Origin of the sequence: Halalkalibacter nanhaiisediminis, from assembly GCF_007830185.1 — a bacterium.
Taxonomy (GTDB): Bacteria; Bacillota; Bacilli; order Bacillales; family Bacillaceae_D; genus Halalkalibacter; species Halalkalibacter nanhaiisediminis.
Window position 1 is genome coordinate 1 of the sequence record NZ_VLKZ01000004.1, and the last position, 57,671, is coordinate 57,671.

The 57,671-nt window shown below is 38.7% G+C and carries 53 protein-coding genes, 1 pseudogene, 2 riboswitches and 1 other annotated feature (1 of these 57 running past the window's edge); of the genes and pseudogenes, 36 read left to right on the plus strand and 18 right to left on the minus strand.

The genetic code is table 11. The features are described from left to right. Nucleotides 1–314: pseudogene (locus IQ10_RS07560) on the minus strand (RNA-guided endonuclease InsQ/TnpB family protein); the annotation flags it as partial. Nucleotides 315–515: 201 nt separating this feature from the next. On the opposite strand from IQ10_RS07560, the gene IQ10_RS07565 reads away from it, so the two are divergent. Continuing rightward, a complete protein-coding gene (locus tag IQ10_RS07565; RefSeq protein WP_144449891.1) occupies nucleotides 516–2,336 on the plus strand; it encodes a pyruvate kinase in 1,821 nt (606 codons plus the stop codon). 114 nt (nucleotides 2,337–2,450) lie between these two features. On the opposite strand, the gene IQ10_RS07570 is transcribed toward IQ10_RS07565, so the two are convergent. Both IQ10_RS07570 and IQ10_RS07575 read right to left on the minus strand, forming a co-directional pair. Further along, nucleotides 2,451–3,209, minus strand: coding sequence for an SIMPL domain-containing protein (locus tag IQ10_RS07570; RefSeq protein ID WP_158640012.1), 759 nt, complete (start codon nucleotides 3,207–3,209; stop codon nucleotides 2,451–2,453). 133 nt (nucleotides 3,210–3,342) lie between these two features. Further along, complete coding sequence (locus IQ10_RS07575; RefSeq protein ID WP_144449893.1) at nucleotides 3,343–4,173, minus strand: undecaprenyl-diphosphate phosphatase; 831 nt, start codon at nucleotides 4,171–4,173, stop codon at nucleotides 3,343–3,345. 414 nt (nucleotides 4,174–4,587) lie between these two features. After that, nucleotides 4,588–4,737: riboswitch (cyclic di-AMP (ydaO/yuaA leader) on the plus strand. A gap of 152 nt (nucleotides 4,738–4,889) precedes the next feature. Between IQ10_RS07575 and IQ10_RS07580 the strand changes: the two genes are divergently transcribed. Continuing rightward, complete coding sequence (locus tag IQ10_RS07580; RefSeq protein ID WP_144449894.1) at nucleotides 4,890–6,230, plus strand: TrkH family potassium uptake protein; 1,341 nt, start codon at nucleotides 4,890–4,892, stop codon at nucleotides 6,228–6,230. A 33-nt stretch (nucleotides 6,231–6,263) separates the two neighbouring features. Here IQ10_RS07580 and IQ10_RS07585 read toward each other — a convergent pair whose 3' ends face one another. Together IQ10_RS07585 and IQ10_RS07590 are read right to left on the minus strand one after the other, a co-directional pair. Next, the gene (locus IQ10_RS07585; RefSeq protein ID WP_144449895.1) at nucleotides 6,264–7,502 is read right to left on the minus strand and encodes a two-component system sensor histidine kinase NtrB; all 1,239 of its coding nucleotides are present in this window, start codon (nucleotides 7,500–7,502) and stop codon (nucleotides 6,264–6,266) included. A gap of 310 nt (nucleotides 7,503–7,812) precedes the next feature. Further along, nucleotides 7,813–8,817: an ABC transporter substrate-binding protein gene (locus IQ10_RS07590; RefSeq protein WP_437177675.1), complete on the minus strand. Its 1,005-nt coding sequence runs from the start codon at nucleotides 8,815–8,817 to the stop codon at nucleotides 7,813–7,815. 190 nt (nucleotides 8,818–9,007) lie between these two features. Between IQ10_RS07590 and IQ10_RS07595 the strand changes: the two genes are divergently transcribed. The 18 genes from IQ10_RS07595 (at nucleotide 9,008) to IQ10_RS07680 (ending at nucleotide 27,494) form a co-directional block, all read left to right on the plus strand. Next, complete coding sequence (locus IQ10_RS07595) at nucleotides 9,008–10,012, plus strand: FecCD family ABC transporter permease (RefSeq protein WP_144449896.1); 1,005 nt, start codon at nucleotides 9,008–9,010, stop codon at nucleotides 10,010–10,012. 2 nt (nucleotides 10,013–10,014) lie between these two features. Continuing rightward, nucleotides 10,015–11,070 carry a FecCD family ABC transporter permease gene (locus tag IQ10_RS07600; RefSeq protein WP_144450254.1) on the plus strand — a complete coding sequence of 352 codons (1,056 nt, stop codon included), beginning with the start codon at nucleotides 10,015–10,017 and terminating at the stop codon, nucleotides 11,068–11,070. A gap of 24 nt (nucleotides 11,071–11,094) precedes the next feature. Then, nucleotides 11,095–11,931 carry an ABC transporter ATP-binding protein gene (locus IQ10_RS07605; protein ID WP_144449897.1) on the plus strand — a complete coding sequence of 279 codons (837 nt, stop codon included), beginning with the start codon at nucleotides 11,095–11,097 and terminating at the stop codon, nucleotides 11,929–11,931. A 215-nt stretch (nucleotides 11,932–12,146) separates the two neighbouring features. After that, entirely contained in the window at nucleotides 12,147–14,327 is a 2,181-nt protein-coding gene (locus tag IQ10_RS07610; protein ID WP_144449898.1) for a methyl-accepting chemotaxis protein, read from the plus strand. Nucleotides 14,328–14,606: 279 nt separating this feature from the next. Then, a complete protein-coding gene (locus IQ10_RS07615; protein WP_144449899.1) occupies nucleotides 14,607–16,355 on the plus strand; it encodes a carbon starvation CstA family protein in 1,749 nt (582 codons plus the stop codon). A 109-nt stretch (nucleotides 16,356–16,464) separates the two neighbouring features. After that, entirely contained in the window at nucleotides 16,465–16,728 is a 264-nt protein-coding gene (locus tag IQ10_RS07620; RefSeq protein ID WP_144449900.1) for a cory-CC-star protein, read from the plus strand. A 23-nt stretch (nucleotides 16,729–16,751) separates the two neighbouring features. Next, nucleotides 16,752–17,702, plus strand: coding sequence for an ArsA family ATPase (locus tag IQ10_RS07625; protein ID WP_144449901.1), 951 nt, complete (start codon nucleotides 16,752–16,754; stop codon nucleotides 17,700–17,702). 99 nt (nucleotides 17,703–17,801) lie between these two features. After that, nucleotides 17,802–18,125: a hypothetical protein gene (locus tag IQ10_RS07630; protein ID WP_144449902.1), complete on the plus strand. Its 324-nt coding sequence runs from the start codon at nucleotides 17,802–17,804 to the stop codon at nucleotides 18,123–18,125. Between the two features lie 240 nt (nucleotides 18,126–18,365). Next, the gene (locus IQ10_RS07635; protein ID WP_144449903.1) at nucleotides 18,366–20,051 is read left to right on the plus strand and encodes a propanediol/glycerol family dehydratase large subunit; all 1,686 of its coding nucleotides are present in this window, start codon (nucleotides 18,366–18,368) and stop codon (nucleotides 20,049–20,051) included. Between the two features lie 21 nt (nucleotides 20,052–20,072). Further along, on the plus strand, nucleotides 20,073–20,663 hold the full coding sequence (locus IQ10_RS07640) for a propanediol/glycerol family dehydratase medium subunit (RefSeq protein ID WP_242009790.1): 591 nt from the start codon (nucleotides 20,073–20,075) through the stop codon (nucleotides 20,661–20,663). After that, nucleotides 20,660–21,079 (plus strand): diol dehydratase small subunit, encoded by a 420-nt coding sequence (locus IQ10_RS07645; RefSeq protein ID WP_144449905.1) that lies wholly within the window; start codon nucleotides 20,660–20,662, stop codon nucleotides 21,077–21,079. The genes IQ10_RS07640 and IQ10_RS07645 overlap by 4 nt, the downstream gene beginning before the upstream one ends. A 2-nt stretch (nucleotides 21,080–21,081) precedes the next feature. Then, the gene (locus tag IQ10_RS07650; RefSeq protein ID WP_144449906.1) at nucleotides 21,082–22,926 is read left to right on the plus strand and encodes a diol dehydratase reactivase subunit alpha; all 1,845 of its coding nucleotides are present in this window, start codon (nucleotides 21,082–21,084) and stop codon (nucleotides 22,924–22,926) included. After that, nucleotides 22,916–23,254: a glycerol dehydratase reactivase beta/small subunit family protein gene (locus tag IQ10_RS07655; protein ID WP_144449907.1), complete on the plus strand. Its 339-nt coding sequence runs from the start codon at nucleotides 22,916–22,918 to the stop codon at nucleotides 23,252–23,254. The genes IQ10_RS07650 and IQ10_RS07655 overlap by 11 nt, the downstream gene beginning before the upstream one ends. A gap of 15 nt (nucleotides 23,255–23,269) precedes the next feature. Further along, nucleotides 23,270–23,692, plus strand: a complete 423-nt coding sequence (locus tag IQ10_RS07660; protein WP_144449908.1) for a GlcG/HbpS family heme-binding protein — start codon at nucleotides 23,270–23,272, stop codon at nucleotides 23,690–23,692. A 206-nt stretch (nucleotides 23,693–23,898) separates the two neighbouring features. Further along, on the plus strand, nucleotides 23,899–24,669 hold the full coding sequence (locus IQ10_RS07665; protein ID WP_144449909.1) for a response regulator transcription factor: 771 nt from the start codon (nucleotides 23,899–23,901) through the stop codon (nucleotides 24,667–24,669). An 88-nt stretch (nucleotides 24,670–24,757) separates the two neighbouring features. Continuing rightward, the gene (locus IQ10_RS07670; protein WP_158640013.1) at nucleotides 24,758–25,966 is read left to right on the plus strand and encodes a sensor histidine kinase; all 1,209 of its coding nucleotides are present in this window, start codon (nucleotides 24,758–24,760) and stop codon (nucleotides 25,964–25,966) included. A 191-nt stretch (nucleotides 25,967–26,157) separates the two neighbouring features. Then, nucleotides 26,158–26,931, plus strand: a complete 774-nt coding sequence (locus IQ10_RS07675) for a Cof-type HAD-IIB family hydrolase (RefSeq protein ID WP_144449911.1) — start codon at nucleotides 26,158–26,160, stop codon at nucleotides 26,929–26,931. 128 nt (nucleotides 26,932–27,059) lie between these two features. Next, nucleotides 27,060–27,494, plus strand: a complete 435-nt coding sequence (locus IQ10_RS07680; protein WP_144449912.1) for a DMT family transporter — start codon at nucleotides 27,060–27,062, stop codon at nucleotides 27,492–27,494. A 144-nt stretch (nucleotides 27,495–27,638) separates the two neighbouring features. On the opposite strand, the gene IQ10_RS07685 is transcribed toward IQ10_RS07680, so the two are convergent. Then, nucleotides 27,639–28,271: a restriction endonuclease gene (locus IQ10_RS07685; protein WP_158640014.1), complete on the minus strand. Its 633-nt coding sequence runs from the start codon at nucleotides 28,269–28,271 to the stop codon at nucleotides 27,639–27,641. 155 nt (nucleotides 28,272–28,426) lie between these two features. Between IQ10_RS07685 and IQ10_RS07690 the strand changes: the two genes are divergently transcribed. After that, nucleotides 28,427–29,056, plus strand: a complete 630-nt coding sequence (locus IQ10_RS07690) for a restriction endonuclease (protein WP_199757400.1) — start codon at nucleotides 28,427–28,429, stop codon at nucleotides 29,054–29,056. Nucleotides 29,057–29,163: 107 nt separating this feature from the next. Here the strand turns inward: IQ10_RS07690 and IQ10_RS07695 are convergent, their stop codons facing one another. The 3 genes from IQ10_RS07695 to IQ10_RS07705 form a co-directional block, all read right to left on the minus strand. Then, nucleotides 29,164–29,820, minus strand: coding sequence for a deoxynucleoside kinase (locus IQ10_RS07695; RefSeq protein ID WP_144449914.1), 657 nt, complete (start codon nucleotides 29,818–29,820; stop codon nucleotides 29,164–29,166). Then, complete coding sequence (locus IQ10_RS07700; RefSeq protein ID WP_144449915.1) at nucleotides 29,817–30,458, minus strand: deoxynucleoside kinase; 642 nt, start codon at nucleotides 30,456–30,458, stop codon at nucleotides 29,817–29,819. Before IQ10_RS07700 ends, IQ10_RS07695 begins: the two co-directional genes overlap by 4 nt. A gap of 166 nt (nucleotides 30,459–30,624) precedes the next feature. Beyond that, complete coding sequence (locus IQ10_RS07705) at nucleotides 30,625–32,178, minus strand: ABC-F family ATP-binding cassette domain-containing protein (RefSeq protein WP_144449916.1); 1,554 nt, start codon at nucleotides 32,176–32,178, stop codon at nucleotides 30,625–30,627. A gap of 312 nt (nucleotides 32,179–32,490) precedes the next feature. On the opposite strand from IQ10_RS07705, the gene IQ10_RS07710 reads away from it, so the two are divergent. The 5 genes from IQ10_RS07710 to ytkD all read left to right on the plus strand — a co-directional run bounded on the left by IQ10_RS07710 (nucleotide 32,491) and on the right by ytkD (nucleotide 36,649). After that, a complete protein-coding gene (locus IQ10_RS07710) occupies nucleotides 32,491–33,669 on the plus strand; it encodes a MalY/PatB family protein (RefSeq protein WP_144449917.1) in 1,179 nt (392 codons plus the stop codon). Between the two features lie 152 nt (nucleotides 33,670–33,821). Then, entirely contained in the window at nucleotides 33,822–33,968 is a 147-nt protein-coding gene (locus IQ10_RS18175; RefSeq protein ID WP_199757401.1) for a hypothetical protein, read from the plus strand. A 288-nt stretch (nucleotides 33,969–34,256) separates the two neighbouring features. After that, complete coding sequence (locus IQ10_RS07715) at nucleotides 34,257–34,748, plus strand: YwpF family protein (RefSeq protein ID WP_144449918.1); 492 nt, start codon at nucleotides 34,257–34,259, stop codon at nucleotides 34,746–34,748. 201 nt (nucleotides 34,749–34,949) lie between these two features. After that, complete coding sequence (bcbE, locus tag IQ10_RS07720; RefSeq protein WP_144450256.1) at nucleotides 34,950–36,107, plus strand: bacillibactin exporter BcbE; 1,158 nt, start codon at nucleotides 34,950–34,952, stop codon at nucleotides 36,105–36,107. 68 nt (nucleotides 36,108–36,175) lie between these two features. After that, a complete protein-coding gene (gene ytkD / locus IQ10_RS07725; protein ID WP_144449919.1) occupies nucleotides 36,176–36,649 on the plus strand; it encodes an RNA deprotection pyrophosphohydrolase in 474 nt (157 codons plus the stop codon). 14 nt (nucleotides 36,650–36,663) lie between these two features. Here ytkD and IQ10_RS07730 read toward each other — a convergent pair whose 3' ends face one another. Genes IQ10_RS07730 through IQ10_RS07740 form a run of 3 tightly spaced genes read right to left on the minus strand, consistent with a single transcriptional unit; the run spans nucleotide 36,664 to nucleotide 39,237 of the window. Further along, nucleotides 36,664–37,464, minus strand: coding sequence for an ABC transporter permease (locus IQ10_RS07730; RefSeq protein ID WP_144449920.1), 801 nt, complete (start codon nucleotides 37,462–37,464; stop codon nucleotides 36,664–36,666). Further along, entirely contained in the window at nucleotides 37,448–38,227 is a 780-nt protein-coding gene (locus IQ10_RS07735; RefSeq protein WP_144449921.1) for an ABC transporter ATP-binding protein, read from the minus strand. The genes IQ10_RS07730 and IQ10_RS07735 overlap by 17 nt, the downstream gene beginning before the upstream one ends. Nucleotides 38,228–38,241: 14 nt before the next feature. Further along, on the minus strand, nucleotides 38,242–39,237 hold the full coding sequence (locus IQ10_RS07740) for an ABC transporter substrate-binding protein (protein ID WP_144449922.1): 996 nt from the start codon (nucleotides 39,235–39,237) through the stop codon (nucleotides 38,242–38,244). A 96-nt stretch (nucleotides 39,238–39,333) separates the two neighbouring features. Here IQ10_RS07740 and IQ10_RS07745 point away from each other — a divergent pair, with 96 nt between their 5' ends. Then, a complete protein-coding gene (locus IQ10_RS07745) occupies nucleotides 39,334–40,110 on the plus strand; it encodes an alpha/beta hydrolase family protein (protein ID WP_144449923.1) in 777 nt (258 codons plus the stop codon). 51 nt (nucleotides 40,111–40,161) lie between these two features. On the opposite strand, the gene pckA is transcribed toward IQ10_RS07745, so the two are convergent. Further along, nucleotides 40,162–41,742 (minus strand): phosphoenolpyruvate carboxykinase (ATP), encoded by a 1,581-nt coding sequence (gene pckA, locus IQ10_RS07750; RefSeq protein ID WP_144449924.1) that lies wholly within the window; start codon nucleotides 41,740–41,742, stop codon nucleotides 40,162–40,164. Nucleotides 41,743–42,003: 261 nt separating this feature from the next. On the opposite strand from pckA, the gene IQ10_RS07755 reads away from it, so the two are divergent. The 3 genes from IQ10_RS07755 to IQ10_RS07765 all read left to right on the plus strand — a co-directional run bounded on the left by IQ10_RS07755 (nucleotide 42,004) and on the right by IQ10_RS07765 (nucleotide 44,238). Then, nucleotides 42,004–42,327, plus strand: coding sequence for a hypothetical protein (locus tag IQ10_RS07755; protein ID WP_144449925.1), 324 nt, complete (start codon nucleotides 42,004–42,006; stop codon nucleotides 42,325–42,327). Between the two features lie 136 nt (nucleotides 42,328–42,463). Beyond that, a riboswitch (SAM riboswitch) is annotated at nucleotides 42,464–42,575 on the plus strand. Nucleotides 42,576–42,733: 158 nt separating this feature from the next. Beyond that, nucleotides 42,734–43,939: a methionine adenosyltransferase gene (metK, locus tag IQ10_RS07760; protein WP_144449926.1), complete on the plus strand. Its 1,206-nt coding sequence runs from the start codon at nucleotides 42,734–42,736 to the stop codon at nucleotides 43,937–43,939. Between the two features lie 143 nt (nucleotides 43,940–44,082). Then, nucleotides 44,083–44,238 (plus strand): DUF1540 domain-containing protein, encoded by a 156-nt coding sequence (locus IQ10_RS07765; protein ID WP_144449927.1) that lies wholly within the window; start codon nucleotides 44,083–44,085, stop codon nucleotides 44,236–44,238. A 225-nt stretch (nucleotides 44,239–44,463) separates the two neighbouring features. Here the strand turns inward: IQ10_RS07765 and IQ10_RS07770 are convergent, their stop codons facing one another. Then, nucleotides 44,464–45,006 carry a gamma carbonic anhydrase gene (locus tag IQ10_RS07770; protein ID WP_144449928.1) on the minus strand — a complete coding sequence of 181 codons (543 nt, stop codon included), beginning with the start codon at nucleotides 45,004–45,006 and terminating at the stop codon, nucleotides 44,464–44,466. 107 nt (nucleotides 45,007–45,113) lie between these two features. Between IQ10_RS07770 and IQ10_RS07775 the strand changes: the two genes are divergently transcribed. After that, nucleotides 45,114–45,896 (plus strand): alpha/beta hydrolase, encoded by a 783-nt coding sequence (locus IQ10_RS07775; RefSeq protein WP_144449929.1) that lies wholly within the window; start codon nucleotides 45,114–45,116, stop codon nucleotides 45,894–45,896. Between the two features lie 171 nt (nucleotides 45,897–46,067). After that, nucleotides 46,068–47,123: a tetraprenyl-beta-curcumene synthase family protein gene (locus IQ10_RS07780; protein WP_144449930.1), complete on the plus strand. Its 1,056-nt coding sequence runs from the start codon at nucleotides 46,068–46,070 to the stop codon at nucleotides 47,121–47,123. Between the two features lie 123 nt (nucleotides 47,124–47,246). Here IQ10_RS07780 and IQ10_RS07785 read toward each other — a convergent pair whose 3' ends face one another. From IQ10_RS07785 to mnmL, 3 genes are all read right to left on the minus strand, one after another. Continuing rightward, nucleotides 47,247–47,804: a beta-class carbonic anhydrase gene (locus IQ10_RS07785; RefSeq protein WP_144449931.1), complete on the minus strand. Its 558-nt coding sequence runs from the start codon at nucleotides 47,802–47,804 to the stop codon at nucleotides 47,247–47,249. 63 nt (nucleotides 47,805–47,867) lie between these two features. Then, entirely contained in the window at nucleotides 47,868–48,440 is a 573-nt protein-coding gene (gene mnmM / locus IQ10_RS07790) for a tRNA 5-(aminomethyl)-2-thiouridylate-methyltransferase MnmM (RefSeq protein WP_144449932.1), read from the minus strand. Next, nucleotides 48,437–49,390 carry a tRNA modification radical SAM protein MnmL/YtqA gene (gene mnmL / locus IQ10_RS07795; RefSeq protein WP_144449933.1) on the minus strand — a complete coding sequence of 318 codons (954 nt, stop codon included), beginning with the start codon at nucleotides 49,388–49,390 and terminating at the stop codon, nucleotides 48,437–48,439. Before mnmL ends, mnmM begins: the two co-directional genes overlap by 4 nt. A gap of 178 nt (nucleotides 49,391–49,568) precedes the next feature. Then, nucleotides 49,569–49,794: a binding site (T-box leader), on the plus strand. 104 nt (nucleotides 49,795–49,898) lie between these two features. Between mnmL and leuS the strand changes: the two genes are divergently transcribed. Next, the gene (leuS, locus tag IQ10_RS07800; protein WP_144449934.1) at nucleotides 49,899–52,322 is read left to right on the plus strand and encodes a leucine--tRNA ligase; all 2,424 of its coding nucleotides are present in this window, start codon (nucleotides 49,899–49,901) and stop codon (nucleotides 52,320–52,322) included. A 191-nt stretch (nucleotides 52,323–52,513) separates the two neighbouring features. Here the strand turns inward: leuS and IQ10_RS07805 are convergent, their stop codons facing one another. Continuing rightward, nucleotides 52,514–53,782, minus strand: coding sequence for a BaiN/RdsA family NAD(P)/FAD-dependent oxidoreductase (locus tag IQ10_RS07805; protein ID WP_144449935.1), 1,269 nt, complete (start codon nucleotides 53,780–53,782; stop codon nucleotides 52,514–52,516). A 209-nt stretch (nucleotides 53,783–53,991) separates the two neighbouring features. Here IQ10_RS07805 and IQ10_RS07810 point away from each other — a divergent pair, with 209 nt between their 5' ends. The 3 genes from IQ10_RS07810 to rodA all read left to right on the plus strand — a co-directional run. Next, nucleotides 53,992–55,632: a putative polysaccharide biosynthesis protein gene (locus IQ10_RS07810; protein ID WP_144449936.1), complete on the plus strand. Its 1,641-nt coding sequence runs from the start codon at nucleotides 53,992–53,994 to the stop codon at nucleotides 55,630–55,632. A 194-nt stretch (nucleotides 55,633–55,826) separates the two neighbouring features. After that, nucleotides 55,827–56,981 (plus strand): putative lipid II flippase FtsW, encoded by a 1,155-nt coding sequence (gene ftsW / locus IQ10_RS07815; RefSeq protein WP_144449937.1) that lies wholly within the window; start codon nucleotides 55,827–55,829, stop codon nucleotides 56,979–56,981. Between the two features lie 37 nt (nucleotides 56,982–57,018). Beyond that, on the plus strand, nucleotides 57,019–57,671 hold the 5' portion of the coding sequence (rodA, locus tag IQ10_RS07820; protein WP_144449938.1) for a rod shape-determining protein RodA. Its footprint extends 526 nt past the window's final position; the window shows 653 of its 1,179 coding nt (coding positions 1–653); it begins with the start codon at nucleotides 57,019–57,021; its stop codon lies beyond the right edge, outside the window.

Below are 57,671 nucleotides of genomic sequence, written 5' to 3' on the forward strand. Positions count from 1 at the left end.
TCTTTTGAAGGTTCTTCAAATAAATGACACTTGATTTCTTTGCGTTTCTCAACGGGTTTTGCTTTTTCTTTATCAACTTTCTTTTGATAAATTGAAAGTTGATGATCGTTTATTTTTGGGATATGCTTTTGGATATTTTTTAAAACTTCCCGTTGGAGAGGTTGCAACTCTCTTTCTTGAGTTAACCCAGTGAAAATCTGGCGAATATAAAAGTTTGTTGTGTTGTATATGTTCTTTGCGTTTTGACACATCTCTTTGAAATATCCGTGCATGCGATGGCCTTTTTTGACCCAAATTTGATGCGTTTGATACATACGTTTTCACCTCCGAACATAAGTTCCTATAAGTATATATTACCAAAATCGTTACAATAATCCTAGTGAAAAAAGAAAAAACCGCCAATTCACCTCCCACCTAACATTCTAACGAATGTTTGAGGAGGGAGGTGAATTGGCTGTAATGATAGATTAAAGTCTAATTTACACGAATCTAGATAAAAAGGAAGTGGTTCTCAAATGCTGTTACCATCAAAAGGTGCATTGGCCACTTATATATCATCAGTCTACCAAGCCATACTTGAAAAAAATAAGGTTGAGAAAAATCATTACTCATCAAGCGAACAAACATTTAGCGCAGCTAATTTACTGAACTTTATTGAGCTTAAGAAGCATGTAACAACTAGTCTTATTGATGAATTAAATCAGTTTGGTTTCGTTTTATTTTCAGAAGATAATGTATTAAGCAGTTTAGAAAAAACCTTACTAAACTTAGGGATTAAAAGGCTTCCAAAATCAAATTATTTACCTTTAAATCCACAATTGATTGCCAAACAAAGAGTGAATGGTGTACTCGGAGATATTAAAAACACCTTCCATCCACATATTATGGTTACAATAGACTCTCAAATCGTAATGGACGATCGAGTTATTGAACAATTTTTATTAAATGGGATGTCAATAGCGCGTATCAATTGTGCATATGATAGTGAAAGTGAATGGAGAAATATTATTAATCGATTACGGAAAATTGAATACGGGTTACGTCAACAAGGGAAGTATAAGAAACAACTGAAAATTTATATGGATCTTGCTGGTCCTAAAATTAGAATTGGTCCTATTAAAAAAGTAAGTACTCCTTTAAAAATAAAAGTTAAAAAAGATGCTTTTGGAAAAGCTTCAAGAGCTAGAATGGGTTTTATTTGTACGAATCATATTGATCGCACGCTATTATCAACGACCAATAGTGATGAAGAGTGTCCATTTATTATTAACGTTGATAGAATGAACGATATTCGCCTACTAAATAAAGGTGACATGTTAGATTTTCAAGACTATCGAAATAAAAAACGAACATTTACTGTTGATTCAAAACTTAGTACTGATTGTGTAATGGTAACAATTGACGAAACTGCTTACTTAACTAATGAAACGATATTATTGAATCTCAAAAAAAATATTGAGTTAAGGGTGGGAGGAATAGAGCCAGTTCCAGCGGATATATTTGTGAAAAGAGGGGATTCATTAAGAATTTACTTAGATCCTTTAAAAGAAGGACACTCTCAAACTGAGGCCGACATGGCTGGAGTTTCAGTTACTATACCTAAAGCCTTTAAAAATGTTCAGCCTAATGACCTTATATTTATTGATGATGGAAAAATTAAAGGGAAAGTAAAGAGTGTATCACAAACATTTATAGAAGTAACTATTATTTCTCCTGACAAAGTGAGAAAAATTAAGGAAGATAAAGGAGTAAACTTACCAAATTCACTTGTGAGTCTCAATGTTCCTGCTTTAACATCAAAAGATAAAGAAGATCTAACATTTGTTTTAGAAAACAGTGATATAGTAGGAATTTCCTTTGTCCATCACCCAAGAGATTTAAAACAATTAAAACAAATCCTTAAACAATATAATAAAACAGATATGCCAATTATTGCGAAAATTGAAACGAAAGATGCCGTCGAGAATTTCTCTAACATCATTTTCGAAGGCCTCTCATTTGAACATTTCGGTGTGATGATAGCTCGCGGAGATTTAGCGATTGAGCTTGGCTACGGGGAACTAACAATTGTTCAAGAAGAAATTCTATCTTTATGTCGTGCTGCTCATATCCCTGTTATACTCGCTACGCAAATATTAGAGAATCTTGCTAAAAAAGGAATTCCCTCTCGTTCTGAATTAGCTGATCTATCTTTTGGAAATCAGTTCGATTGTCTAATGTTAAATAAAGGTCCTTACATGGCTGATACAATCAGCTTTATAACGGAAACGTTAAAAATACAGACCCTTGCTGAAATAAATCAACAAATGATTACACGTCATCTTTTAGACTATTAATGAACATCCGCTATCTAATTATATTTTTTTTATGTAACACTAATTGAAATAAAAGCGAAATAGGGGAACTGTCCTATTAGTCCCCTTTGTTTCGCTATTATTATTTTATTACTACTACTGCAACTGATAAATAACATCCACACGCTGAGTAACTTGAATTTCGCCAGCTTCAAGCGCGGTAGACCTTGAACTTTCTTGTGTTGCTTCTTCTGCCATTGTATAATTCTGCATTGGAAGGTTCACTTGAGCTGCTTGGTCAGCAATTTGTAAGACTTCTCCTCTTTTTTTACCTGCACTTTCGGCCATAGCATCTGCTTTTGACGCAGTCTTTTCGATTGCTTGTTGTAAAGCTTGATACTCTGCTGCCTCAGGGTTTTGCAAGGCAAATTGAATTTGTTCGATCTGGTTGGCTCCTGCTGTAGATGCAGCATCAATTAATTCCCCTAAAGTAGAAATGTCCATGTATTGGACTTCAAGCATGTGCTCGGCACGATAGCGTTCCTCTGTAATCTCATTTCCTTGAGCGTTCCAGTTGTGCTGTGGGTACACATGAAAACGAGAGGTTTGAATATGTTCTTCTGCAACTCCACTTTCCTCGAGAACTCGACGAATAGCATTCATTCGTTCATTTATTTGAGTTTGAGCTTCTTCAGCTGACGAAGCAACTGCCTGTGCTCCTAAATAAATGTAAGCCATATCTGGTTCTATATTCACTTCACCAACCCCACTCACAATTAGTGTTCCTGCTTGAACATTTGTCTCTGCACTAGTAGCCTGCTTGGAAGATGGGCTAAAGAAAAGTTGGAAAGCCAAAAATAGGCTTACAATACTTAAAGTGACGATTCCAATTTGAAGTCCTGTAGTCTTTGTCATAGTACTGAACACCCCTTTCATTCATTTTCTTTATTTTCTTATTAAACGATGGCAGTTTAATCAAGGTTACATAAATAAAAATAGGACAGTCAGAAATCGTTTCTGACTGTCCTTTATAAAAGGTAAATTCTGTTTAAAAGTACACGACATAAATAAGTGCAGCTAAGATGATCCGATAAATAGCAAATGGTGTAAGTTTAATTTTGTTAATGATTCTTAAGAAGAAACGAATAGAAATTAAGGCAAACACAAATGCACTAATAAAGCCAGCGATAAAAAACGGTAGTGCATCAAGCGTAAAGTACTGCCAGTTTTTAAGTAATGATAGAAAGCTCGCACCAGCCATAATTGGAACGGCCATAATAAAGGTGAAATCGGCAGCGGCACGGTGACTCATCCCGAGTAAGACACCGCCAGAAATAGTCGAACCAGAGCGTGAGAAGCCTGGCCACAATGAGAAACATTGAATCAATCCGACAGTCAAAGCTTGTCTATAGGTGATTTGGTCAACTGTGTGGACTTTTGGATTTTTAGGCCCAAATCGATCAGCTATTATCATAAAAATAGCACCGATTACTAATCCGATTAATACAGTATTTATTGAGAATAAATATTCATCAATATAATCTTCAAAAAGGACTCCTAGCACCCCAGCAGGAATTAAGCCGACGATAATATGTGTTAATTTAAGACCATCGTGTTGATGAGCTGTTTTTTGCTTACGACGATTTAATTTTAATAGATCAATGAAACGATCTTTAAAAATAATGACAACAGCTAGAATAGAACCAAGTTGAATAACAATCTTAAATGTATTGGCTACATATTTTGTTAAAAACTGTTCAGATTGGAGCCATAAATCATCAACGATAATCATATGACCTGTAGACGAAACGGGAGCAAATTCTGTTAATCCTTCAACAATTCCTAAAATAATGGCTTTAAGTATAATAATTAGATCCATTCTTGTATCTTCTCCTCATTCACACATTTGATATGCCAAAACAATCATTATGGACATTTTCAAGCATGAAAAATAAATTAATTTAAAATCTATTAAATTAAATTTAAACTAAATTTCGTTTCAACATGTTATTTTACACAAGCTTTATTTTAGATAAACAATTACTCTAATTAAAGAGAATATATGACTAAAATTAAGATATATACTAGTGAAATGATGGGAATGATAAGATGCCATTGTGAGGGCATATGTAGTTATTATCAACTATTAGTCATAAGCATTATAATAAGTTATTTGGTCACGATAAGCTACTTGAAATGATAGTTATAAAAAATATTTTTTTGGAAAAAAACTAAAACAATAAATTGACAACTTTCTAAAACAGGAGTAAATTCTCTTTATTCAATTCAAATATACCTTTAATCGCTTAATCATTTATTTTATGAGCGGGGGAACCATTTTGACGGTTAATTTACCGTCTTGGGGTGAATCTTAATGAGTAAGAGGGGGTACTCTCAATCCCTAATCCGACAGCTAACTTCGCAAGCGTTTTTTGGAGAGAAGGCCCTTTTTAGGACCATTCTTTGTAATGGTCTTTTTTCTGTGTAAAAGTTGGTTCGTTTCTAGTTGGATAGAAAAAGAATCATGCTTTTTCATTCTAGGTTGAGAGTAGAAGCTCATGAAAGTTTTACTTGTAAAGAAGGGAAGTCACAATCATGCTATTTGGTGAAAAAGAACTGTTACACAGACGTGTTCAAGTGTCACCTCCGCAAATACTTGCTTTAAGCTTTTTAATTGCGATTGTTGTCGGTACCTTTTTATTAAAACTCCCGATTGCGACGACTATTCCGATTAGTTGGATAGATGCATTGTTTACAGCTACATCTGCGACTACGGTTACAGGTCTTGCTGTGGTCGATACGGGGACAGTCTTTACTGTATTCGGGCAAGTGGTGATTATGGTATTAATTCAAATTGGTGGACTTGGACTAATGAGTTTTGCTGTTTTAGTTGTCATTGTGTTAGGGAAGAAAATTGGATTAAGAGAGCGAATATTAGTCCAAGAAGCTTTTAACCAAACATCCATTGGCGGTGTTATTCGTCTTGTAAAAACGGTCTTTATGTTTTCTTTTTTCATTGAGTTCATTGCCGTCATCTTGCTATCGATGCGATGGGTACCAGAGTATGGCTGGGGATTTGGTATTTACACGAGTATTTTTCACTCGATATCAGCATTTAATAATGCAGGATTCTCTTTGTTTTCAGATAATTTAATGGGCTACGTAGGAGATCCAGTTGTCAATCTCATTATTACTCTTTTGTTTATTACAGGTGGGATTGGATTTACGGTCTTGGCTGATTTGTGGCATACAAAGGAGTTTAGACATTTATCATTACACACAAAATTAATGCTTGTTGGAACGCTGATTATCAACGTTGTCGCGATGATTTTCATTTTCTTACTTGAATATACCAATCCTGTTACATTAGGAGCCCTAGATTTAGGTGATAAGCTGTGGGCATCTTATTTTCAAGCAGTCACAACACGAACAGCGGGATTTAATTCTTTAGATATTGGGAGCCTGACTCCAGGAACGATTGTGTTTATGCTTTTACTAATGTTTATTGGAGCAGGTAGTGCATCAACAGGAAGTGGAATCAAATTGACAACTTTTATTGTGATTTTAATGGCTGTTTTAACATATTTAAGAGGGAGAACAGAAACGGTTGTGTTTAATCGAACATTAAAGGTTCAATTAATATTTCGTTCATTAGCCATTGCTGTTATTAGTTTGTTCGTCGTGTTTATAGCGATTTTTGCTTTAACGATAACTGAAGATGCTCCTTTTCTCATGATCGTATTTGAAGCTTTCTCTGCGTTTGGGACCGTTGGATTATCAATGGGGTTAACGTGGGACTTAACCTCGCTTGGTAAAGAAATTATTGTTGTCCTTATGTTTATAGGAAGGGTAGGTCCATTAACTTTGGCATTCTCATTGGCAAGAACGAAAAAGTCAACAATCCGTTATCCTGAGGGAGAGGTATTTACTGGGTAAATAGATAAAGCTAACAGCAGGCCAGAGACGCTGTTAGCTTAATTTAGCTATTGGTAGTGAAATGGAGAAAACAGTTCCATCTTTGCTACTGCTCACCTCCATTAAGCCATTATGATTTTCAATGATTTTTTTAGAAACGGATAATCCTAACCCTGTTCCTTCATCTTTTGTAGTAAAAAAGGGGTCGAAAATATAGGGGAGAATGGATGGGTTGATTCCATTACCATTGTCGCTGAATGTAATGACGAGCAGATCCTTAACCACCTTTGTTTTAATGTGAATCTTTAAATGTTCATCTTGCTTTGCTTGCAAAGAGTTTCTAAACAAATTAATAAAGACTTGAATTAATTCATCTCCGTTCACTTCAATCAAACACGTTTCTGACTTAGGGCAAAATTCATAATTAATTTCTCCATTATAGAGATGGGCCTCACTATTAAGAAAGTTTCCAAGCTGATTGTTGAAAAAATCTGTGACTTGGAAGATTTGGGTTTTCGTTTGAGAAGGTTTTGCAATCCTTAAAAAGTCGCTAATAATCTTATTAGCTCGATCGATTTCTGGTATCAGTAAGGACTCAAACAGCTCTGATATCTCTGGTTCTACCTTCATTTGTAGCAACTGCAAATACCCTCTGACCGTTGTAAGTGGATTTCTGACTTCATGAGCAATTCCAGCGGCGATTCTGCCTGCAAGGGCCTGTTTTTCTGCATTTTTAATTCGATTTAAAAATTGAAAGGTCCCTACTACTCGTTGAATCGACCCATGCGCATCATAAATAATTCTAGTATTGATAATCCCATAGTTTCGGTCAAGAACCTCTTGGTCGATTATTTCTTTACCCGTTCTCAGCGTTTCAAGAATGATAATTTTCTCATCTGGTATTTGTAAAAGTTCACGAATATGTTTACCAACCATTTCTTTTTGATCGACGTGTAAATCTCTAGCAGCCTGTAAATTGCATAGGGTGATGATCCCATTCTTATCAGTAAAAACGATGTGGTGCGGTACATGATCAATAATTTTACTGAGAATATTTTCTACTGGCTCGAACAGATCAGAAGTAATCGTTAAGTTTAGTTGCTTCTCCTCTACCAATTCTTTTTGGTATGGATGAATGACAGGAAATTGCTTGCCCTTTTTTTTTTCGACTTGATAGCCGAGTTGGGGATTTTGGTAAACAAGGGAATATGGTAATTGTGATATGAGCTCTTTATATAGCTGATTTTCGATTTTTAATGTTTCTAATTCATTTTTCTTTGAAAAATTATTCATTTGGGGGCACCTCTTAAAACATCAGTTATTTAAAATATATTATATTCTGTGTTTAATTGATACCATTTTGAATCACTGGATAGGATTGTTGTTTAACAACCTGCTTAATTTGATCATGAGGATAAGGATAGATTTTGGTCTAGTATCATTAGTGTTGCATTAATATTCGATCAAAACAAAATGACCTCGGCTTAATACCGAGGTCATCAATTGGCCACATAAAATGAAAGTCTTTTTAAAATGTCCAATTAATAGGGTGCAGTTCAGATAAACTGATTGAGGGATGAAGATGATAAGTTTAATAAACACTTTATTCTAGAATTTTAGCTTCTAAATCATCAATCATTAGATTTGCAGCGATAACGCCACCAGCAGTGTTCCAGATTTCATCACTTACTTTGTGAGCATTTCCGTTTGCCACGACAGGTAGCTGTTGGAATAAAGGATCATTTAGCCATTGTTCTTCTACTTTCGATCCTTCACCATCACCAGTTTCATATGTGAAATAGAAAAGAAGGTCGCCATCCATTTGTGGAATCATTTCTTTTGTTGCATTTGTAATCGCAAATTCATCAACATCCTGTGATTCAGGACGAGCAAATCCGATTTCCTCAAGAATAACGCCTGAAAATGAATCCTTTTGATAAATGCGAACATCTCCGCCCATAAAACGAATCATTGAGATTTCTAAGTCTAGCTTATCGCCAGCTTTTTCTTGGAAGCTAGCGATACGATTAGCATAATCAGTAAGAACTTCTTGTCCTTCTTCTACTTTATTGACTGCTTGTGCATAAAGCTCAAAATTAATCTTCCAGTTTCCACGTAGGTCTTCTGCAAATACTGTTGGTGCAATTGCATTTAACTGCTCATAAACAGCTTCTTGACGCATTTTGTTTCCGATAATTAAGTCTGGATTAAGCGCGGCAATTGCTTCAAGGTTCGGTTCACTTTCTGTTCCTACTTCTTGAACACCTTCCATTTGATCTTTAATGTGATCATACCAAGGGTCACCTGTCCAAGATGAAACAGCCCCAACTGGCGTTACCCCCATTGATAGTAATGCTTCTGTTCCTTCGTTTGTTAAAATCACAACTCTTTCAGGGGTACCAGCAAGTTCTGCTGTTCCCATCGCATGTTCAATTGTATATGATGTGGACTCAGATGAAGCTTCTTCGGTTTCTACTACTTCAACATCTTCAGTGTTAGAAGGTTCTGTCTCTGTTGCTGGTTCAGTCTCGCTACCGCAAGCAACTAAAGCTAAAATAAAGATTAACATTAGTGCAAAAAGAATCGATTTCATTGTTTTACTCGGCATTATACGTTCCCTCCAAATAATAGTTAATTAAGAATAATTTTCATTCGCAATTAATATATTAAAATTTGCTTATGATAATGTCAATATATAATTGAAAATGATTTTCAAAATCATTGACACTTCTTGTCAGGTAAAATAAACTGATATTGTTATCAAATAGAAAGAAAAAGAAAGAAAAGTAGGGACTATGATGTTATTAAACTCAACAACATCTAAAATTTTGGGGCTTTTAGTTGGAGCAATATTATTTTTACTATTTATTTGTTTCAGTATTGTATATGGATATACGGATACCACGTGGAAAATGGCAATTGAGGCTTATACACATTTTGATGGATCGAATGAACATCTCATTATTCAAACGGTGCGGATGCCAAGAGCGTTAATTGCTGCGGCGGTTGGAGCTAGTCTTGGAATTGCAGGGGCTTTGATGCAAGCTTTGACAAAAAATCCACTGGCAGATCCAAAAATATTTGGAATCAATGCAGGTGCAAGCTTTTTTATCGTTGCAGCTGTTTCCTTCTTCTCAGTTGCTTCATTAAACGCTTTTGTTTGGATCGCTTTTGCGGGGGCTACGGTGGCAGCGGCTATCGTTTATTTTATCGGTTCACTCGGTCGTGAAGGGCTAACACCAATGAAATTCACCTTAGCTGGGGCGGCCATTTGGGCGATGTTCTCTTCTTTAACGCAGGGGATGCTTGTCTTAAATGAAAAAGCATTAGAGGAAGTCTTGTTTTGGCTCGCTGGTTCGGTACAAGGGAGAAGCTTAGAATATTTACAAAGTATCTTACCTTATTTGATGCTTGCTTGGATAGGTTCGGTGATTGTAGCGCGGCATATTAACCTGTTATCGATGGGAGAGGATGTTGCGAAAGGATTAGGGCAACGAACGGGTCTGATTAAACTCATTACAGCATTGTTTATCATTCTGCTCGCTGGTGGATCTGTTGCGATTGCAGGTCCTATTGGCTTTTTAGGAATTATGGTTCCACATCTTGCGCGCTCTTTAGTAGGGATTGATTATCGTTGGGTCATTCCTTACTGTGCGATTATTGGGGGAATCTTGTTAATTGTAGCTGATATTAGTGCTCGTTATGTGATTATGCCACAGGAAATTCCTGTAGGAGTCATGACGGCGATTATTGGAACCCCATTTTTTATTTATATTGCACGCAAGGGGGTGACTAAGTCGTGAAACTGAAAAAGTATATAGCATTACGGCTTGGAAAAGGAAGCATTTCTTTTTTAGTAGACCGTAAAAGCTTAGTCACATTCCTCGTACTTTTATGTATAACCTTGTTTTTTGCTTTATTAAGTAGCGGATTAGGTGACATGAGAATCAGTCCCGTTAATGTTGTGAAAGCATGGTTTGGATATGGAACAGAAATGGACCAATTAGTGGTAAACTCCTTTAGATTACCGAGGATTATTATCGCTACTCTTGTTGGAATGTGTTTAGCGATTTCAGGAGCGATTTTACAAGGGCTTGTTCGAAATCCTCTAGCATCTCCTGATATTATCGGGATTACGGGTGGAGCGGCTGTTGGAGTCGTTTCCTTCTTAGCTTTATTTAGTAACGAAAACAATGCGTTAACGGTTAGTATTCATTGGATGCCACTAGCTGCTTTTATCGGAGCGACTGTGATTGCCTTTCTTATTTATGTGCTTTCTTGGAAAAATGGCTCTTCACCTATCAAAATTGTGCTAATCGGGATAGGGTTATCGGCATTAACACAAGCGTTGACAACTTTATTTATGATTTTAGGCCCGATTTACCGGGCAAGCCAAGCGAATATTTGGCTGACAGGCTCGATCTATGGTGCTAGCTGGGAAAATGTTTTTATTTTATTGCCATATACAACGGGATTGATTGTTTTGCTATTTATTTTCTTGAGGCATTTAAATGTTCAAGAGCTTGGTGATTCGATTGCTACAGGTGTTGGAAGTGGAGTTGGACGTTATCGAATCCTTTTTCTACTATTAAGTACAGGCTTTGCAGCAGGAGGAGTAGCTTTTGCAGGCGCGATCAGCTTTGTTGGCCTAATTGCTCCTCATATTTCGAGAAAGCTTGTCGGTTCTTCCTTTGGAGCATTGCTACCTGTTTCGGCAGTAGTCGGAGCGATTTTAGTTATTGTCGCTGATTTAATTGGTAGAGTGTTGTTTGGCCCAACTGAAATTCCGGCAGGTGTGTTTACAGCAGCGATTGGTGCACCGTATTTTATTTACTTGTTATATAAATACAGAAATCTATAAACGAAAAGAAAGGAGTCAAATGGTATGCGAAATGGACTGGAAACAAATTCTTTGACGCTCGGTTATGGTGAGTCGGTTATTATAGAAGACCTTGATTTACATATTCCTAAAGGAGAAATTACCGTTTTTATCGGTGGGAATGGCTGTGGAAAGTCTACATTACTTCGGTCGCTTGCAAGACTATTAAAGCCAAAGGCAGGATCGATTATTCTGGATGGTACATCGATCCAAAAAATGCAAACGAAAGAAATCGCCAAACAATTAGCGATTCTTCCTCAAGGACCTGAAGCGCCAGAAGGATTAACGGTTTTACAGTTAGTCAAACAAGGTCGTTACCCTTATCAAAACTGGTTAAAGCAGTGGTCTCTAGAAGATGAGAGAAAGGTTAATGAGGCGTTAGAGGCTACGCAGATGACAGAGCTTGCTGAAAGACAGGTTGATTCCCTTTCTGGAGGCCAACGACAACGAGCATGGATTGCGATGACATTAGCTCAAGATACAGATACGATTCTTTTAGATGAGCCAACAACCTATTTAGATATGACTCATCAAATTGAGATTCTTGATTTATTATTTGAGTTGAATGAAAAAGAGAATCGAACCATAGTGATGGTACTGCATGATTTAAATCTAGCCTGCCGTTATGCCCATCATATTATCGCTGTTCAAGATAAAAAGATTTATGCCGAGGGGAAGCCAGAGGATGTCATCACTTGTGATTTAGTAAGAGATGTATTCAAAATGGAATGCCAAGTAACGAGCGATCCGATTTTTGGCACTCCGCTTTGTATTCCTTATGGAAGAGGGCGTTGTATCATCAAGAATGTTGAAGAAGATAAGGCTAAAGCTCAAGTTGGATAAAAGGTAGATTATAGGCTATTAAACGCATCTCGTAGATATTGCGTTTAATAGCCTATTTCAATTTCACACATCTATAACAAATCAATAGCAGAAAAATGTAAAAAGCATTTGAAAATATAGACAATTAAAAATATAATAGATCACATGACTTTAATTGGGTCAAAGGTTTTAGGTATACGTAGATATAGAGAGAATTTTCAAATGGAGTGGAGAGAATGGGTCTGTTTGGTTGGTTGCAATTTAGAGAGGGCTTACCATTATGGTGGTCGTACGCATTAAACAAAAAGAATACTGAATCAGTGGAGAAAATTTTTGAGAGTATTGCCAAAACGAGAGTGACCTTATTAACCGATTGGGTGAATGAGCAATGGGCTTTTTTAGAAAGTGCCGCGTTAGAATTAAATCATACGCCTCAACAGGAGTTATCAACCTATTTAGAGCAGCAACGACAAAGAGGTACTTATTTTACGGAATTATTTTTATTGAATAGAGAAGGGACAGTAGAAGCTTCTTCTTTTCCGAAGCACCAAGGCTCTTCCTATCGTGGTCAAGATCATGCAATTTATCAGAAAGCTATTGATCAAGTTATCAAAACAAATGAACATCTACTTTACGGACCTTACATTGATCCTATCACCGTAGAGATTGGTCCTCGAACATCAAGCTTTCATGATGACGTGACCTTATTGTTTTTACAACCTGTGATCAATCAAGGAGAGGTTGAATACATACTAGTTGGACGTGTCCCGAATGATGTGATTGGAGATTTGATTCAGCGGGAAGCTGGACATATTTATAAAGATTCTGGAGATAATTACATCTTTATGGCTAAGTCCAATTTAAATCCTGATTTATCACCAGGAATTGCATTATCTCGTAGTCGCTTTGAAGACCGTACCTTTTCGTTAGGAGATAATTTAAAGGATGGCATCGATACAAAACATTGGGGAAAAGTGAAAGTGAATAAGCATACAGAGTTTGAAATTCGCTTTACTGATCCAGCGACAAATGAATTGCATCCTGGTGTCGCAAATACGATTCGAAATGGTGACAATCTATTTGTTGAATTTCCAGGTTATTCAGATTATCGCCATATTCCTGTAATCGGTAAAGGGGTGACATTTCAGTTACCTGGCTCACCAGATGTTTTTGGGATGATGTGTGAAGGGGATTTAGAAGAAGTTTATCGAAACAGATCGATTGGTTGGAATCTAGGAAAACGGTTTGTTTCAATCATTCTGTTGTGGATTTTAATCAATCAAGGGTTGAGCGTATTTAGTATGATCCCTAGTTGGAGTGTTTTATTGGTTAATATTTTATACGGTGGTTTTGCTACCTATTGGTTCTATCAAAAAGGGATTGCTCCGATTGTGTCTCGATTAAATGAAATGACAGAGGTCGTTCGTCAAATAGCGGAAGGAAGCGGTGATTTGACGATTCGTTTAGAGGATAAACTTCTATCGAATGATGAAACGGGTTCGCTAGGTCGTTGGGTGAACAACCTTATTGACAGTCAAGATGGGTTAATGGGAAAAGTGAAATCTACGGCGCAAGATGTGGAACAAACCAATCATTTACTAAGTGAGAAAACGGTACAAATTGAACAAGGGTCTTTCGCAGTTCTTAAACAAACAAGTGAGATGTTAGAAGGGATGCAGCAACAGTTAGCTGATGTTAAAGAGGCAATGAGTCAGGTAGATCAAATTAGTGATACATTGCAAGGAGTAGAGCTACAATCTCAACAACAGCTCTTCCAAGCTCAAGAGCAAGTGGAGAGCATAGAGCAAAAAATGAGTCAAATCGTACAAAAAGTTCAGGATACCTTGGGATTAACAAATGGGTTCAATGAATTTTCTAATAATATTGGACTCATTGTCGATACGATTAATCACATTGCCAAGCAAACAAACCTACTTGCACTTAATGCGACGATTGAAGCTGCAAAGGCAGGAGAATATGGACGTGGGTTTACGGTCGTGGCTGATGAGATCCGTAAATTGGCAGATCAAACGACGCTTGCGACCAAAGAAATTAGTGAGAGCCTAGATGAAATTGAAGGAAGCTCCGTGCTAGTTCAAAAATCGATTCAGGAAAGTAGTGAAGAGGTTGGTGAGGGAGCGGACTTAATTCAAGATGTGCGCGAAGTCTTGACACAGATGGCGCAAACATCAGCCACACATCCAAATGTGACAGAGCAAATGAGGGACATTATTACGAATATCGCCACGATTAATGAACAAAATGTAAGAGCTGTTGAACATGTTGATCAATCGACAGAAGAAATGGTTGATTTAATCCAAGATGCCCGCTTTGATTCAGAGCAAAGTTCTCTTGTCGTATCAAATCTCGGTCGTTTAGTTAATAAATTTAAGCTAACGAAAAAAGAAGCGAAGTAAATGTACTATTTTCTTTAGGTAGAAAAAATTTGTAGCGGTATACAAGGTTAGTTAATTATTTAACGAGATACTTAGTAAAATCCTCACATCATTGCGTGAGGATTTTTATGTTTACGAAAATCATTCTAATTTCAGTATTTACTCATAAATATGTAAAAAGGCAGATTAAAGATTGACATAATTTCATAAATGAAAGCGTTTTACCTAGTAATTTAATTCGGAATATTCTAAAATAATAATAAGTTATTTATTCCTATTTTTGAAAGGAGTGTTTTGGTCATGAATGCTATTGTTCTTGCTTTACTAGGAATGATTGTGTTTGCCTTAGGTTATCGGTATTATTCAAAATTTATTGCTGAAAAGATTTATCGACTTGATCCTAATTTTGTCACCCCTGCCCATCAATTTAACGATGGAAAAGACTTTGTCCCTACTAATAAATATGTGTTATGGGGGCATCATTTTACTTCAGTTGCTGGGGCTGCACCGATTGTTGGACCAGCAATCGCGATTTATTGGGGATGGCTTCCTGCGATTTTATGGATCGTACTCGCCACAGTATTTGCAGCAGGGGTTCACGATTTTGGAGCTATTGTTCTGTCTGTTCGTAACAAAGGTCAATCAGTCGGAACACTTGCAGACAAACTGATTGGAAGGCAAGCAAAACTACTCTTCCTCTTTATTATCTTAATCCTTGTTTTAATGGTAAACGCTGTTTTTGCTTGGGTTATTTCAAACCTCTTTATTTCAAATCCATCTGCCGTTCTCTCGGTATTTATTCAAATTCCATTAGCTGTTTGGATCGGTTATCATGTGTACAAAAAACAAGGTGGGATGATGATTCCATCACTTGTCGCTCTTGCAGTCATGTACTTATCTGCAATTATTGCAAGCCGTGTTCCAGCGCTTCAAATTGATTTAGTCAGCTATTTTGGTGGAGAGGACAATATTGTTGCTTTCGGATTAAATGGTGTGGCAATGTCGTTCTTTGTTTGGATTATAATCCTCATGATTTATGTTTATATTGCCTCGGTATTGCCAGTTTGGAAGCTATTACAGCCCCGAGACTATATCAATTCTCATCAGCTAGTTGTCGGATTGGCAATTCTTTATCTCGGCTTGTTATTTTCAAATCCAACGATTACAGCACCTGCAACGAATGGATCTCCTGATATTTCTTGGTTCCCTCTGTTATTTATCACAATAGCTTGTGGGGCAATTTCTGGATTCCATGGACTTGTGTCATCAGGTACAACATCGAAACAGATAAATAAAGAAACGGATGCACGTTTTGTTGGCTACCTTGGAGCTGTTGGAGAAGGGTTATTGGCATTAATCGTCGTTATTGCAATTGCTACGTTTTTTGCATCCCCTGCTGATTTTTCAGCTGCTTACTCTAGCTTTAGTGCTGCAAACAGCGGAGGACTTGGAAACTTTGTACAAGGGGCAGGTCAGCTAGCTACAGGTCTTCTCATTCCTGCAGATATTGCTGCAACCATCGTTGCTGTTATTATTGTGAGTTTTGCGGCGACAACGCTTGATTCATCGGTCCGTCTCATGCGTTACATCATTGCCGAACTAGGGCAAGAATACAAACTACCAGCTTTGTCAAAAACACATGTCGCCACAACGATTGCTGTTGTTTCAAGTGCAGCTCTCGTTTTATTACCAGAAGGACCAAACGGCTTTGGGTCTGGCGGCTATCTACTTTGGCCGTTGTTTGGAACATCAAATCAGCTCTTAGCAGGGATTACATTATTATTAATTACTATTTGGCTTAAGAGACAGGGGCGAAATTATTTACCAACCCTTATTCCAATGGTCTTTATTCTCTTTATGACATTATGGGCAATGGCGCAACAAGTTATTTTCCAATGGTCGCCGTATGCAGAGACAGGAACGAATTTATTGCTATTTGGTTTCGGTTCCCTGATTCTAGTCTTTGCATTATGGATTATCATTGTCGCGATCTCTGAATTGACTAAAGGAAAAAAAGATGTAAATACCAATGAGGATTTTAAGGCATAAAGGTAATGAAAACGTTAGCAAGAAGATTAAAATTTGCTCGGAAAAGGGATTAGATGGAAGCTCTAATCCTTTTTCTATCTTAATATAAATGAACGAATGCGGTGATATGATGAAAAAAAAACGTTCACTGAAACGAATATTTGAATTGTATGATGAAATCCTCCGTCTGCCACATAAGGCTGAAATTCATCGTGAGCTTCAAGATGAGGATGATTTGTTTTTGCTACTTGTTTATTCGGACATGCTAGGCATTCCTAATCCAGCCTTTTATTACACATTGGAGCTTTATCCTTATATTCTTGAAAAGTTCCATGAGTGGCATTTACGTATGGGGATGGAGAAATCTCCATTAGACGGAATTCGTTGTTGTTAAACTGTGCAAAAGGATGATGGCAGATGAAAGAATTATTAAATAAACAAATCTATTTTATTGGTGGCAAGGGAGGTGTTGGCAAGTCAACGTCTGCAGCCGCGATTTCCATGCTTTGTGCAAAACAAGGATTTAAAACGTTGCTTGTATCAACTGATCCAGCCCACAACGTCGGGGACATTTTTCATACGAAAATTGGCGGGAAGCAAAAGAAGCTAACTGACAACCTTTATGCAATGGAGATAGATCCTGAGCAGGAAACGAAAAAGTATATTCAAAGTGTAAAAGAAAACTTAAAGGGCATGATTAAATCGAGTCTAGTTGACGAGGTCCATCGGCAAATTGACACAGCTGCAACCACCCCTGGGGCAGATGAGGCGGCGATGTTTAATGCAATCTCATCGATTCTGTTAGAAGAAAAGGATAATTTTGATAAAATCGTCTTTGATACGGCACCAACGGGACATACCATTCGTCTTCTTACCCTTCCTGAGTTAATGGGAGTCTGGATTGATGGGATGGTGAAGAAGCGTAAGAAAATCAATACGAACTATTCGAATCTACTTAATGACGGGGAGCCTGTGGAAGATCCCATTTACGATACGCTTCAAAAGAGGAAGGAAAAGTTTGCTGCTGTCCGTAAACTATTACTTGATCAAGAGACGACTGGTTTTATGTTTGTTCTTATTCCTGAGAGGCTGCCAATTTTAGAGACCGAACAAGCTGTTAAGCTACTAGCCAAGCATGACTTATATGTAGATACCCTTATCATTAATAAAGTGTTACCAAATGAAGCGGATGGAAGTTTTCTACAAAGACGACGCGAAATCGAAAAAGAGTATCTACAAGTAATGGAGAAAACGTTTAAGAAACAAATACTGATCCACATTCCTCTTTTTGAGGAGGATATCTCCTCGCTTCAAGCGTTGGAAGATTTTTCGGAGCATGTGGGTGAAGCTGTGTTAAAAAAAGCATGATATAGAATGTTGCAGTGCTTATTTTCAAATAAATGTGTACTTCTGCTAAAAGGGGGTAAAGAACGACAAGAATAAAAAAGTAGAAGGAGTCGATAAAGAATGAAGCGCGAAACGTATTATGTCTCAATTGACATGCCTGTCTTAAGTATTACAAAGACGAAGACACCAGATAATCTAATTCAATATGAAATTTATGCGACAGAAGAGGAAAAAGATAAGCTATATGCGATGCTTGAAGAGGTAAGTGAGGATGATTTTGATCCTGAACAAATATTTGGACGACCATTCGATGAAAAAGCCGCTGATCGTGATAAAGATCAGACTCAAAAAGGATTACGTCAAGTTTATGAGTACGTCTATGAGCTCGGAACCGAGGAAACAAAGAAAATTCTAGCAGATATCCGTCAAGTTGGAAAAGAATAATCTAAAAGGGCAAGAAGGAGAAAGTTATGTTCTCTCTTCTTGCCCTTTTATAATCTTATTTCATGATCTTCTTATTCTAATAATGCTAGGGTTCTCCACATGAAGTATATTCTATCCTAATTTAAGTATTCATTTTACAGAGAAAAGAAAGCGTTTACAAAATATAATTAAAATAAGTTGTGATATTGGAATTATTCAGTTTTATTTTGCCGTGGTGACATAATGAAAAGGGGTGTTTCTATGAGTAGTAAAACAACATCTGTAAAACGTTCGAAGCGATTTCTCGTTCTTGAAGATCGACCTGTTAATAAGGATGGATTTGTTCAAGAATGGCCAGAGCAAGGTTTTGTCGCTATGTCGAGTCCAAATGATCCAACACCATCTATTAAAATAGAAAGCGGCAGAATCGTTGAATTAGACGGTAAGAGCCGAGAAGAGTTTGATACGTTAGATCAATTTATAGCTGATTACACAATTGACGCGGCTTCAGCTGAAGAAGTGATGAACATGGAAAGTTTAGCTATTGCGCGGAAATTAGTTGATATTAATGTGTCTCGTCGTCAGATTTTACAAATTACAAAAGGGATGACGCCAGCGAAAGTCGTTGAAGTGTTAAATCATTTAAATGTTGTCGAGATGATGATGGCCCTTCAAAAAATGAGAGCAAGAAAGAAGCCGTCAAATCAATGTCACGTGACAAATGTACGTGACAATCCTGTATTAATGGCTGCTGATGCAGCAGAAGCTGGTAGCCTTGGTTTTGATGAACAAGAGACGACAGTTGGGATCGTTCGTTATGCACCGTTTAATGCACTTGCTCTCCTCGTTGGCTCACAAACAGCTAGAAACGGTGTCATGACTCAGGATGCTCTTGAAGAGGCGACGGAATTGCGTTTGACGATGCTTGGCTTAACGACATACGCAGAAACGATTTCGATTTATGGAACGGAATCGGTTTTTATGGACGGGGATGACACTCCTTGGTCTAAGTCGTTTTTAGCGTCTGCTTATGCTTCAAGAGGCGCGAAAATGCGCTTTACATCTGGAACAGGTTCAGAAGTGCAAATGGCAGGTGCAGAAGGAAAGTCTATGCTTTATTTAGAAGTTCGCTGCGTCATGATGGCTAAAGGAGCAGGTGTACAAGGATTACAAAATGGATCAATCAGTTGTATTGGCATTCCTGCATCTGTTCCAAGTGGTATTCGTGCCGTTCTAGCTGAAAACTTAGCGACAACAATGTTTGATCTTGAAGTTGCTTCAGGTAACGATCAAACGTTTTCCCATTCTGAAATTAGAAGAAGCGCGAAAATGTTATGTCAAATGCTCCCAGGAACCGATTTTATTTTTTCTGGATTTAGTGCTGTCCCGAACAGTGATGATATGTTTGCGGGATCGAATATGGACTCCTCTGACCTTGATGATTATTTAGTAATTCAACGCGATATGATGGTTGACGGTGGTTTGAAACCGGTTGAAGAGGATCAGATCATTCAAGTTCGTTATAAAGCAGCAAAAGCGATGCAGGCAATTTTTGAAGAGCTTGGTTTTCCTGAAATAACAGAAGAAGAAATCGATGCTGCAACATATGCAAATGGTAGTGAGGATATGCCAAAACGTAATGTCGTTGAAGATTTAAAAGCGGCAGAGCGGATTATTAAAGAAGGAATTACAGGCTTTGATGTTGCGCTTATTTTGGCTAGACGTGGCTTTCCAGAAGCGGCAGAGCGAATTTTTAATATGTTAAAGCAGCGAGTAGCAGGGGATTACTTGCATACATCGGCGATCATAGATGAAAACAATCTCGTCATTAGCGCTGTAAATAATGAAAATGATTATACAGGTCCAGGAACGGGTTATCGTCTAAGTGAGGAGCGTTGGAATGAGATTAAAAATATTAGGCAAGCCATTAGCCCAAGTGACTATTAAATAGAGAGGGGAGGAATGAAGATGGCAGTCGGCATGTTTTCCATTGATATGAACATGAAAGACCTAGAGAAGGCGAAAAAAGGAACAAATCCGCAAGAAGTGGTTATTGCTGTTTCTCCTGCATTTGGGAAAGAAATGAGCAAAACGATTATTAAAGAAGAACATGCAAAAGTGCTAAGGGAAATCATTTCAGGGATTGAGGAGCAAGGGGGCATCCCACGAGTGATACGAAGCTATCATACAGCCGATTTAGCCTTTATGGGGCATGAAGCTGCGAAGTTAAGTGGATCGGGCATTGGCATTGGATTGCAATCTCGGGGTACGACCGTTATTCATCAAAAAGATTTAGATCCGTTAAGTAATCTGGAATTGTTTCCGCAATCGCCATTAATAACGCTTGAGACGTACCGAGCCATTGGTCGAAATGCAGCCCTGTATGCACTTGGTGAGAGTGTCGATCCTGTTCCTGTTGTCAATGACCAAATGGCAAGGCCGAGATACCAAGCGATTGCAGCGATCTTATATTTGAAAGAAGCACAATACGTGATGAGAAACCATAAATCAGTAGATGTTGAGTATTCGTTTGCAATTAAAGAGGAGGGGATTGGATGAGCTTAACTAAGAAGGATTATCCATTAGGAACGAATAGGCCAGATCTCTTATTTACACCGACGAAAAAAAACTATGAAGAATTGACATTAGAAGCAGCCTTAAAAGGAGAAGTTTCAAGTGAGGATATGCGTATCAGTCCAGAGACATTGTTGATGCAAGCTGAAATTGCTGAAAGCTTGGAAAGGGACCAGTTAGGCAGGAACTTCAGACGAGCTGCTGAGCTGATTAACATATCTGATGAAAGAATTCTTGAAATTTATAATGCGCTTAGACCAAATCGTTCGACAAAAGAAGAGTTACTTGCCATCGCCGATGAGCTAGAGCAGCAGTACAATGCAGTCGAAAATGCGAAACTAGTAATTGAAGCTGCGGAAGTATATGAAAGACGTGGTATTCTGCGTCAAGAAGAGGAATAAGGATGAACAAGCAAATCATTGCTGGAATTGATATTGGAAATTCATCAACAGAGGTAGCGATTGCAAAAATCAGTGAGACGGAGACTGAATTTCTTACCCAGCATTTAGTTCCGACAACAGGAGTAAAAGGGACGGTTGATAACATTAAAGGTGTGACAAAATGCTTGAAGAAGGCAGTCTCTAAAGCAGGTCTGGACCTTTCGGCTATTGACCTCATCCGTATTAATGATGCTGTACCTGTTATCGGCGATTTGGCAATGGATTTAATTAGTGAAACGGTGATCACAGAATCTTCGATGATTGGTCATAATCCTGACACACCAGGAGGGGCAGGTCTTGGTGTTGGGCAAACGATTGTTATTGATCAATTAAATGAAGGACTGGATGATCAGACAGACTTTATTGTCGTCGTTCCTAAATCGTTTGATTATGAGATAGTCGCTTTTATCATCAATAAAGCTATGAAAAAAGGGATCTCTATCACAGGCGCAATTGTTCAAAAAGATGACGGTGTGTTAATTCATAACCGTTTAGATCAGTTGATTCCGATTGTCGATGAAGTAAAGATGATTGAAAAGGTTCCAATTGGTAAGCTAGCTGCAGTTGAAGTGGCTTTACCTGGACATGTGATTAGAATGCTAAGTAATCCATATGGTTTATCGACTGTGTTCGGTTTGAGTCCAGATGAGACAAAACAGATAGCTCCAGTTGCGAAATCACTTGTTGGAAATCGTTCTGCGGTTGTCATCCGTACACCTCAAGGAGAAATTGTTGAACGGAAAATTGAAGCTGGAAGTATGACACTAATTGGTGAGAAATCTCATGTTCAAATTTCGATTAATGACGGCTCCGAAGTCATTATGGAGGCGTATAAGAAGATTGGGAGATTAATTGATGTAAGGGGAGAAACGGGGACCAATGTTGGCGGAATGTTAAATGGGCTAAGACAGGATTTAGCTGATTTGACAGGTCAGGATATGAACGAAATTTATATTACAGACCTATTAGCGGTTGATGCTGGAATTCCTACTTCAATTAGTGGAGCAATGGCTGGTGAATTGTCGATGGAAAGCGGTGTCGCTTTAGCCTCTATGGTCAAGACGGAAAAAGTGTCGATTACAAAAGTAGCACAGCTTTTAGAAAAGGAAATTGGCATACCAGTAGAAGTTGGCGGAGTAGAGGCGGAAATGGCCATTAGGGGTGCGCTGACGACACCAGGAACGGAGAAACCAATCGTCATCCTTGATATGGGTGGGGGCTCAACTGATGCTGCAACGATTGATGAGAAAGATAAGATGTGTACGACTCACTTAGCTGGTGCAGGTGATATGGTCACCATGCTCATTAACTCTGAGTTGGCTCTTTCAAATCAAGAACTAGCGGAGAAAATCAAAAAATATCCGTTAGGCAAGGTTCTCAGTTTATTCCATATGCAGCTAGAGGATGGCACAATTCTCTTCTCAGAAAAACAGTATCCACCTTACACATTTGGAAAAGTGGTGATTCGTGAAGAGGAAGGGTTAACACCACTCCCTATTCGTGAATCGATTGAAAAAATACGTTCAATTCGTCGTGATGCCAAAAGAAAAGTATTTGTCACTAATGCATTACGGGCATTAGAGCAGGTCATACCGACAAACAATATTAGGCATATTTCCTTTGTGGTCATGCTTGGTGGGTCTGCTCTCGATTTTGAAATTCCGCAAATGATTACGGAGGAATTATCGAAATACGGGATTGTTGCAGGTTTTGCCAATGTGAGAGGAACAGAAGGCCCACGAAATGCAGTAGCAACAGGCTTAGTTCTTTCATCAAAGGTTAAAAGAGGTACAGTACATGGAGCATAAGCGTATCTTTATTCCAATCTTACATCGAGAGGACATTGAACCGTGTGCTTTAAAAGAGGTATGTGCAGGCCTTGAGGAAGAGGGAGTTCCATATCTGTTGAAGCAGATTAAACATGAAAATCAGAATGATAGCTTTACACCTCTTCAAGTAAAAGTGGTGATAGAGGATGATAAAATGATGGTATACCATGAAAAGATCGTTTCAGGAGAGCCTTACATTACCGAAAAGAAAGGGAATGAAAGATTACTCGGTAAAAATGCTGCAAGACTTGTGAAAGGTTTACCACTTACATTTGTCGGAGAACATGAAAGAAGTTTCTCAAATTGAAAAAGGAGGGCAATGATGACAAAGATCAATCTTGAAATGGCTAAAGAAATGATTGCTGGTGCTGAGAAAAAAGCAAATGAAATTGGTGTACCGATGGTCATTACGATCGTTGATGAGGGTGGGAATTTTATCGCAAGCCATCGTATGGATGATGCGTTATTAGTGAGCATTGATATTGCTCTTAATAAGGCATGGACGTCAGTAGCATTAAAAATGCCAACAAATAACCTCCCACGTTTAACAGAACCTGGAGGAGAGCTTTATGGGATAAACACCACGAATAATAGCAGAATCGTCGTCTTTGGTGGAGGCATTCCATTAGAAGAGGATGGAAAGATTGTTGGCGCAGTAGGGGTAAGTGGCGGATCGGTTGCTCATGATATTGAAGTGGCTGAAGCTGCAGTTTCAGTCTTTGAAACTCTCTTGATAAACAAGTAGTTTTGCATAAATGAGCTTTGTTCACCATAAATAATTAAATAGTGGAGATGTAAGTCCTTCCTTAGGAAATGAAATATGTAAATATAAGGAGGGGCTTTTCTAATTGGCTCATATATAATACTATTAGTAACAGGGAATTAAATCTGATTTTTCAGTAAATTAATAATTGAAAGCGATTTCAATAGTATTAGTTAGGGAGGTAATCGATGAATCTCTTAATTGTTGACGATGAGCCACTTGAGAGAGAAGTATTAATGGATGTTGTCAAAAAGAATCGTATTGGAATTACACATTGTCTAGAAGCTGTAAACGGAGCTTCTGCCCTTGAGATCGTGACAAGCGAGTCTATTGATATAGTCGTGATGGATATAAAAATGCCAGTCATGGACGGCATTACTGCTGCAAAGGTCATGAAAGAGAGAAGGCCTCATTTAAAAGTATTGTTTTTGACTGCTTATAACGAATTTGATTATGCGTTGCAAACCATTAAGCTTGGTGCAGTCGATTATCTCTTAAAGCCTGTTCGCCCTGATGAATTTATTCAAGCGTTAAAAAAGGTGATTGGACCGACGAGTGATCAAACAAGTGAAGAGATCCATCAACATCAGTCAAATAACATTATCGAGACGATTACGACATTTATTCATGATCATGTAGAGGAAAAGCTCACACTAGTGCAACTATCTGAATTCGTGCATCTTCACTCCCAATACGTCAGTCGTTTATTCAAACAAGAAATGGGGATGACATTAACTGACTATATTACTGTAAGCAGAATTGAAAAAGCGAAGGAACTATTAGCTAATAGCACAAAAACAATTGCTGACATTAGTGAACAGTGTGGTTTTACAGACCCTAACTATTTTACGAGAGTGTTCAAAAAATTGGAAGGTTGTCCACCAAAGCAATATAGAGAGAATGAACAGCAATTGAAAAGAGAAAAGGTAAACAGGCAATATTTTAATAAAATCATGTGAAGAATCAACCTCGGCAATCAAATTTTCGTTTTTGATAGGTTTACTATTATGCTTTTTAAAGTAGGGAGGGCTTATCATTATTAAGAATTTGCGGGAATTTGTCGATATCGAAAAGTTACAAGAAATACAAAATCAATTTGCTGAAGCGACAGGTGTCGGAGTGATAATATGTGACACGGACGGAGTTCCTTTAACAAAGGCTAGTAACTTCACTGAGTTTTGCCACTATATTCGTTCGTGTTCAGAGGGAGAGCGGCGCTGTATACTTTCTGATGGGCGAATAGGGAAAATAGCTGCTAAAAGTAATCGTCCGACTATTCATCGTTGCCATTCTGGTTTAGTTGATTTTGCTGCGCCGATCATTTTAAGAGAGACTTATTTAGGGGCAGTTCTATGTGGACAAGTGCTCATGGAAGACGAGGAGTTTTCAGATCTTGCAGATATGAGAATGAATCTTGCTGAGTTACCTTTAAACCAAGAAACATTGCAATCTTATTATAAGAAGCTGGAATATAAGACGAGAAGTCGTGTTGAAGCCATTGCAGAGCTTCTTTTTGTCACTGCAAATTATATTGTAGAAATGGGCGATGCGTACTTAACGAAAATGGAACTGTCGCGTAATAGTGAAAAGCTCATGAAAGAATTACAGACTCGTACAGCATTAGAGAAAGTCTTAAAAGAAACACAGCTTAAAGTTCTCCAATCGCAAATTAATCCTCATTTCTTATTTAATACTCTCAACACGATCTCAAGAATTGCCTATTTAGAAAATGCTGATCAAACTCAAAATGTTACATACTTACTTGGGAACATTTTAAGATATAGTTTGCGTAACATTGATCAACTTGTTTCACTAAAAGAAGAGCTAGAACACGTTGAAAATTACCTCTATATTCAGAGAACTAGGTACCGTGATCAAATTAGTTTTACTATCGAAATAGACCGTCATTTAGAACATGTAAACGTCCCAATTTTTACCTTGCAGCCCATTGTTGAAAATGCTATCGTTCATGGTTTTGAACCGATTGGACGTCCTATTCATATTTCGCTGCAAGTTTTTTCTAAAGCAGAGAAGATTATCATTCATATTATCGATAATGGAGCAGGACTTGAGAGTGATCAAGAACTTGTCTTACCGATACAGACAGGAAAAGGACATACTACAGGTATTGGATTAAACAATGTCAATCAACGTATTAAGCATTATTTTGGGGATGAGTGGGGGATAAAGGTGTTAAATAGAGATAAGGAAAATGGAACGCTTGTTCAAATTATGATTCCAAATCATTTAGCGTAAACGTATATTCTCAAATATGAGGAAGTACGTTTTTTTGTTTGTGTTTCTAGATAGGGAAGTTGTTAAATTAATGCTATAGTTTGCAATTTATGCTTCCTTATGGTTAATTAATAAAGAATCCCTCACGCTTATCTATCAAATGAAGCTGTGTGAGGGATTTTCTGCAAATGAAATCAACGGGAGGTAAAGGTATGTCACGCAAATTAATCTTTTTTGATATAGATGGTACGCTCTATAACGAGGATAAGGAATTACCTCAATCGACACTAAAAGCAATAAAGCAATTAAGAGAAAAAGGACATTATGTTGCGATTGCGACTGGACGTGCTCCGTTCTTATTTACAGATTTGAGGGAAGAACTCGAGATTGATACATATGTTAGTTTTAATGGATCGTATGTCGTAGCTGATAATCATGTTATTTATAAAAGAACGTTGGATTTGGAGTCGTTGAAACGACTGATTCAATTTTCGGAGAGTAAGGAGCATCCATTAGTATTTATGGATCATGAGGGGATGCGATCAAATATTGAATACCACCCTCATATTGAAGAAAGCATTGGATCGTTAAAATTGGTTCATCCTGAGCATGATCCTAATTATTTCCAGAACCGTGAAATCTATCAGTCCTTGATTTTCTGTACGGAAGAGGAAGAAAGAGAATATGTTGATGCTTTCTCTTCCTTTGATTTTGTCCGTTGGCATCCTTTTTCAGCAGATGTCCTACCTGTAAATGGTTCAAAAGCGCGAGGAATCGAAGCTGTGATCAATCATTTAGGATTTGCAGAGGAGGACGTGTATGCCTTTGGAGATGGCTTAAATGATATCGAAATGCTTCAATTTGTCCAAAATAGTGTGGCGATGGGGAACGCGTCTGATACTGTTAAAAGTGCGGCTAAGCATGTCACGAAAGATGTTGGCGAGGACGGAATTGAGTACGGGCTTAAGCTTGTTGGATTGTTGTAGAAAAAGATTGATTGAATAATAAAAATAGCAAATTTTAAAGAAGCATCTCTTAGAAAGAAAAGGGATGCTTTATTTGGATTATATACTATAATTTAGGGGAGTTTTGGTTTCTAGAAAGAAGGGATTGTATGAACTGGTTGTTTGTCATTTTTGTTTGTCTAGCTGGTGCTTCCTTGGCTGTTCAATCTGGTATTAATGGAGGATTAGGAAAGAAAATTGGTTCAATTGAGGCAGCATTTGTTTCTTTTTCAATTGGAACACTTGTGCTTTTGCTCATGATGATTTTTGCTGGAAAAGGGAATATTTTAAATGTACTGTCTGTTCCGAAATGGCAGTTACTAGGAGGAGTTCTAGGGGTTATAGTTGTTTATAGTATGGTATTAGCTGTACCTAGAATTGGGGTCGCAACAACAATTGTCTCGATTATCGTTGGTCAAATTGTAACAAGTATGATTCTTGATCATATGGGGTTATTTAGTGGAAAGCAGATTCCTTTTGACTTTAATAGAATGCTTGCGGTTATTCTGCTTGGAATTGCATTGTTTCTCATTTATAAAAGATAATGCGATAAACTGCCTGATGAGGATATGAAATGAAAGATATACACTAACAAACAGATCAAGGTTTAACATTTAAAGCCCCTGCAAAATTCTTAGTTTTGCAGGGGTATTTCTTTTCGCATCTGGTGATAAGCTCTGTTTTCTCATCTAGTTTTCAGTTTCTTGTCTAATGAAGAACGCGCGAGCCCGTTCGATGAAACGGTAGCTTCGTTTTTGTCTAAAATAAGCATCGAGTAGAGCATCTAGGGAATCACGATCAATAAGGTTCACTTTATTAGCTTGAGCTAGCTTTTTTGCAGCATGGGAGAAGGGATTGTTTGTGACCACAATCACTTGCGTTGCTTGCCGTGTTTTTTTCGTTAATAAAGCATCTTGAATGACTTGTTTGTCGATAATAGCTTGTTGACGTTTGGCATAAACAACGGCTTTGGTACCATTTTTTATTGCGATAAGATCTGCACAGTTTTGCTCATTCGTGTTTATTGAATTGACAGAGTACCCTTGTCGACGAAAAAGTGAGATAAGCAGCTGGTGAAATTCCTGATCGGTCATTGCATCAACATTCATCATCGTTGTCGTTTGGTAACGAGAGTTGATGTTCGTAGCTCTCACGAAATACCAAATACCTAAAAGAGACAACGCTAGTGAAATGGTGAGTCCAAATAATTTGATGTCATAATGATACAGTTGGACGAGAAGGTACGTTGTCAGAAAAAGAATAAGTGGAAAGAACGGGTATCGCTTTTTACGAGAATATTCGATTTCGTTATTTAATGACATGACATTCAACTTCCTTTCAATATTCTTTGAAAATAGTGTGTCCATAATTGGGATAAATATGAAAATATTAATTGTTTGCTTTTTTTACAAACAAACGTTTGCGTATTTTCTTCGTAGCTCGTAAGATAGAAGAGTGTGAAGGGAGTTGGGTTTATTTGGATGAGTTTGTGCCTTCTTGGCTTATAACAGCAGGTGTTACTGTTCTTGTTGTAGTGGCGTTGCTAGTTGTATTAGCAATCATTTTACGTTTGAGAAGAAGGAAGCGTTATGATTTAACAAAAATTACGCTCGCAGATATTGATCAAATGACAGGGCATGAATTTGAAGAGTATTTATATGTCTTATTGATGGCGCTTGGCTATGAGCAAACGTTTTTGACGAAAAAAAGCAGAGATTTTGGAGCTGATTTGTTATTTTATGACCAAGATGATATCAAAACGGTCGTACAGGCAAAGCGTCTTTCTGAAAAGCTTGGATTAACAGCTGTACAAGAGGTATATACTGCAAAGGCTTATTACGAAGCAGAGAATGCAATGATTATTACATCTACCAATCTTATTTCGGATCCTTGCTGGAAGCTTGCGTCGGCAGCTGAAGTGAGGATTATTGATCGAGATGAGCTTGGTGAGATTATCAAGGCATTTAAACGGGGATTTTTAACGGAAGCAAGAGAGCAAATCGAAGAACCATTTGAGCAAATAAATTATCGCATGCAGGATAGTCTAGAGGTAATTGAACAACGACGTGGGAGGATTCAAGCTGGAGAGTATTTTTACAAACGCTAGTCACGATCAAAATGAGATAAAGCCGCCTCCTGATTATCAGGAGGCGGCTTTATTGAAAGATAAGAAATTTGATGAAGTCTAGCTCCAGCAGCTGGAGCTTTTCTTAATTATTTTGCTGTTTGAATGGTATCACCAATGCGAGCAATAATGGATTCAATTGCATCTGGATTCTTATGCAGGTCATAATCCTGGATGTTCAATCGGAGTACGGGGCACGATGTGAAGCTCTCGATCCATTGCCCGTAACGCTCGTGCATTTCCTGCCAATAGGAAGCGGGAGTATTTTGCTCCATTTCACGTCCGCGCTCATGAATACGGCCAACTATATCATCTAGACTGCCTTCTAAATAGATCAAAACGTCAGGATGTGGAAAGAATGGCGTCATCACCATTGCATCAAAAAGACTTGTGTAGGTTTCATAATCGACCTTTGTCATCGTCCCTTTATCAGCATGCATTTTTGCAAAAATACCAGTGTCCTCATAGATTGATCGATCTTGAACGAAGCCACCACCTTGCTCAAACATGCGCTTTTGTTCCTTGAAACGTTCAGCTAAGAAGTAAATTTGCAAATGAAAGCTCCAGCGTTCAAAATCAGCGTAGAATTTATCAAGGTACGGGTTATGGTCGACATTTTCAAATGAGGTCTTAAATCCTAAAGCTGTCGCAAGGGAATTTGTCATGGTTGATTTTCCAACTCCGACCGTGCCGGCAATCGTAATGATCGCATTTTCTGGGATGTTATATTTAGCGCGTAGATTCAATCCGTGTCGCTCCTTTTATTGAGTTCAGAATCAATTTTATCAAAAATGACTTGTAGGTCTTCTTCGTTTTGAACAAAGTTAAGTTCGTCACCATTAATTTGGATAATCGGTGTTTCTGGATAAAGCTCTGCCCATTTAGCCATAGCTAGCTCATAATCATCTGAGAGTTGTTTTAAATAGTTATGATCGATTTGTTGTTCCATTTCACGCCCGCGTAGCTTGATTCGTTTTAGCAACGTCGGAAGGCTGGCATGAAGGTAGATCAATAAATTTGGCTTTGGCATATCGACCGTTAAGATGTCATAAATTCTTTTATATTTGTCATATTGTGAAGCTGTTAAAGTACGACCAGCAAAAATCATATTTTTATAAATATGGTAGTCTGCAACAACTGAGTTATGTGCCTGTAAATAATGCAATTGAATGTCTTCTAGCTGCTTGTACCTGTTGCAGAGAAAGAACATTTCCGTTTGAAAACTCCATTCTTCAATGTTCTTATAAAATTTGCTAAGAAAGGGGTTTTCATCAACGATTTCTTTTAGTAGATGATATTGATAATGGGTTGATATCGCTTTTGCAAGTGAGGTTTTCCCCACACCAATCGGTCCTTCTACTGCGATAAAGGGTGTATTCTTCATGTAGAAGCCTCCGTTTTTTAACAATGATAAACGTCTTAAATGAAAAATAGACAAACGTTATTGTACCATAACTTAGAGGGAGTGGGTTAATAAATAAATGGTATAAAAAGGTCAGGCACCTTTTTGTGAAAGGTGCCTGACTGATCGGGACGGTTCATTTATTCTATCAAACAAGCTTTGTCGTCCAAGATTCGCAGTTCCAAACGTCTGTGACGAGACCTTCGTAGAATTCTGGTTCATGGCAAATAAGGAGGACGCTTCCTTTGTATTCTTGCAATGCTCGTTTAAGTTCAGCTTTTGCATCAACATCAAGGTGGTTTGTTGGCTCATCGAGAACAAGGATATTTGTCTCGCTGTTAATTAATTTACAAAGACGAACCTTGGCTTTCTCTCCACCACTTAAAACGACGATCTTACTTTCAATATGCTTTGTTGTTAGTCCACATTTTGCAAGGGCAGCGCGGACTTCAGCTTGATTGAGAGAAGGGAACGTTTCCCAAACCTCTTCAATACATGTTTTATCTGGATCTTTTACTTCTTGTTCAAAGTAGCCAATCTCTTGATACTCCCCGCGCTCAACGCTACCTGAAATTGGTCGGTTAATGCCTAGTAAACTTTTTAGTAGAGTTGTTTTCCCGATTCCATTTGCTCCGACTAAGGCAATCTTTTGACCACGTTCCATTCGTAAATTAAGTGGTTTTGATAATGGTTCATCGTAGCCAATAACAAGTTCTTTAGTCTCGAAAACGAGCTTACTCGTTGTCCGTGCTGTTTTAAAGTTAAATTGTGGTTTTGGCTTTTCGTGTGCAAGTTCAATCATGTCCATTTTGTCGAGCTTTTTCTGACGAGACATGGCCATATTTCTTGTTGAAACACGTGCCTTATTACGGGCAACGAAGTCTTTTAATTGTGCTACTTCTTGTTGTTGTCTCTTATAAGCAGCTTCAAGCTGAGCCTTTTTCATTTCATGAACTTCTAAGAAATGATCGTAATCACCAACGTAGCGATTGAGTTCTTGGTTTTCCATATGATAGATCAAGTTAATGACGCTATTTAGAAACGGGATATCATGTGAAATGAGAATAAAAGCATTCTCATATTCTTGTAAGTAGCGTTTCAGCCAATTAATATGCTGCTCATCAAGATAGTTTGTTGGCTCATCTAAAAGCAGAATGTCAGGCTTTTCAAGTAATAGTTTTGCAAGCAACACCTTCGTACGTTGACCACCGCTTAAGTCTGCAACATCGCGATCAAGCCCAACATCATCAAGCCCAAGTCCGCGTGCGATTTCTTCCACTTTTGCATCAATCGTATAGAAATCGTTATTTGTCAGCGTATCTTGAATGATGCCGACTTCTGCTAGAAGCTTTTCTAATTCTTCAGGAGTGACATCACCCATTTTGTCGTACATCGCTGTCATTTCTGCTTCTAGGTCATACATATACTGAAATGCACTTTTTAAAACATCGCGCATTGTCATTCCACGTTCAAGGACGGTATGCTGATCTAAATAACCAACACGAACCTTCTTTGACCATTCAACTGTCCCTTCATCTGGCATTAATTTACCAGTAATGATATTCATGAAAGTAGATTTACCTTCGCCGTTTGCTCCGATGAGACCAATGTGTTCTCCTTTTAACAAGCGAAAGGAAACATCTTGAAAAATGGCACGGTCTCCGAAACCATGACTCAAGTTTTTAACGGTTAATACACTCATGTCAAACACCTATCCTCTATTAAAAAAATACGTAGATTTTGCTTTTTTCATCTTATCACAAGAGGGGAAATTCTGTAATTGGTATTTGCGTTTTAAAGATGAATGTCTCTCCTTGTTTCTCCTTAATTTGGAATGTGATAAGCTTATAAAGGTCTAAGTCTTATTTTGTAAATTGTTAAAATTTTTCATGGTATGATACTATTTTTATGAGAGAAAAAGAATAAACAGGAGTCTATTTTTGAATTGTGGAATAGAGCGTTGGTTTCACAGGTGTAGAGGAACCCTGTATGACGATGGAGGGAAATGAGGATTATGAGTGAATTATTTAATCAAGTGATTGAACGTAGAGGCACAGATTCAATGAAATGGGATATGACAAAGGAGCGCTTCGGTGGTGAAGATCTGTTGCCGATGTGGGTAGCGGATATGGATTTTCGAGCACCGCAAGCTGTACTAGATGCTTTGCATGCCAAAGTTGAGCATGGTATTTTCGGTTATCCAGCTCATTCAAAAAGTGTCGATGTAGCCGTACAAGGGTGGCTGAAGCGCAGGTATTATTGGGAAGTGGACGCAAATGCGTTTATCTATACAAATGGCATTGTGCCAACGATTAGCTATATTATTCAAGCGTTCACCGAGCCAGGTGATGAGGTCATCATTCAAACGCCCGTTTACTATCCGTTTTATGATGTTGTCAAAAAAAATAATCGTGAATTAGTACGAAATCCACTATCATTTGATGGTGACAAATATGAGATGGATTTAAATCATTTAGAAGAAGTCATAACAGCCAACACGAAAATGCTTGTTCTTTGCCATCCTCACAATCCAGTAGGACGCGTCTGGAAAAGAGATGAATTAGAAAAGCTTGCCGCTATTTGTAAAAAGCATAATTTACTTGTTGTTTCTGATGAAATTCATGCCGATTTATTATTTAAAGGTCAGCAGCATATTCCGTTTGCCTCGCTTAATGAGGATACTGCACAAAGAACGTTTACTTGCTTAGCACCTAGTAAAACATTTAATCTTGCAGGGATTCAAACGTCATATGTTGTTGTTGAAAATGAGAAGATGCATACAAGATTGAAAAATCATTTAGCGAATTCTTTTGCGAATATGACGAATAGTTTTGCTGAGGTCGCTACAGAAGCTGCTTATAATCACGGAGAAGAGTGGCTTGAAGAATTAATGGAATATGTACAAAGTAACTATGAATTCGTGAAAGAATATGTTAATGAGCATATGCCAGTACTTAGAGTCATGGATTCTGAGGGTACATACCTTCTATGGCTTGACTGCTCCAAGCTCCCTCTAACAGCAGCTGAACGTAAGAAATGGTTAGTAGAAGAAGCGAAGGTTGCCCTTAATCATGGACCGATTTTTGGAGAAGAGGGTACAAATTTTGAGCGAATCAATTTAGCTTGTCCAAGAGAAACGTTACAAAAAGGGCTTGAACAAATCCAAGAAGCATATAAGAAAAATAAATTTTAATATTCAACAAAAAGCAGCAGGATCTACGATGTTTTTGTCGAATTGAATTTTCATTATCATAGTGAAGAGCTTGGCCGAATAGACTTGAATGAAAGGAACAATAACGGTACGACAACCGTATTGGAATTTTCTACAAAGGAGACATAAACACTATGGCAGTTGAAAACTTAGTTCAAGAGCTTGTATGTGAATTGCGAAGTAAGCTTGGTAGAGATTTGAAAAATGAAGAATTAGAATTGATTGAATGGATTCAACAACGACAATTCGAAAAGCTTTTTCAAGGGGTTAAGAGTTCCTAATAAACCGATATTAAAGTTATGTTAGTGAGTGAAAAAACGAAAATACAGGTCATTTACGAAAGTAAAAATGATTAAAAGGAGAGGTTGACTTTTTATAAGTTGATCTCTTTTTCATTCTGAATTAGAACAAACTTTTTACGGGTTAAATGTCTATTTCTTCCCATTTTTAAAAAGTGTTCTCTAGAATAGGACTTAAGTAAGTGTGTTGATTTAGGAGCTAATATGGTTTAATGAAGATAAGAAAAATTAGACATTATCGTTAAGCTATAGTAAGAGAGGTGGATTCTTGTGAAAACATTTAAGCTTTATTCGTTTTGCTTACTTGAAGGGAAGTCTGGAAAAGTGGAAAAAAAACCAATTCCTATACAGGATGGTCTGATCATTAATTTGGAAAACAGTGAGCATACGTGGTATATTGATGCCGTTTTTTCTGCTGATCAGTTCGATTACTTTAAAGATCTTCATGAGCAAGGTGCACATATTTTGGTTGATGTGATCATTACGAGTAAAGATAATCATCCTGCTACAATGATTTCAAGTGTTCAGACCATTACTTCGCTTTCTGAGCAAATCAGTATATTATTTGAAGCAAAATTGGCTAAGAAAAAAGATGATGTAGTTGAAAATGTTTTAGAAGACCTTGTTGAGAAAGGCTATAAGGAAGATTCCTTGCTATCTGAGTTTCGCAGTAAGATGGAAAATTTAGCTGCTCATTCACAGCAATCACTGGATGAACTTTATCGTTCTTTGCAAAATAGTGGACAGTATAATTTGAAATAATAGGAAGAGACGGTCATTCAATTAAGAGTGATCGTCTTTTTTATAAAAAGTTCACATGGCTACCTGTGGTCACTGGTGCATAGAATGAAATCCCAACCCCATACTAATAGCAAGATTTTAAAGGCTATGAACGGGGGATACTAAGTGAAGCAAGATAAAAAAACATGGGATATTATTTCAATCTCTTCTATTCCATTAGTGATGACTTTAGGAAATTCAATGCTTATTCCTGTGTTGCCCGAAATCGAGAAGGTACTTGGGATCAGTTCATTTCAAGTCAGTATGTTGATTACAGTCTATTCAATTGTCGCCATCATCTGTATTCCAATTGCGGGGTATCTATCAGATCATATTGGAAGAAAAAATGTGATTATCCCTAGTTTAATCATTGCAGCGATTGGAGGATTATTATCTGGATTTGCGGCTTGGCAAATGGAAAATCCATATTGGATCTTAATTATAGGTCGTTTACTGCAGGGGATTGGTGCAGCGGGAGCGGCTCCAATTGTTATGCCTCTTGTAGGAGATTTATACTCAGATGAAAAAGAGGTTAGTGAGGGGCTTGGAATGATTGAAACATCAAATACGTTAGGAAAAGTTTTAAGTCCAATTCTTGGTGCCGCTTTAGCTATGGCTGTTTGGTACATGCCTTTTTTCGCTTTTCCTATTTTCTGCTTTATTTCAATATTGTTAATGTTATTTCTTGTGAAAGAGCCGCAGATGAAGAAAGATGCACCTGCTTTTCTGGCATTTTTGCAATCATTAAAGGTTATATTTAAGCGCGAAGGCCGTTGGTTATATGCGGTGTTTACCGTTGGGGGCATTTGTATGTTCGTTTTATTTGGGGTTCTTTTTTATTTATCCACGATGCTAGAAGAAACGTATCAAATTGTCGGAATGAAAAAAGGGATTCTATTGGCCATTCCTCTTGCTGCTTTGTGTATTTCTTCATATGCCACGGGAAAAGTAATTGGCGAAGAGAAGCAAAAAATGAAGTGGTTAACCGTCTTTGGGATCGGTTTGTTAACCATCGCTGTCATATCGGTCTCTTTTTCTAAAGATATTTATCTATTGCTTACGGCATTATTTGTTAGTGGGATTGGTATTGGCATTGCACTTCCTAGTTTAGATGCACTTGTAACCGAGGGAATTAAAATGGAGCAACGAGGGTCGATTACATCGTTTTATAGTAGCATGCGCTTTGTTGGAGTGGCGCTTGGTCCACCTGTTTTTGCTTTACTGATGAAAACATCACACTTTTTCATGTTTATCGCAAATGGAGTAATTTGCCTACTTGCGCTCATTCTCGTTTTAATAGCGATTAAGCCTGATGAAGAGGTGAAGGCAACTTGGTCATAAAAAGAGTTGGTGTTCTCACTTTTCCTCGGTATACTTTTAAGGAAAGGTAGATAGAGGAGCGGAGTGAGATGAAACAATTTCTTGATCAAAAAGGTTGTCATGTACGAATTACATTTGATGATCAGATGTTTTCTAAGGAAGTTGGACATGTGTGGGTCGTCTGTCGCTTTGGTGATAAGTGGTTACTGACGCAGCATCGTACAAGAGGGATTGAATTTCCAGGTGGGAAGGTTGAAAAAGGAGAATCGGCTTTGGAAGCAGCTGAACGTGAGGTGCATGAAGAAACAGGTGCACAGGTCGATTCTATTTCCTACATCGGTCAATATGAAGTGAGCTGCGGTGAAGACGTCATGTATAAAAATGTTTATTTTGCTTCCATTGCAGAAATATTAAAAAAAGAGGACTATCTTGAAACGAACGGTCCTGTATTACTTGATGAGCTACCAGCAGACATTCAATCAGATAAGAAATTTAGTTTTATGATGAAGGATCAAGTATTACCGCTTGTATTAGAAGAATTAATCAAGTTGCAACTGCTTTAACAGCTGCAACTTGATTAGAACCGTTTTAATACATGATGCTCTGTGAATTCTACGGCTTTATACATAATCGTTGCAAGAACAGCAATGACAAGCAAGCTCATAAGAACCAAAGTAAAGTTAAAGACTTGGAAGCCGTAAATAATTAAATAGCCAAGTCCTTGCTTTGAGACGAGAAATTCTCCGACAATTACCCCAACCCATGACAGGCCAACATTGACCTTTAATGTTGAAACCATTGTTGGCAGGCAGGACGGGAAAATGACATGCCGAAATGTTTGTTTTTTTGTTGCGCCGAATGTATTCATCACTTTTAAATAATTTGGATCAACTTCTTTAAATGCTGTAAAGACAACCATTGTTGTGATAATGACAGAGATGAGAGCCCCCATAGCGATAATCGAGGTGAATCCAGGGCCTAGGCCAACGATGAGAATGGGTCCAAGAGCTACTTTGGGCATTGAATTCAAAACGACAAGATAAGGTTCTAATACTCTTGACGTAAATGGTGACCACCAAAGTAATGCTGCAAGGGCAATTCCTGCGACAGTTCCTATCATAAATCCAAGTATCGTTTCAAACAGGGTTACGGATGTATGCATAAGCAATGAACCATCATGTAATCGTTCAACCAGTAAAACCCCAATGCGAGAAGGCATACTAAAAAGCAGGGGATCAATCCATTGTGATCTAGCTGCGAGCTCCCATAAGCAAAAGAAGGAGAAAAGGATACTGAGCTGAACAATGAAGATATAGCGGTTTTGGCGTTTAAGCGAAGCAAGATAGCTTCTGTGTAGTGATTCAAGTCGTTGCTTCAAAGTTCTCCATCTCCTTCCATATTTGTTGGAATTGCTCGTTAAATTGTGGATGCGCTCTCGCTTGAAATGGTGAACTAATGGCTATTTCACTTGGTATATTAAAAATTCGATGGATTCGTCCTGGTCTTGGTGAAAGAAGAATGACGCGATCTGACATGGCGATAGCTTCTCCAATATCATGTGTAACAAGTACGGCCGTTTTTTGCTCGGACTTTAACGTATGAAAAACGAGATCCTCTAATTTTAATTTCGTTTGGTAGTCGAGTGCAGAGAATGGTTCATCAAGTAACATGAGTGTTGGGTTGGTTGCAAGCATACGTACGAGAGCAACGCGTTGACGCATACCACCTGATAATTGGTTTGGAAATAAGTCTTTTTTATCACCTAAACCGATTTTTTCAAGCCAATCAATAGCCATGCGTCTAGATTCAGTCGAGTAGTGACCACGAATTTTTTGTCCGAGTGTGAGATTATCCTCGATCGTACGCCACGGAAAGAGATAATCTTGTTGTAGCATATAGCCGATATTTGCTCTTGCTTGCTTCTCATTAAGTTCTTGATCCCCTAATGTAATTCGACCACTTGTTGGGCTAAGTAAACCTGCAATAATGGATAGCAGTGTTGTTTTTCCACAACCGCTTGGTCCAAGAACGGAGACAAATTCTCCGTCCTGAACGGTAAGCGAAATCGAGTCGAGAGCTAAAGTGGCTTCTTTTTTTGTGACATAGCCCATCGAGATCTTATGAAGCTGTAAGATGGACATTTTAAATCAACCTCCTATTTCATGACGTTCTCAGCAATTGTGGTATTAACAAGTGTTTCATAATCGACTGGCTGAGGAAGCTCACCTGCTTGATCCATAATAAGCTGTAAATTGTCCCATGCCTCTGGTTTGACGAGTGGAGATGTTGCATAAGATCCTTGTGATTTATAGCGATCGACAACTTGAGTCACAAGCTCAACAGGTGTATCTTCAAAGAAATCAAGAATGGCTTCAGCGATCACTTCTGCTGGTTGTTCCTCGACCCATTGTTGTCCTTTATAAAGAGCACGAGTGAAGCGCTCTAGTGTTTCTTGTTCTTCTTCAATCATGCTTTGTTTTGCCATAAAGCCAGTGTACGGGACGGTTCCTGATTCTGTTCCAAATGATGCCACAATGTGACCAATTCCTTCGTTCTCAAACATTGTTGCTTGTGGCTCGAATAATTGAACGAATTCTCCTGTTCCTGATGCGAAAGCAGTATGAATATTACCGAAGTCAATATTTTGAATGAGCTCTAGGTCTTGATGGGGATTAATTCCATGTTTCTTTAAAACATGTTCGCCAACCATTTGTGGCATGCCGCCTTTTCGTTGGCCAAGGAAGACGCTCCCTTTTAAATCCTCCCATTCAAATGAATCAAGCTTCTGGCGTGAAACGAGAAATGTGCCATCGGTTTGTGTAAGAGCAGCAAAGGTAATAGCAGGGTCAGTTGCTTCTTGAGCGTATACGTAAATGGATGTTTCGGCCCCTACTAATGAGATATCAGCACCATCTGAGAGTAGGGCAGTCATCGTCTTATCTCCACCCCATGTCGTTGTTAAATCAATATTAATTCCTTCTTCCTCAAAGAAGCCTTGCGACATCGCTGCATAAAATGGAGCATAAAAAATCGAGCGAGTGACTTCGGCAACACGTAGCGTTTCGCTGTCATTTTTCATTGAGCATCCAGCAAAAGAAAAGAATATAATTAAAGATAGAAGCAATAGAAAAGCTTTTTTGAAAAAAGTCATACCATTCATCTCCTTCAAAATCATATTGATGTGATAGTGTATGAAGAAGGTGTAAAATGTGTGTTTGCCTATATAATTTGAGAAAGGAAATGACGTATGAATCATCTGATTGAGAAAGTGAGGATTCCATCACCTCATCCGCGCATTCATTTGTATTTAGTGACGTATATAAGTGATGGTCTACGTGTGAAGGGATACTTAGCCATTCCACAATGGGGTGATAAGCTGCCGGGTCTCGTGTACTTAAGAGGTGGAATTAAAAATGTCGGAATGGTTCGAATTCAACGTGTAATCCAATGGGCAGCAGAGGGGATGGTTGTACTTGCACCGTTTTATCGTGGTAATAAAGGGGGAGAGGGTAACGAGGATTTTTGCGGTGATGATCGTATCGATGCTTTTACAGCCTTTGACCTATTAGAAAGTCTTTCGCATGTAGATCGACAATCACTTCATATACTTGGATTCTCCCGAGGTGGAGTGATGGCACTTCTGACAGCCATTGCTCGTCCACAAGCAGCCACTGTAACATGCTGGAACGGCGTCTCGGATATGTTTTTAACATATGAAGAGCGGGTTGATTTAAGAAGAATGATGAAACGAGTTATTGGTGGTACTCCTAATAAATACCCAGAGCGCTATACATGGAGGACGCCTTTAAATGATCTTGCAAACTTGAGGGCAAAAGTATTGATTATCCATGGGGAGCAGGATCAACATGTCTCAGTTGAGCACGCTTATTCTTTAGAACAAAAGTGCGCTGAAGTTAATAAACGAGTAGAGACTTGGTATTTCCCGCAGTTCTCTCATCAATTTCCTGCAAGATACCAACGTGAGGTATTAACAGATGCGGCGACGTGGATGAAGAATCAATAAAAGAATAGGGTGCAGCCTAACCGCACCCTATTCCGTGAAAAATGATTTCGTTTATTTTGGTCCTGCTGCTTTAATCTCTTCACTTACATGGTCAAATTTCTGGAAGTTCTCTTTGAAATTCGCTGCAAGTTCTTGTGCTTTCGCATCGTATGCTTCCTTGTCTGTCCATGTTTCGCGTGGTTGTAAAACGCTATCTGGGACACCTGGGCAATGAAGCGGGATATGAAGACCGAAAATAGAGTCCACTGTTGTTTCCACCGTACGAAGTTCACCGTGCAAAGCAGCTTGAACCATTGCTCGTGTATGGCTTAAATTCATCCGTTTCCCTACGCCGTATGGACCACCAGACCAGCCTGTATTCACTAGAAATACATCAACATCATTCTCATCGATCTTTTGTCCTAGCATTTCAGCATAGCGAGCTGCTGGAAGTGGTAGGAACGGTGCACCGAAGCAAGTAGAGAACGTAGCTTCTGGAGCCGTCACGCCGCGTTCTGTACCAGCAAGCTTACTTGTGTAGCCCGATAAGAAATGGTACATCGCTTGTTCTTTCGTTAATTTGCTGATAGGAGGCAACACGCCAAAAGCATCAGCAGTTAGGAATATAATTGTATTTGGATGACCAGCTATGCTTGGCGTTAAAGCATTTGGAATCGCTTCGAGCGGGTAAGCAGCGCGTGTATTTTCTGTTAATGAAGTATTGTCGTAATCTGGTTGGCCTGTTTTATCGTTAAGGACGACATTTTCAAGAACAGAACCGAAGCGAATGGCATTCCAGATTTGCGGTTCTTTTTCTTCAGATAAATTGATACATTTTGCATAGCAACCACCCTCAATATTGAAGACACCATGAGTTGACCAGCCGTGCTCGTCATCCCCAATTAATGAGCGGTGTGGGTCTGCAGAAAGCGTTGTCTTTCCTGTTCCAGAAAGGCCAAAGAATAAGGCAGTATCTCCTTCTTGACCAGTGTTTGCAGAGCAATGCATAGAAAGGACTCCTTGTTCAGGAAGGACGAAATTCATCACAGAGAAAATCGACTTTTTCATTTCTCCAGCGTACTCAGTTCCGCCAATTAGAACGATTCGCTCTTCAAAAGAAATAATAACAAATGCCTCAGAACGAGTTCCATCTACAGCAGGATCTGCTTTGAAAGTTGGTGCTGAAACGATTGTAAAACCGTTTTCAAAAGACTGATCATCATCTTCAGTTGGTCTGATAAACAACTGACGTGCAAACAATTGATGCCAAGCAAATTCGTTTATAATTTTCAGAGGTAAACGGTATGTTGGGTCCGCACCTGCGAATCCTTGTGAAACAAATAGCTCATTTTGTTCCTCTAAATGTTTAATCACTTTTTTGTAAAGGTTAGCAAATGTCTCTTTTTCAATCGGTTGGTTCACAGAACCCCAGTTGATTTTATCAGCAACGCTAGATTCTTTGACAATGAATTTATCTTTTGGAGAACGACCTGTGTAGGCACCTGTTTCTACACTAAGGGCTCCAGTTGCCGTGAGTTTCCCTTCACCGCGCATCAAAGATTTCTCGATTAGAGACGAGATCGGTAAATCATGGTGAACATGGTCTCGTTTTATTAATTGTGTTAATTCGGATTGTAGGCTAATCGTTTTCATTGTCGCAAAATCCTTTCTCCCCAAAGTATTTGGTTATCTTATCGTAGTTAACTTGTTTATTAGTATAACACATTAAGATTAATAGTCTATACTATTTAGAAAGTTTTTTCCTTGTGAATGAAAATTTGTTAAATTGGTGGTTTTTCTTCATCTAATTAGAAAAAATAAAAATGTGTTAAATCCCTATTCTTCTTTTTCGCTGTTGAGTTACATTTCTCCTTCTAATGCATAAGATGAAGCAAAAGAGAGGGGGAACTTAATATGGATCAAGTGTCTATGCTCGACATTGCCACAGTATCTGCTGTTGTAGCTGCATTAGTAACTGTGATTGGGAATATCTTTTCAATTGATAGTCGCTACCGAGCTCTAATGGCAATTGGGATCGCGTGTGTTCTTTGGTTTATGCCAAGAGAGTGGGGAGAACAGTTTCTCATGGCTCTTATCATTGGTTTAACGGCAAGTGGTGTGTACAGTCAAGTAAAGCCAAGAGATAATCAAGATGAATTAATGAGGATGCGCATAAAAGAAGAACTACGTAGAGAGCAAGAAGAACAAAATAGGAAACAAGACCATACACCTTATTAAAGGCAGAGCTATCAATACGTTTTTAAGTCTGTTGAGTGATTAACTTCATCAGACTTATCGTCATGATTGAACCTTGTGTTGAGTTTACAGGTTGACACGAGGGGGGATGTACGATATGATGTGCATCATACGGATACTCTTATCCTGAGTAGGCGGAGGGACAGGCCCGACGAAGCCCAGCAACCGACACTTATTGCCATGAGTGAAAAGGTGCTAACCTGCAAGGCATTAGCCTTGAACGATAAGAGGCGAAAGGTAAACATTCAACCCTTTTCCTCAATGGAAAAGGGTTTTTTCGTTTATATACGTCTTTAACAGGAAGGTATCTCCCATTCGGTGGGACATGAGTGCCGTCTCAAAGAAAGGTACATGCTAGAGATAGCAGTGTTAAAGGAGGAAAATAATCATGCTAGAGAAGAAAAGTCGTCGTTTATTTACATCAGAATCTGTAACAGAAGGGCATCCAGATAAGATTTGTGACCAAATTTCAGATGCCATCCTAGATGAAATTTTAAAGAATGATCCGAATGCACGTGTTGCGTGTGAAACGTCGGTAACGACAGGTTTAGTGCTTGTAGCGGGTGAAATTACAACAAGTACGTATGTAGACATTCCGAAAATTGTTCGTGAAACGATTAAAGGAATTGGTTATATTCGTGCAAAGTATGGCTTTGATTATGAAACAAGTGCTGTTTTAACATCAATTGATGAACAGTCTGCTGATATTGCACAAGGTGTTGACACGGCACTCGAAGCACGTGAAGGGCAAATGACGGATGAAGAGATTGAAGCAATTGGTGCAGGTGACCAAGGTTTAATGTTCGGATATGCAAATAATGAAACAGAAGAGTTAATGCCACTTCCGATTTCTTTGAGCCATAAGATCGCGCGTCGTTTAACAGAAGTTCGTAAAGAAGAAATTCTTGATTACCTTCGTCCAGACGGAAAAACGCAAGTAACAGTGGAATATGATGAAGATGGTAAACCAGCTCGTATTGATACAATTGTGATCTCCACACAGCATCATCCAGAAGCAACACTTGAGCAAATTCAAAGTGACCTGAAGGAACAGGTTATAAAGCCAGTTGTTCCAGCAGAATTAATTGATGAAAATACAAAGTATTTCATTAATCCAACTGGACGCTTTGTTATTGGTGGTCCTCAAGGAGACGCTGGTCTAACAGGCCGTAAGATTATCGTTGATACGTACGGCGGCTATGCACGTCATGGTGGTGGTGCATTCTCTGGTAAAGATGCAACAAAAGTTGACCGCTCAGGAGCATATGCAGCACGTTACGTAGCGAAAAATATTGTAGCTGCAGGACTTGCTGATAAGTGTGAAGTTCAACTTGCTTATGCAATTGGTGTTGCTCGACCAGTATCAATCTCTGTTGATACATTTGGAACAGGAAAAGTATCGGAAGAAACACTTGTAACGCTTATTCGTGATAACTTTGACCTACGTCCAGCAGGTATTATTAAAATGCTTGATCTTCGTCGTCCTATTTATAAGCAAACAGCTGCATATGGTCACTTTGGCCGTACAGATGTTGATCTACCTTGGGAAAAAACAGATAAGGCTACTACTTTAAAAGAACAAGCAGGTCTTTAATGACAAGAGAGAAGCCCCTAAAATCGTGAAATTCGATTTAGGGGCTTCTTTTAGTTGAATGGACTCGTAGCGCTCCATTTACCTTAAGTATGTAGATGAGCCGAACTGGTTAAGCTATTTGTAAGGAGAGGGGGTGACTTAATATGGCGAAAGATGTATTGTGTGAAGTAAATAATTGTACGTATTGGAAAAGCGGTAATCAATGTGAAGCCGATCGAATTTATGTAGTTAGTCACAAAGGAGAGCGAGCTAATCGTACGGAAGAAACAGATTGTAAAACATTTGAACCATTGGGGTAATAGCAGAAGAGAAGAGCGATTCACTCGCTCTTTTCTTACCTTTAGTATTGATAATAATAATCACTATTATTCATTTTTTGTTTTATTTTTTGCAAAAAGTTGGTTCTTTCTTGGTTGGACAGAAAAAAATAAAGCCATTCATCCTAGGTTTAAAGCATAATCTCATGAATGATTTCTATGAAAAGAAAAAAGTCCTGATGTATTGACAGGACTTTCAGACAAGCATCATATTCTGCTTTCTTTATTTTGTAATGCTTCTGCAATAACTTTCTTATAATGTTGCCCTTTTTCAACGTATTCGCGACGAATGCGAGCCATATCTTCTAAGTCCACTTGTTTAAGCTCACGAACGACTTGTGCTGGTCTACCAAAGGCTAAGCAATTTGGAGGGATTTTCTTACCTGGTGGAACAAGACTTCCTGCTCCAATAAAAGCACCCTCACCAATTTCAGCACCATCAAGCACAATTGACCCCATCCCAATCAATGCATTCTTTTTGATCGTACAACTATGAAGCATGACTTGATGTCCGACTGTCACATCATCCTCTATAATCAGTGGATATTTTGGACTTTGATGAAGCATAGATTGATCTTGGATGTTTACTCGTTTTCCGATTACTGTAGGCGAGACATCACCGCGAATGACAGTTTGAAACCATATGCTCGATTCATCCCCAATCGTAACGTCTCCTGTGATGGTTACCCCATCAGCAATAAAAGCGCTTTCTGAAATCGTAGGATATTTGTTCTGATACGGATAGATCATTGTTACACATCCTTTGCGTTTAGTCGAAAAATCGCTATACTTATTTTAACGCAAAGTTGGCAGTCATGCTTCTTCTTTTCAAAAAGAAGCGTTAAGGGGGAATGAACATGTGGAAATGGGAAGTAGATGAGCCAAGAGGGGTTGTCGTCGTTGTACATGGTGCTGGTGAGCATCATGCAAGATATCAGTGGCTCGCAAAGAAGTGGAATGATCATGGATTTGAAGTGATTATGGGAGATTTACCTGGGCAAGGTAAAACGAGAGGAAAAAGAGGTCATATCCAATCTTTTAATCAATATTTAGATACAGTAGAAGGATGGCTAGATGAAGCGAGACAAAGAGAGCTTCCTATTATTCTTTTAGGCCATAGTATGGGCGGTCTTATAGTCATTCGTACGTTAATGGAACGTAATATAGCATTGATTAGCGGCGTTATTTTATCGTCTCCGTGTTTAGGATTAAGTCAGCCTCCAACAAAGACAAAAGAGATGGCAACAAAGCTGTTGCACCGCATTGCTCCAACAGTCAGTGCGAACTCTGGTATTAAATCTGAACATGTGACGCGAAATGACGAAATTCGAGCGGCCTATTTAAAGGATGAGCTACGGGTGACAAAGGTTTCTGCGAGATGGTATCAAGAATTAACAAAGGCGATACGTTTAGCCAACCGTTATCCTGAGAAGTTTCCAGACATTCCTCTCCTTGTTTTACAAGCGGGCGATGATTTACTTGTCAATAAATTCGATGTTCGCGATTGGTTTGACCAATTGTCGGTAACAGAGAAGTATTATAAAGAGTGGGAAGGACTTTATCATGAGGTTTTTAATGAGCCAGAGCGTGAAGATGTTTATAGGTACGCAATTGGGTTTGTGAATCTCCTTCTTCCATAATATAATCGCAAAGCTACTCTCCATGAAAAAGAGGGTGGCTTTCTCTTGGTCTTATCTAGTTTAATAAAGCACCAATTTTTTTCAATCTTATGTTCAAATGATGTCCATTGTTGTCGGTGTCTATTTATGCTAAGGTACTAATTGTGTATATATACGGAGGAGGAATACCTGTTGAACGTCCCGACAAAACCAATCCCATTACTTATAAATATTTATCGTGAGGTCATTCCGACGGTTCATCGCTATTTTAATCAATGGAAAGAAAAGGCGAAAACAATACCAGACCCAGAACTTCGCTCACAGGCACAGGATGCGCTAGAGAAAAAGGCGTTTCATTGTGAGGGCGGTGGCGTATATGGTCTTGTTGCTAGAGACCGCTTCGATGATCTGATTCAGTTTATTATCGCTTACCAAATTACATGCGATTATTTAGATAATTTATGTGACCAGAGCCCTGCGCTTGACCCAAATGATTTTCGTTCTCTTCACCAGGCGCTTCTTGATGCGCTAACGCCAGGAGCAACACCAAAAAATTATTATCAGTATCGTAAGGAGCAAGAAGACGGTGGGTACTTGCATGCTCTTGTTCAAACCTGTCAGGATATTCTATCGACGTTTCCTTCATTTGATAAGGTTCAAGCGAGTATGCTAGAACTAAGTGGATACTACGGAGATTTACAGGTCCATAAGCACGTGAAAAAAGAGGAGAGAATACCTCGTCTTGAAGCGTGGTTTGAAGAGCATCGCCATAAGGTGCCTGAGATGACATGGTTTGAATTCTCTGCCTGTACGGGCTCGACTCTAGGAATCTATTCACTAGCAACCTATGCGACAAAATCTGATTTACCAGAAGAAACGGCTGCTGTTATCAAGAGTGGCTACTTCCCATGGGTGCAAGGACTCCATCTTCTGCTCGACTATTTTATAGACCAAGAAGAAGATATTGCTGACGATGAATTAAATTTTTTATTTTATTATGACAGTGAAGAGCAAATGATTGAACGATTCCGTTTCTTTGCTGATCAAGCTGAAAAGAGTTTATCAAAGCTACCTGATCCAGAATTTCATCGAATGATGAATCGTGGGATGATTGCACTCTACATTGCTGACGAAAAAGTTCAAAAAGATAAGGAAATGAAAAAGAAATCAAAACAAATGATCAAAACGGGTGGATTATCTACCGCAATCTTCTATTTAAATACCTGGATGTTCCGTCGGGGAAAATAACATATCAGCTAGGTACAGTAAAAGGGGGGATAAGCCGTGGCGGCTTTCCCCCTTTTTCGTTAGTATGTTAAGAAGAGCTATTAGACTGAAGCTAATAGCATTCTTTCATGTGATTTATTTCATTTAATAACCGTTGACTACTAAATCTAATTTCCCTGTTTCAGGACTAATCACAAGTCCGTGTACAGGAATACCTCGAGGAAAAAGTGGGTGGTTGTTGATCATGTCTACGCTGTTCTTCACATTATCTTCAACTTTTTGGAAGCCAGTAAGAAACTTATTGATGTCGATACCAGAGTATTCAAGCTTCTCGATTAAATCCATATCGACTCCGCGTTCTTTTGCTTTCTTAAGAATTGTACTAGCCTCCATGCCTACCATCCCGCAACCATGGTGTCCAATAATCATCACCTCGTCTGCTTGAAGGGCATAGATAGCCACCAGTATACTGCGCATAATACTACCATAAGGGTGAGAGATAATAGCGCCTGCATTTTTAATAATCTTTGCATCTCCGTTTTTGATATTTAATGCATTTGGTAGAAGTTCAAGTAAGCGGGTATCCATACATGTTAAAATGACGACTTTTTTGTCAGGGAAATTTGTTGTTTGGAATCGTTCATATTCTTTTGTGTCGACGAACTGTTGATTGTGTGTTAATACGGTATCTAATAATGTCACGTTAAACCCCTCCAATTTAAGTGTATTTTCTCATTTTTAAGTGAAAAATTGTTTTGTCTGGAACTACCTCTTCTCAATTGCGATAACAAATGGGGGATTGTTTGCTTGATTAATGAATTCATATTTTAATACGTGGGCCATCCGCTGGTCGATTTGTTCGACAAATGTGAGTACATGATCTTTCTCGATTTGGCCTTCTTCATGGCCGTGATAGATCACTAAAACAATTGTGCCACCTTTTGGCATAAGGTCGAGCAATACGCTAATAGCTGCAAGGGTTGAAGTGGGTTTCGTCACAATGGTTTTATCACCGCCTGGTAAATAACCAAGGTTAAAAATCGCTGCTTTAATCTTTGACTGACTTTGCTTAGGAATGGTATCAAGAACATGTTCATGGCCAATTTGAAATAACGTCACACGATCACCAAGCTTTTCTTCATTTAGCCTTGTCGTCGTGCTAGATATTGCTTGTGCTTGAATATCAAAACCAAAGACATGTCCATTTTCACCAACAAGCTTGGCAAGAAAAATGGTATCATGTCCATTGCCGACAGTGCAGTCAATGGCACAATCACCAGGTTGTAGAACGTTTTCAATTAGAAAACGAGCAAAGGGCAAAACGCCGAGTACTTTCATCGTATTTGAACCTTCTCTTTCTGATAATATTTCCCTTGCCAACTATTTCGACGAACAAGTTCTGCTTCAATCGCATTTAATACAGACCATTTGTTCATACTCCACATTGGTCCAATCATCAAATCAGCTGGACCGTCTCCTGTTAGACGATGAATCATCATGGTAGGTGGAATGATTTCGAGTTGGTCGACGACGAGATTGATATAGTCTTCAAAGCTCATTAGTTCAACTAATCCTTTTTCAAATTGCTTCACCATAGGTGTCTTCTTTAAAAGATGAAGAAGATGGATTTTAATGCCTTGTACGTCCAGTTTCGCAACTTCTCTAGTTGTTTCCATCATCATGTTGTGGTCTTCAAGAGACAGACCGTTAATAATGTGAGCACAGACACGAATACCATGCTTACGCAACTTTTTAACCCCTTCTACATAACAGTTGTAGTCATGGGCACGGTTAATGAGCAGAGCTGTGCGTTCGTGAACGGTTTGCAGGCCAAGCTCCACCCAAAGGTAGGTGCGTTTATTGAGCTCTGCTAAATATTCAACGACGTCATCAGGTAAGCAATCGGGCCTTGTTGCAATCGCAAGCCCGACAACACCCTCTTGTTGCAAAATTACTTCATAATACTCCTTTAATGTCTCAACAGGCGCATAGGTGTTTGTGTAGGCTTGAAAATAGCCGATGTATTTTCCAGACTTCCATTTCTTATGCATACGCTCTTTAATCGTATGAAATTGGGTGACGAGGTCATCTTTTCGATCGCCTGCAAAATCGCCAGAGCCTCTCTCACTACAAAATGTACACCCACCGAAAGCAACATTCCCGTCGCGATTTGGACAATCAAAGCCAGCATCAAGCGGAATTTTGAAGATCTTTTCGTCAAAGTGATCACGAAGGTGCTGATTCCAAGAATAGTAACGTTTATCTCCAAACCAATTATGTTCGATCAAATGATATCACCTTTCTTTTTCATGCTTAACAATCATTTTAGCACGCTAAGGAGGGAACACCAAAGACACGATTAGTAGAACTTGAGTGAAATGACTGTTTTTTTAGGATTCTACTTAGCAAGATAACGACACGGCTTGACAGTGTACGTACGAATTCATACAATACAAGTAAGTTCATATGCTGACGTAGAAAAGGATTAGTAGTCATAATTGGGAATCAAGAGAACTGACGGGTGGTGCAAGTCAGTCGAACAAATATGATGAACTCACCTTAGAGTTTTGAAAGTGAAAAGAGTAGTAGCTTTCAACGGGTCACGTCCGTTATACGTGAAGAGCGAATGAATAGTTGATAATTCATTAATGTGGGTGGTACCGCGGGAAGTATATAGACTCTCGTCCCTGACAACATTTTATGTTGGGGACGGGAGTTTTTATTTTTTAAGCATGAACACTCAGGTGCTTATCGTCAAGTGAACAAAATGGCTAGGAAACAGGAGGATGAAAAGCAATGTCATTTTCACATCAACAAGTAGAGAAAAAGTGGCAGAAATATTGGGAAGAAAATAAGACGTTTCGTACAGGAGAAGATGATGCAAAGCCGAAGTTCTATGCACTGGACATGTTCCCTTATCCATCTGGAGCAGGTCTGCATGTAGGGCATCCAGAAGGCTATACAGCAACGGATATTTTATCACGTATGAAGCGTATGCAAGGCTATAATGTTCTTCACCCAATGGGATGGGATGCATTTGGTTTACCAGCAGAGCAGTATGCACTTGATACAGGAAACGACCCTGCCATTTTTACGAAGCAAAATATCGATAATTTCCGTCGTCAAATTAAAGAGCTTGGTTTCTCCTATGATTGGGATCGTGAAATTAATACGACAGATCCTGGCTATTATAAATGGACACAGTGGATTTTTACGAAGCTATATGAAAAAGGACTAGCTTATGTTGATGAGGTAGCGGTTAACTGGTGTCCAGCACTTGGAACAGTTCTTGCGAATGAAGAAGTCATTGATGGGAAAAGTGAGCGCGGTGGACATCCAGTTGAACGCCGTCCAATGAAGCAATGGATGTTAAAAATTACGGCATATGCAGATCGCTTACTTGAAGATCTTGAGGAGCTTGACTGGCCTGAGAGCATTAAGGATATGCAGCGCAACTGGATCGGACGCTCTGAAGGGGCTGAAGTTACATTTAAGGTTGATGGGCACGATAATGAGGAAGTGAAGGTGTTCACAACTCGTCCTGACACGCTTTTTGGTGCAACGTATATGGTGCTAGCTCCAGAGCATAAGCTTGTTAATGTGATTACAACCGCAGAACAGCAAGAAGAAGTAGATAGCTACAAGGCGAAAGTAGCAGCGAAAAGTGATTTAGAGCGGACGGAATTATCAAAAGATAAAACGGGTGTCTTCACTGGTGCATTTGCTGTGAACCCTGTGAATGGTGAGAGTATTCCGATTTGGATAGCGGATTATGTCCTCGTTAGTTATGGAACAGGGGCGATTATGGCTGTACCTGCTCATGATGAGCGTGACTATGAATTTGCAAAGAAATTCGACTTGAACATCCGTGAAGTTGTTGCTGGTGGAAATATTGAGGAAGAAGCATACGCTGGCGACGGGGAACATGTGAATTCTGACTTTTTAAATGGGCTTGGTAAGGAAGCGGCAATCCGCAATATGATTGACTGGCTTGAGGCCAACCATTACGGTAAGAAGCAAATCACGTACCGTCTACGTGACTGGTTATTCAGCCGTCAGCGTTATTGGGGTGAGCCAATTCCTGTCATTCATTGGGAAGACGGTACAATGACAACGGTGCCTGAAAGTGAGCTTCCGCTGGCTTTACCGATAATGAAGGAAATCAAGCCATCGGGCACAGGTGAATCACCACTTGCCAATGCAACTGACTGGATTGAAGTAACGGACCCACAAACGGGTATGAAGGGTCGTCGTGAAACGAACACGATGCCACAATGGGCAGGAAGCTGCTGGTATTACCTTCGTTTCATCGATCCAAATAATACAGAAGCTTTAGCAGATCCAGAGAAGTTGAAAAAATGGCTTCCTGTTGATATTTATATTGGCGGAGCAGAGCATGCTGTTCTTCACTTGTTATATGCGCGCTTCTGGCATAAGGTTCTTTATGATATCGGTGTTGTCACAACGAAAGAGCCATTCCAAAAGCTCTATAACCAAGGGATGATTCTTGGGGAAAACAACGAGAAAATGAGTAAATCAAAGGGTAATGTTGTGAATCCTGATGACGTTGTAGCAAGTCATGGTGCGGATACATTACGCTTGTACGAAATGTTTATGGGACCACTAGACGGTTCAATTGCTTGGTCTACAAATGGTTTAGATGGGTCACGTCGTTTCCTAGATCGTGTATGGCGTCTTTTTGTTGACGAAGAAACAGGTGAATTAAGCAAGGCGATTCAAGATGTCCCTGCCGAAGAAAGCTTTGCACGTGTGTATCATCAATCTGTGAAAAAGATTACAGAAGATATGACAGAGTTGCGTTTCAATGTAGCCATTTCGCAAATGATGGTCTTTATTAACGAAGGCTATAAGCAAGATGTATTGCCACGTGACTTGATGGAAGGCTTCGTGAGAATGTTATCCCCAATCGTGCCACACTTAGCAGAAGAGCTATGGGAGAAGCTTGGTCATGCAGAAACAATTTCTTATGAGTCTTGGCCAACATTTGACGAAGCGATGCTAGTTGAAAATGAGATTGAAGTCGTTGTACAAATCAACGGTAAAGTAAAAGCGAAGCTAGTCATTCCAGCTGACTCTAGTCGTGAGCAAATGGAAGAAGTCGCGAAACAGGATGAGAAAGTTCAAGAAGCGATCGGTAATAAAACGATTCGCAAAGTCATTGCTGTTCCAGGCAAACTAGTAAATATCGTTGTAGGGTAATGGATAAGAGGTCGACTCGAACGTTGAGCCGACCTCTTTTATTCGTCTTAAATGAACAGAATTGTTCATAATGTGGATTGTTTTGTGGATAAATAAAGTTATTCACAAGTTAATCAGCGTAAATGAAAATGTTTTGTCGATTTTTGAAATCGTTGTGGATAGTTAGTGTTGGTCTGTTGAAACTGTGGATATTAGTTGTGAACAAGCTGTTCTGCTGCTGCTTTTCCTGCTGTATAACCTGTGGAAAACGCACATGTAATGTTATAACCACCTGTGTATCCATGAATATCAAGCACTTCTCCGCAGAAATACAAGCCTTTCTTCTTTTTTGATTGCATCGTTTTTGGCTCAATTTCTTTAATGGAGACACCGCCCCCTGTTACAAATGCTTTTTCAATCGAGAGTGTCCCGTTAACATTGATCTCAAAATGCTTACAAATTTGTGCAAGAGAGCGCCAGACCTCATGAGAGACTGTTTGGGAGATAGCCTGTGTATCAATAGCCAACTTCTCATAAACAAATAATAAAAATCGTTCTGGTGCAAAACCTTTTAGATTATTTTTTAATGATTTCTTAGGTTCTGCTTTCGCGCGTGCTAACAACTGTTGGAAGATGTCTTCTTCAGAGTACTGAGGAAATAAATCGACCTCCATCTTCAAGGTGTTTGTCTTAAACTTTTTTAGAGCCTTTACGACATATTGACTACAACGCAGTGCTGCTGGACCAGACAAGCCAAAATGAGTAAAAATCATATCGCCATCATGCGTTTTTATTTTCTTGCCTTTTGGGTTAAACACAGTTAACTCAATGTCACGCAACGATAGCCCTTGTAATGATTTATTTTTAATAAATCGTTCGTTAGACGTAATCGGCACTTCTGTCGGATATAACTCTGTAATTGTGTGTCCCGCTTTTTCGGCCCATGGATAACCGTCACCTGTACTTCCAGTGTGAGGAACTGATTTTCCACCTGTTGCAACAATGACAGCAAATGTTTTAATGAACTCACCATTTTGCAAAATCACTTCTGATACAGCTTCTTCTGTATATTTAATCGTCTTTACTGCTGTATTCGTCCGAATGTGAACACCGAGTTTACGTACACGGTTTAATAATGTTGAAACGACTGTCGTTGCTTTGTCATTTACAGGAAACATTCGTCCGCGATCTTCTTCCTTCAATTTAATTCCGAGCCCTTCAAAAAATTGAATAATATTCTCGTTGTTAAAAACAGAAAAGGGACTATGCATAAAACGGCCGTTTCCTGGTATATGGGCAATGAGTTCGTCAATATCCATTCGATTCGTTACATTACATCGTCCTCCACCAGATATCGCTAGTTTTCGTCCTAGCTTGTCACCTTTATCCACAAGAAGAACCCTCGCCCCATGTTCAGCAGAAGCGATCGAAGCCATTAAGCCGGCAGGTCCACCACCGATGATGATGACGTCGTAGTTCATAATGTATTCACCTCATTAAAGGATGTTTAAAAATGTTTGACGATTTAAACATCACGAATTAGTACTTGCGCATCTTTCTCTATCAGATACAGTAGCATGTTTCTTTAGAAAAAGGAATGATGTGATAGGCAAGCAATCATCGGATGACTGTGGTAAAATGCAAAAGTAGTTTAACAAACACATGAGTATGATGAAAGAAGGAATCGTGGATGGCAGATTCAAAATTAATGCGCGGTACCATGGTGCTTAGCGCAGCTACACTTGCTTCAAAAATACTTGGACTTATTTATTTGTTCCCATTTACAGCGATTGTTGGTCAAACAGGGATTGCCCTTTATAATTATGGATATTTACCTTATACAGTGTTGCTAAGCTTAGCTACACTAGGTGTTCCACTTGCTGTTTCAAAATTTGTGTCGAAATATAATGCATTAGGAGATTTTCATACTGGTTATCGACTTTTTAAATCGGGTCTAGTGATTATGTCGATTTCAGGATTTATTGCATTTCTCATCCTTTTTATGTTAGCACCTGCAATTGTTCCATTGGTTATTACTAATCCTTCTAGCTTAGAAGGAAACTCTTTTAACGACATCGTGTTTACGATTCGAATGGTTAGTGTCGCGCTCATTATTGTACCGATTATGTCTATAATCCGTGGATATTTCCAAGGCTTTCAATCAATGGGACCAACAGCTGTTTCCCAGGTGGTTGAACAAATAGTTCGGGTAGTGTTTATTTTAGCGATTACGTTTGCAATTGTTCAAATCATGAATGGAAGCACAGGGCTTGCAGTAGGCTTTGCTGTATTTGGAGCTTTTATTGGAGCATTAGGCGGGCTTGTTGTTTTACTAGTCTATTGGTTTAAACGAAAAAAATATATTTTAAAACAAGTAGAAGAAAGCAGGACGAATCATCAGCTCTCGCTTCCGGCGATGTATAAGGAATTAATTGCTTATGCCTTACCATTGTCATTTGTTGGTTTGGCGATTCCGTTGTTTCAGCTGATTGACATGGTAACCTTTAATCGAACATTACAGGGGATTGGCTATACGCAAAGTGAAGCTGAAACATTTTTTGCTGTATTTTCAGGGACAGCTCATAAAGTCATATTAATCCCGATGGCACTTGCAACAGCGTTATCGATTACATTGGTTCCAACCATTACGAAGTCGTTTACAAACAATGACAGGGATTTATTGCAACGTCAGATTACTCAGACGTATCAAATTATCCTATTCTTAACGATTCCTGCTGCAGTTGGATTGTCTGTTCTTTCGTATCCTGTATTTGCGACGTTATATGGAGTCGATGATGTAGCGATCGGTGGATATATTTTGCGTTACTATGCACCAATTACGTTTTTCTTTTCTTTATTTGCCGTTACAGCGGCCATTTTACAAGGGATGAACAAGCAAAAATTCGCGATTATTGCGCTACTTGCAGGTCTTATTATTAAATTAGTTACAAATACATGGATGCTTACGTTATTTGGACCATTGGGAGGGGTAGCGGCGACATTCTTAGGTTACATCGTTTCGATTGTGATTACGGTTTGGGCGATCGGTAAGTATGCAGAATTTCGTTATGATTTAATTATCAAACGTGGTTTGCTCATTCTATTGTTTGCTTTTATCATGGCAATTGGAACAATTGTTATCAATCTCGGGATGCAAACTCTTTTGCCATTAACATCGTGGCTTCATGCTCTTCTTGTTTTACTAATCAGCATTTGTGTAGGAGCCGTCATCTACTTATATCTAGGCTACAGGTCAAACTTAGCTGGTCAAATACTTGGAAACCGGTTTAAATTTTTAAATAAACAAAATAAGCATCAACATGAATCATAGATCGGAAAGATACATTCTCTTACGTTTATAAAAAGAACTATATTAGGAAACTTTAAAGGGAAGGAAATGTTTCTAAGATTCGACAAGTGTTGGCAGTGAAATCCTCTTTTGCTCTCATATGTCGTTTGATATAATAAAGCAAGCTACCAACAGCAAAAAAGGTAAAAAAATGGCTGGGCAGGTTGGAGGACGCGATGAATTATTCATTTCGAAAAGATAACGATTGGTTGCTAATCATCATAACGTTCCTCTTGGCTGGGTTCGGTTTGTTGATGGTATTTAGTTCTAGTTATGTTTGGGCAATTGATCGTGCTCAAGGTGACCCTTACTTTTTTATACAGAGACAGATTATGTGGTTTGGACTAGCTGTCTTTGCTTTTCTATTTGTCATGCATTTCCCATACAGGCATTATCAAAAGCTTTCGCCTATTATCATTGTGCTGGCTCTTCTTTCGTTAGTGATGGTGAAAATACCAGGGCTTGGAGAAGAGATTAACGGGGCGACACGATGGATACGTATTGGACCACTTAATATCCAACCATCGGAGTTTGTCAAAATAGGGATGATTATTTATCTGGCTCAAGTCTATTCTCAAAAGCAAGCTTATATTGATCAATTTGTACGGGGCGTTATGCCTCCACTTGTGATAGTAGGTTTTGTATTTGGTTTGATTATGTTACAGCCAGATCTTGGTACAGCCACTTCGATTTTAATGGTAACGTTCCTTATGGTCTTTTTCTCAGGTGCAAAATGGAGACATTTAATCGGATTAGGGGCTGTAGGAGCTACGCTTTTCATTGTTTTTGCATTGTCTGCTCCTTATCGAGTCGAGCGATTAACGTCCTACCGCGATCCATTTGCTGATCCATGGGATAGTGGATTGCAGTTAATACAATCTTATATCGCAATAGCGCATGGTGGGTTAAGTGGAACTGGTCTTGGGCAAAGTGTCCAGAAATTACTTTACTTACCTGAGCCTCATACAGATTTTATTTTAGCGATCATCGCAGAAGAGCTTGGTATTTTCGGCGTTTTATTTGTGTTAGTAGCGCACTCTATTATTTTGTTTAGGGGCGTTATAATTGGATCTCGTTGTAAAAATCCGTTTGGCAGTTTGTTAGCTTTTGGAATTGTGTTTCAAATTGCAATTCAAGTGATCTTTAATGTTGGAGCGGTTACGGGTATGTTACCGATTACGGGAATTCCCCTTCCGTTAGTAAGTAATGGTGGATCATCGCTTTTAATTACGCTCAGTTCGATTGCGATTTTAGCAAATATATCTCGATATAATATTCGTCAACAACGATTAAAGGAACAAAAGGAAGGGACGCAGCTTTCGGCTTCATAGAAGCTTGAGAGCTGTTTTCTAATAGAAGGTGGAGGCAATGGAAGAACGTAAATCAGGCTTTCAGCAGATTGATTACACACTATTATTTCTGCTGTTTGTACTCATGTGTTTTAGCTTACTAGCAATTTACAGCGGGTCTGGCCAGTATTATAGTGGTGATCCTTCATACTTTGTTAAGCGTCAAGCCATATGGTATGTGATTGGATTTGTTGTGCTGTTTGGAATGTTGATCATAGATTATGACATCTTTAAAAATTTTTCATATTTGCTTTATGGAATAGGAATGACTTTGTTGCTTCTTGTTTCGTTTTCACCATTAGGTATTTTTCGAAATGGGGCAACGTCGTGGTTAAATCTAGGTGTTACAGAGATTCAGCCGTCAGAGTTTATGAAAATATTCTTGATTCTAGCTATGTCGAATCTTCTTTATCATATTACGGTCGATCGACGAGGAAAAAATGATATAAAATCAGATTTAATCATTGTCGCGAAAGTTTTTGCGATTTTTTTTCCTCCATTTATCTTGATATTACAAGAACCTGATCTTGGAACTGCATTGGTCATCATGAGTATTTTGGCAACGATGCTACTTATGTCAGGAATTTCATGGAGGATTTTGTTAGCTCTTGGTGCATGTGTGATATTCGGAGTAGTCATACTGGTTTGGTTATATTTTAATTACTTTGATAT

What these genes read in the sequence shown, in the direction of transcription:
- IQ10_RS07570 (WP_158640012.1), bottom strand. Translation starts at nt 3,209, where the DNA reads ATGACAAAGACTACAGGACTTCAAATTGGAATCGTCACTTTAAGTATT.
- IQ10_RS07740 (WP_144449922.1), bottom strand. Translation starts at nt 39,237, where the DNA reads ATGACTTTTTTCAAAAAAGCTTTTCTATTGCTTCTATCTTTAATTATA.
- IQ10_RS07675 (WP_144449911.1), top strand. Translation starts at nt 26,158, where the DNA reads ATGTCACGCAAATTAATCTTTTTTGATATAGATGGTACGCTCTATAAC.
- IQ10_RS07655 (WP_144449907.1), top strand. Translation starts at nt 22,916, where the DNA reads ATGGAGCATAAGCGTATCTTTATTCCAATCTTACATCGAGAGGACATT.
- IQ10_RS07665 (WP_144449909.1), top strand. Translation starts at nt 23,899, where the DNA reads ATGAATCTCTTAATTGTTGACGATGAGCCACTTGAGAGAGAAGTATTA.
- IQ10_RS07610 (WP_144449898.1), top strand. Translation starts at nt 12,147, where the DNA reads ATGGGTCTGTTTGGTTGGTTGCAATTTAGAGAGGGCTTACCATTATGG.
- IQ10_RS07580 (WP_144449894.1), top strand. Translation starts at nt 4,890, where the DNA reads ATGCTATTTGGTGAAAAAGAACTGTTACACAGACGTGTTCAAGTGTCA.
- IQ10_RS07765 (WP_144449927.1), top strand. Translation starts at nt 44,083, where the DNA reads ATGGCGAAAGATGTATTGTGTGAAGTAAATAATTGTACGTATTGGAAA.
- IQ10_RS07645 (WP_144449905.1), top strand. Translation starts at nt 20,660, where the DNA reads ATGAGCTTAACTAAGAAGGATTATCCATTAGGAACGAATAGGCCAGAT.
- IQ10_RS07745 (WP_144449923.1), top strand. Translation starts at nt 39,334, where the DNA reads ATGAATCATCTGATTGAGAAAGTGAGGATTCCATCACCTCATCCGCGC.
- IQ10_RS07810 (WP_144449936.1), top strand. Translation starts at nt 53,992, where the DNA reads ATGGCAGATTCAAAATTAATGCGCGGTACCATGGTGCTTAGCGCAGCT.
- IQ10_RS07770 (WP_144449928.1), bottom strand. Translation starts at nt 45,006, where the DNA reads ATGATCTATCCGTATCAGAACAAATATCCTACGATTTCAGAAAGCGCT.
- IQ10_RS07700 (WP_144449915.1), bottom strand. Translation starts at nt 30,458, where the DNA reads ATGAAGAATACACCCTTTATCGCAGTAGAAGGACCGATTGGTGTGGGG.
- IQ10_RS07615 (WP_144449899.1), top strand. Translation starts at nt 14,607, where the DNA reads ATGAATGCTATTGTTCTTGCTTTACTAGGAATGATTGTGTTTGCCTTA.
- IQ10_RS07685 (WP_158640014.1), bottom strand. Translation starts at nt 28,271, where the DNA reads ATGTCATTAAATAACGAAATCGAATATTCTCGTAAAAAGCGATACCCG.
- bcbE (WP_144450256.1), top strand. Translation starts at nt 34,950, where the DNA reads ATGACTTTAGGAAATTCAATGCTTATTCCTGTGTTGCCCGAAATCGAG.
- IQ10_RS07635 (WP_144449903.1), top strand. Translation starts at nt 18,366, where the DNA reads ATGAGTAGTAAAACAACATCTGTAAAACGTTCGAAGCGATTTCTCGTT.
- IQ10_RS07595 (WP_144449896.1), top strand. Translation starts at nt 9,008, where the DNA reads ATGTTATTAAACTCAACAACATCTAAAATTTTGGGGCTTTTAGTTGGA.
- IQ10_RS07660 (WP_144449908.1), top strand. Translation starts at nt 23,270, where the DNA reads ATGACAAAGATCAATCTTGAAATGGCTAAAGAAATGATTGCTGGTGCT.
- IQ10_RS07630 (WP_144449902.1), top strand. Translation starts at nt 17,802, where the DNA reads ATGAAGCGCGAAACGTATTATGTCTCAATTGACATGCCTGTCTTAAGT.
- IQ10_RS07640 (WP_242009790.1), top strand. Translation starts at nt 20,073, where the DNA reads ATGGCAGTCGGCATGTTTTCCATTGATATGAACATGAAAGACCTAGAG.
- IQ10_RS07565 (WP_144449891.1), top strand. Translation starts at nt 516, where the DNA reads ATGCTGTTACCATCAAAAGGTGCATTGGCCACTTATATATCATCAGTC.
- pckA (WP_144449924.1), bottom strand. Translation starts at nt 41,742, where the DNA reads ATGAAAACGATTAGCCTACAATCCGAATTAACACAATTAATAAAACGA.
- IQ10_RS07705 (WP_144449916.1), bottom strand. Translation starts at nt 32,178, where the DNA reads ATGAGTGTATTAACCGTTAAAAACTTGAGTCATGGTTTCGGAGACCGT.
- IQ10_RS07650 (WP_144449906.1), top strand. Translation starts at nt 21,082, where the DNA reads ATGAACAAGCAAATCATTGCTGGAATTGATATTGGAAATTCATCAACA.
- IQ10_RS07575 (WP_144449893.1), bottom strand. Translation starts at nt 4,173, where the DNA reads ATGGATCTAATTATTATACTTAAAGCCATTATTTTAGGAATTGTTGAA.
- IQ10_RS07620 (WP_144449900.1), top strand. Translation starts at nt 16,465, where the DNA reads ATGAAAAAAAAACGTTCACTGAAACGAATATTTGAATTGTATGATGAA.
- IQ10_RS07775 (WP_144449929.1), top strand. Translation starts at nt 45,114, where the DNA reads ATGTGGAAATGGGAAGTAGATGAGCCAAGAGGGGTTGTCGTCGTTGTA.
- mnmM (WP_144449932.1), bottom strand. Translation starts at nt 48,440, where the DNA reads ATGAAAGTACTCGGCGTTTTGCCCTTTGCTCGTTTTCTAATTGAAAAC.
- IQ10_RS07710 (WP_144449917.1), top strand. Translation starts at nt 32,491, where the DNA reads ATGAGTGAATTATTTAATCAAGTGATTGAACGTAGAGGCACAGATTCA.
- IQ10_RS18175 (WP_199757401.1), top strand. Translation starts at nt 33,822, where the DNA reads ATGGCAGTTGAAAACTTAGTTCAAGAGCTTGTATGTGAATTGCGAAGT.
- IQ10_RS07735 (WP_144449921.1), bottom strand. Translation starts at nt 38,227, where the DNA reads ATGTCCATCTTACAGCTTCATAAGATCTCGATGGGCTATGTCACAAAA.
- IQ10_RS07805 (WP_144449935.1), bottom strand. Translation starts at nt 53,782, where the DNA reads ATGAACTACGACGTCATCATCATCGGTGGTGGACCTGCCGGCTTAATG.
- ftsW (WP_144449937.1), top strand. Translation starts at nt 55,827, where the DNA reads ATGAATTATTCATTTCGAAAAGATAACGATTGGTTGCTAATCATCATA.
- IQ10_RS07680 (WP_144449912.1), top strand. Translation starts at nt 27,060, where the DNA reads ATGAACTGGTTGTTTGTCATTTTTGTTTGTCTAGCTGGTGCTTCCTTG.
- IQ10_RS07755 (WP_144449925.1), top strand. Translation starts at nt 42,004, where the DNA reads ATGGATCAAGTGTCTATGCTCGACATTGCCACAGTATCTGCTGTTGTA.
- IQ10_RS07585 (WP_144449895.1), bottom strand. Translation starts at nt 7,502, where the DNA reads ATGAATAATTTTTCAAAGAAAAATGAATTAGAAACATTAAAAATCGAA.
- IQ10_RS07625 (WP_144449901.1), top strand. Translation starts at nt 16,752, where the DNA reads ATGAAAGAATTATTAAATAAACAAATCTATTTTATTGGTGGCAAGGGA.
- leuS (WP_144449934.1), top strand. Translation starts at nt 49,899, where the DNA reads ATGTCATTTTCACATCAACAAGTAGAGAAAAAGTGGCAGAAATATTGG.
- IQ10_RS07605 (WP_144449897.1), top strand. Translation starts at nt 11,095, where the DNA reads ATGCGAAATGGACTGGAAACAAATTCTTTGACGCTCGGTTATGGTGAG.
- IQ10_RS07590 (WP_437177675.1), bottom strand. Translation starts at nt 8,817, where the DNA reads ATGCCGAGTAAAACAATGAAATCGATTCTTTTTGCACTAATGTTAATC.
- ytkD (WP_144449919.1), top strand. Translation starts at nt 36,176, where the DNA reads ATGAAACAATTTCTTGATCAAAAAGGTTGTCATGTACGAATTACATTT.
- metK (WP_144449926.1), top strand. Translation starts at nt 42,734, where the DNA reads ATGCTAGAGAAGAAAAGTCGTCGTTTATTTACATCAGAATCTGTAACA.